52 protein-coding genes (2 of these 52 cut by a window edge) are annotated in these 57671 nt (G+C 39.7%); 29 read left to right on the forward strand and 23 right to left on the reverse strand.

The features are described 5' to 3' along the window. The 6 genes from msbA to DPV81_RS04545 form a co-directional block, all read left to right on the forward strand. Positions 1-1585 carry the 3' portion of a lipid A ABC transporter ATP-binding protein/permease MsbA gene (msbA, locus tag DPV81_RS04520; RefSeq protein ID WP_111386954.1) on the forward strand. 179 nt of this gene lie to the left of the window's left edge, so the window shows 1585 of its 1764 coding nt (coding positions 180-1764); the start codon falls outside the window, past its left edge; the stop codon is at positions 1583-1585. A gap of 53 nt (positions 1586-1638) precedes the next feature. Further along, positions 1639-2619, forward strand: coding sequence for a tetraacyldisaccharide 4'-kinase (lpxK, locus tag DPV81_RS04525; protein WP_111386956.1), 981 nt, complete (start codon positions 1639-1641; stop codon positions 2617-2619). 17 nt (positions 2620-2636) lie between these two features. After that, complete coding sequence (locus DPV81_RS04530; RefSeq protein ID WP_111386958.1) at positions 2637-2816, forward strand: Trm112 family protein; 180 nt, start codon at positions 2637-2639, stop codon at positions 2814-2816. A gap of 9 nt (positions 2817-2825) precedes the next feature. Beyond that, on the forward strand, positions 2826-3584 hold the full coding sequence (gene kdsB / locus DPV81_RS04535; protein ID WP_111386959.1) for a 3-deoxy-manno-octulosonate cytidylyltransferase: 759 nt from the start codon (positions 2826-2828) through the stop codon (positions 3582-3584). A gap of 9 nt (positions 3585-3593) precedes the next feature. Continuing rightward, a complete protein-coding gene (gene uvrC / locus DPV81_RS04540; RefSeq protein WP_070852999.1) occupies positions 3594-5420 on the forward strand; it encodes an excinuclease ABC subunit UvrC in 1827 nt (608 codons plus the stop codon). Positions 5421-5488: 68 nt separating this feature from the next. Beyond that, positions 5489-6208: a TerC family protein gene (locus DPV81_RS04545; RefSeq protein WP_111386961.1), complete on the forward strand. Its 720-nt coding sequence runs from the start codon at positions 5489-5491 to the stop codon at positions 6206-6208. Positions 6209-6245: 37 nt separating this feature from the next. On the opposite strand, the gene DPV81_RS04550 is transcribed toward DPV81_RS04545, so the two are convergent. The 3 genes from DPV81_RS04550 to DPV81_RS04560 form a co-directional block, all read right to left on the reverse strand. Beyond that, positions 6246-7298, reverse strand: a complete 1053-nt coding sequence (locus DPV81_RS04550; RefSeq protein WP_111386963.1) for an ABC transporter ATP-binding protein — start codon at positions 7296-7298, stop codon at positions 6246-6248. Positions 7299-7311: 13 nt separating this feature from the next. Next, positions 7312-8832: an ABC transporter permease gene (locus tag DPV81_RS04555; protein WP_111386965.1), complete on the reverse strand. Its 1521-nt coding sequence runs from the start codon at positions 8830-8832 to the stop codon at positions 7312-7314. Between the two features lie 92 nt (positions 8833-8924). Continuing rightward, positions 8925-9923, reverse strand: coding sequence for an iron ABC transporter substrate-binding protein (locus DPV81_RS04560; RefSeq protein WP_111386967.1), 999 nt, complete (start codon positions 9921-9923; stop codon positions 8925-8927). Positions 9924-10129: 206 nt separating this feature from the next. Here DPV81_RS04560 and gshAB point away from each other — a divergent pair, with 206 nt between their 5' ends. The 4 genes from gshAB to DPV81_RS04580 all read left to right on the forward strand — a co-directional run bounded on the left by gshAB (position 10130) and on the right by DPV81_RS04580 (position 14860). Further along, the gene (gshAB, locus tag DPV81_RS04565; RefSeq protein WP_111386968.1) at positions 10130-12403 is read left to right on the forward strand and encodes a bifunctional glutamate--cysteine ligase GshA/glutathione synthetase GshB; all 2274 of its coding nucleotides are present in this window, start codon (positions 10130-10132) and stop codon (positions 12401-12403) included. A gap of 98 nt (positions 12404-12501) precedes the next feature. Next, positions 12502-13590 (forward strand): PhoH family protein, encoded by a 1089-nt coding sequence (locus DPV81_RS04570; RefSeq protein WP_070583221.1) that lies wholly within the window; start codon positions 12502-12504, stop codon positions 13588-13590. Position 13591: 1 nt separating this feature from the next. Then, the gene (gene ybeY / locus DPV81_RS04575) at positions 13592-14056 is read left to right on the forward strand and encodes an rRNA maturation RNase YbeY (protein WP_049374391.1); all 465 of its coding nucleotides are present in this window, start codon (positions 13592-13594) and stop codon (positions 14054-14056) included. A gap of 18 nt (positions 14057-14074) precedes the next feature. After that, entirely contained in the window at positions 14075-14860 is a 786-nt protein-coding gene (locus DPV81_RS04580; protein WP_070583220.1) for a Cof-type HAD-IIB family hydrolase, read from the forward strand. 40 nt (positions 14861-14900) lie between these two features. Here DPV81_RS04580 and hisC read toward each other — a convergent pair whose 3' ends face one another. Beyond that, positions 14901-16004 (reverse strand): histidinol-phosphate transaminase, encoded by a 1104-nt coding sequence (gene hisC / locus DPV81_RS04585; protein WP_111386970.1) that lies wholly within the window; start codon positions 16002-16004, stop codon positions 14901-14903. 64 nt (positions 16005-16068) lie between these two features. Then, complete coding sequence (gene serC / locus DPV81_RS04590; RefSeq protein WP_111386972.1) at positions 16069-17151, reverse strand: 3-phosphoserine/phosphohydroxythreonine transaminase; 1083 nt, start codon at positions 17149-17151, stop codon at positions 16069-16071. A gap of 178 nt (positions 17152-17329) precedes the next feature. Between serC and DPV81_RS04595 the strand changes: the two genes are divergently transcribed. Then, positions 17330-17680, forward strand: coding sequence for a DUF496 family protein (locus DPV81_RS04595; RefSeq protein ID WP_049362174.1), 351 nt, complete (start codon positions 17330-17332; stop codon positions 17678-17680). Between the two features lie 76 nt (positions 17681-17756). On the opposite strand, the gene DPV81_RS04600 is transcribed toward DPV81_RS04595, so the two are convergent. After that, positions 17757-18254, reverse strand: coding sequence for a YbhB/YbcL family Raf kinase inhibitor-like protein (locus DPV81_RS04600; RefSeq protein ID WP_111386973.1), 498 nt, complete (start codon positions 18252-18254; stop codon positions 17757-17759). 10 nt (positions 18255-18264) lie between these two features. Then, positions 18265-19257, reverse strand: a complete 993-nt coding sequence (gene rsmC, locus DPV81_RS04605) for a 16S rRNA (guanine(1207)-N(2))-methyltransferase RsmC (RefSeq protein WP_111386975.1) — start codon at positions 19255-19257, stop codon at positions 18265-18267. Positions 19258-19344: 87 nt separating this feature from the next. On the opposite strand from rsmC, the gene DPV81_RS04610 reads away from it, so the two are divergent. The 3 genes from DPV81_RS04610 to rimI are packed head-to-tail and all read left to right on the forward strand — an operon-like array spanning position 19345 to position 20789. Continuing rightward, positions 19345-19935, forward strand: a complete 591-nt coding sequence (locus DPV81_RS04610; protein ID WP_111386977.1) for a hypothetical protein — start codon at positions 19345-19347, stop codon at positions 19933-19935. Between the two features lie 3 nt (positions 19936-19938). Beyond that, positions 19939-20343, forward strand: coding sequence for a DNA polymerase III subunit psi (locus DPV81_RS04615; protein WP_111386978.1), 405 nt, complete (start codon positions 19939-19941; stop codon positions 20341-20343). Positions 20344-20348: 5 nt separating this feature from the next. Then, positions 20349-20789, forward strand: coding sequence for a ribosomal protein S18-alanine N-acetyltransferase (gene rimI / locus DPV81_RS04620; RefSeq protein WP_111387039.1), 441 nt, complete (start codon positions 20349-20351; stop codon positions 20787-20789). A gap of 55 nt (positions 20790-20844) precedes the next feature. Here rimI and fdhE read toward each other — a convergent pair whose 3' ends face one another. Genes fdhE through fdnG form a run of 4 tightly spaced genes read right to left on the reverse strand, consistent with a single transcriptional unit; the run spans position 20845 to position 26543 of the window. Further along, a complete protein-coding gene (gene fdhE / locus DPV81_RS04625; RefSeq protein WP_111386980.1) occupies positions 20845-21753 on the reverse strand; it encodes a formate dehydrogenase accessory protein FdhE in 909 nt (302 codons plus the stop codon). Positions 21754-21813: 60 nt separating this feature from the next. Continuing rightward, a complete protein-coding gene (locus DPV81_RS04630) occupies positions 21814-22530 on the reverse strand; it encodes a formate dehydrogenase subunit gamma (protein ID WP_049365400.1) in 717 nt (238 codons plus the stop codon). Beyond that, a complete protein-coding gene (gene fdxH / locus DPV81_RS04635) occupies positions 22523-23458 on the reverse strand; it encodes a formate dehydrogenase subunit beta (protein ID WP_005697790.1) in 936 nt (311 codons plus the stop codon). The genes DPV81_RS04630 and fdxH overlap by 8 nt, the downstream gene beginning before the upstream one ends. 1 nt (position 23459) lies before the next feature. Further along, complete coding sequence (gene fdnG / locus DPV81_RS04640; protein ID WP_143422667.1) at positions 23460-26543, reverse strand: formate dehydrogenase-N subunit alpha; 3084 nt, start codon at positions 26541-26543, stop codon at positions 23460-23462. Positions 26544-26818: 275 nt separating this feature from the next. Between fdnG and fdhD the strand changes: the two genes are divergently transcribed. Then, positions 26819-27628 (forward strand): formate dehydrogenase accessory sulfurtransferase FdhD, encoded by an 810-nt coding sequence (gene fdhD / locus DPV81_RS04650; RefSeq protein ID WP_111386982.1) that lies wholly within the window; start codon positions 26819-26821, stop codon positions 27626-27628. A 68-nt stretch (positions 27629-27696) separates the two neighbouring features. Here fdhD and DPV81_RS04655 read toward each other — a convergent pair whose 3' ends face one another. Then, positions 27697-28743: an ABC transporter substrate-binding protein gene (locus DPV81_RS04655; protein ID WP_111386983.1), complete on the reverse strand. Its 1047-nt coding sequence runs from the start codon at positions 28741-28743 to the stop codon at positions 27697-27699. 148 nt (positions 28744-28891) lie between these two features. Here DPV81_RS04655 and uvrD point away from each other — a divergent pair, with 148 nt between their 5' ends. The 5 genes from uvrD to DPV81_RS04680 all read left to right on the forward strand — a co-directional run bounded on the left by uvrD (position 28892) and on the right by DPV81_RS04680 (position 35060). Further along, entirely contained in the window at positions 28892-31069 is a 2178-nt protein-coding gene (uvrD, locus tag DPV81_RS04660) for a DNA helicase II (RefSeq protein WP_111386985.1), read from the forward strand. Between the two features lie 109 nt (positions 31070-31178). Then, positions 31179-32183: an ABC transporter permease subunit gene (locus DPV81_RS04665; RefSeq protein WP_165818961.1), complete on the forward strand. Its 1005-nt coding sequence runs from the start codon at positions 31179-31181 to the stop codon at positions 32181-32183. Positions 32184-32195: 12 nt separating this feature from the next. Beyond that, positions 32196-33092 (forward strand): ABC transporter permease subunit, encoded by an 897-nt coding sequence (locus tag DPV81_RS04670; RefSeq protein WP_111386987.1) that lies wholly within the window; start codon positions 32196-32198, stop codon positions 33090-33092. 8 nt (positions 33093-33100) lie between these two features. Beyond that, positions 33101-34084 (forward strand): dipeptide ABC transporter ATP-binding protein, encoded by a 984-nt coding sequence (gene dppD, locus DPV81_RS04675; RefSeq protein ID WP_111386988.1) that lies wholly within the window; start codon positions 33101-33103, stop codon positions 34082-34084. Beyond that, positions 34077-35060, forward strand: coding sequence for a peptide ABC transporter ATP-binding protein (locus tag DPV81_RS04680; RefSeq protein ID WP_111386990.1), 984 nt, complete (start codon positions 34077-34079; stop codon positions 35058-35060). The genes dppD and DPV81_RS04680 overlap by 8 nt, the downstream gene beginning before the upstream one ends. Before the next feature lie 50 nt (positions 35061-35110). Here the strand turns inward: DPV81_RS04680 and DPV81_RS04685 are convergent, their stop codons facing one another. The 4 genes from DPV81_RS04685 to udk are packed head-to-tail and all read right to left on the reverse strand — an operon-like array spanning position 35111 to position 38711. Continuing rightward, complete coding sequence (locus DPV81_RS04685) at positions 35111-36289, reverse strand: sugar transporter (RefSeq protein WP_111386991.1); 1179 nt, start codon at positions 36287-36289, stop codon at positions 35111-35113. After that, the gene (locus DPV81_RS04690) at positions 36289-37476 is read right to left on the reverse strand and encodes an AsmA-like C-terminal region-containing protein (protein WP_111386993.1); all 1188 of its coding nucleotides are present in this window, start codon (positions 37474-37476) and stop codon (positions 36289-36291) included. The genes DPV81_RS04685 and DPV81_RS04690 overlap by 1 nt, the downstream gene beginning before the upstream one ends. Positions 37477-37479: 3 nt before the next feature. After that, the gene (gene dcd, locus DPV81_RS04695; protein WP_049370185.1) at positions 37480-38061 is read right to left on the reverse strand and encodes a dCTP deaminase; all 582 of its coding nucleotides are present in this window, start codon (positions 38059-38061) and stop codon (positions 37480-37482) included. Positions 38062-38069: 8 nt separating this feature from the next. Then, positions 38070-38711, reverse strand: a complete 642-nt coding sequence (gene udk, locus DPV81_RS04700; protein ID WP_049372428.1) for a uridine kinase — start codon at positions 38709-38711, stop codon at positions 38070-38072. Positions 38712-38896: 185 nt separating this feature from the next. On the opposite strand from udk, the gene DPV81_RS04705 reads away from it, so the two are divergent. The 9 genes from DPV81_RS04705 to DPV81_RS04745 all read left to right on the forward strand — a co-directional run bounded on the left by DPV81_RS04705 (position 38897) and on the right by DPV81_RS04745 (position 48887). After that, positions 38897-39937, forward strand: a complete 1041-nt coding sequence (locus DPV81_RS04705) for an ABC transporter substrate-binding protein (protein ID WP_005697792.1) — start codon at positions 38897-38899, stop codon at positions 39935-39937. A gap of 137 nt (positions 39938-40074) precedes the next feature. After that, the gene (locus DPV81_RS04710) at positions 40075-41112 is read left to right on the forward strand and encodes an ABC transporter substrate-binding protein (RefSeq protein ID WP_049370187.1); all 1038 of its coding nucleotides are present in this window, start codon (positions 40075-40077) and stop codon (positions 41110-41112) included. A 66-nt stretch (positions 41113-41178) separates the two neighbouring features. Continuing rightward, entirely contained in the window at positions 41179-43236 is a 2058-nt protein-coding gene (locus tag DPV81_RS04715) for an ABC transporter permease (RefSeq protein ID WP_111386994.1), read from the forward strand. 24 nt (positions 43237-43260) lie between these two features. Next, positions 43261-44313: a ferric ABC transporter ATP-binding protein gene (gene fbpC, locus DPV81_RS04720; protein ID WP_049365420.1), complete on the forward strand. Its 1053-nt coding sequence runs from the start codon at positions 43261-43263 to the stop codon at positions 44311-44313. Between the two features lie 146 nt (positions 44314-44459). Next, positions 44460-46415 carry a site-specific recombinase gene (locus tag DPV81_RS04725; protein WP_111386996.1) on the forward strand — a complete coding sequence of 652 codons (1956 nt, stop codon included), beginning with the start codon at positions 44460-44462 and terminating at the stop codon, positions 46413-46415. A gap of 114 nt (positions 46416-46529) precedes the next feature. Beyond that, positions 46530-47459: a LysR family transcriptional regulator gene (locus DPV81_RS04730; protein ID WP_005697769.1), complete on the forward strand. Its 930-nt coding sequence runs from the start codon at positions 46530-46532 to the stop codon at positions 47457-47459. A gap of 9 nt (positions 47460-47468) precedes the next feature. Then, positions 47469-48194, forward strand: coding sequence for an azaleucine resistance protein AzlC (azlC, locus tag DPV81_RS04735; RefSeq protein ID WP_111386998.1), 726 nt, complete (start codon positions 47469-47471; stop codon positions 48192-48194). Beyond that, positions 48191-48520, forward strand: coding sequence for a branched-chain amino acid transport AzlD family protein (locus DPV81_RS04740; protein WP_111386999.1), 330 nt, complete (start codon positions 48191-48193; stop codon positions 48518-48520). The genes azlC and DPV81_RS04740 overlap by 4 nt, the downstream gene beginning before the upstream one ends. A 121-nt stretch (positions 48521-48641) precedes the next feature. Beyond that, a complete protein-coding gene (locus DPV81_RS04745) occupies positions 48642-48887 on the forward strand; it encodes a YgjV family protein (protein ID WP_014065152.1) in 246 nt (81 codons plus the stop codon). A 21-nt stretch (positions 48888-48908) separates the two neighbouring features. Here DPV81_RS04745 and DPV81_RS04750 read toward each other — a convergent pair whose 3' ends face one another. From DPV81_RS04750 to guaA, 7 genes are all read right to left on the reverse strand, one after another. Further along, positions 48909-49841: an AEC family transporter gene (locus DPV81_RS04750; RefSeq protein ID WP_111387001.1), complete on the reverse strand. Its 933-nt coding sequence runs from the start codon at positions 49839-49841 to the stop codon at positions 48909-48911. A gap of 227 nt (positions 49842-50068) precedes the next feature. Further along, positions 50069-51967 carry a TonB-dependent receptor gene (locus tag DPV81_RS04755; protein WP_243583371.1) on the reverse strand — a complete coding sequence of 633 codons (1899 nt, stop codon included), beginning with the start codon at positions 51965-51967 and terminating at the stop codon, positions 50069-50071. Beyond that, positions 51952-52266 (reverse strand): hypothetical protein, encoded by a 315-nt coding sequence (locus tag DPV81_RS09485; RefSeq protein ID WP_243583372.1) that lies wholly within the window; start codon positions 52264-52266, stop codon positions 51952-51954. Before DPV81_RS09485 ends, DPV81_RS04755 begins: the two co-directional genes overlap by 16 nt. An 81-nt stretch (positions 52267-52347) precedes the next feature. After that, a complete protein-coding gene (fhuB, locus tag DPV81_RS04760; protein ID WP_111387002.1) occupies positions 52348-54321 on the reverse strand; it encodes a Fe(3+)-hydroxamate ABC transporter permease FhuB in 1974 nt (657 codons plus the stop codon). Next, entirely contained in the window at positions 54315-55202 is an 888-nt protein-coding gene (locus DPV81_RS04765) for an ABC transporter substrate-binding protein (RefSeq protein WP_111387004.1), read from the reverse strand. Before DPV81_RS04765 ends, fhuB begins: the two co-directional genes overlap by 7 nt. 12 nt (positions 55203-55214) lie before the next feature. Further along, positions 55215-55979 (reverse strand): ATP-binding cassette domain-containing protein, encoded by a 765-nt coding sequence (locus DPV81_RS04770; RefSeq protein ID WP_111387005.1) that lies wholly within the window; start codon positions 55977-55979, stop codon positions 55215-55217. 314 nt (positions 55980-56293) lie between these two features. Then, a protein-coding gene (gene guaA / locus DPV81_RS04775; protein ID WP_111387007.1) for a glutamine-hydrolyzing GMP synthase crosses the window boundary here: on the reverse strand, positions 56294-57671 show its 3' portion. 182 nt of this gene lie beyond the right edge of the window; 1378 of the gene's 1560 nt are visible here — the last part of the coding sequence; its start codon lies beyond the right edge, outside the window; it ends in the stop codon at positions 56294-56296.

Here is a 57671-nt window from a genome sequence, read left to right on the forward strand (position 1 = left end):
CGGAAAAGCTGATCATTCTTTCTTGAAAATGATGGCATTTGTTGTTGTTGGCATGATTATGTTGCGTGGTGTGACCAACTTTATCTCTACTTATTGCCTTGCTTGGGTATCTGGTAAAGTAGTGATGATTATGCGCCGTCGTTTGTTTAAACATTTAATGTTTATGCCGGTAAGTTTCTTTGATCGTAATTCAACGGGGAAATTGCTTTCTCGTATTACCTACGATTCAGAAATGATTGCCAACTCTTCATCTAGTTCATTAGTGACGATTGTTCGTGAAGGTGCCTATTTAATTTCATTGCTCGTGGTGATGTTCTATACCAGTTGGGAATTGACGTTAGTGCTTTTCGTCATTGGACCAATTATTGCGGTGCTTATCCGTGTGGTATCCAAGATTTTCCGTAAGCTTAGTAAAAATATGCAAGATTCCATGGGGGAATTAACTTCTGCGACAGAACAAATGCTAAAAGGGCATAAAGAGGTGCTGTCTTTTGGTGGGCAATTAGTGGAAGAAGAGCGTTTCGATAAAGTCAGTAACGATATGCGTCGTAAAGGCATGAAGATGGTCACTGCAGATGCCATTTCTGATCCTGTTGTACAAGTGATTGCTTCTTTGGCGTTATCCGCGGTGCTTTATTTGGCAACCACACCATTAATCGCGGATGATAATTTAACTGCGGGTTCTTTTACGGTAGTCTTTTCTTCCATGTTAGCGATGATGCGTCCGTTGAAATCTTTGACGAATGTGAACTCACAGTTTCAACGTGGTATGGCGGCTTGTCAGACATTATTTGCCATCTTAGATTTGGAAACAGAGAAAGATAATGGCACCTATAAAGCAGAACCCGCAAAAGGTGATTTAGAATTTAAAAACGTGAGTTTTGCTTATGAGGGAAAAGAAGAGAAAGCCTTAAATAATATCTCTTTTAGTGTGCCTGCAGGAAAAACTGTGGCTTTAGTGGGACGTTCAGGTTCGGGGAAATCAACGATTGCCAATTTGGTAACGCGTTTCTATGATATTGAAGAAGGCGAAATTTTATTAGATGGCGTAAGAATTCAAGATTATCGTTTATCTAATTTACGTGAGAATTGTTCTGTCGTTTCTCAACAAGTACATTTATTTAACGATACGATTGCCAATAATATTGCTTACGCGGCAGAAGATAAATACAGTCGTGAGCAAATTGTCGAAGCGGCAAAAGCAGCTTATGCCCTGGAGTTTATCGAGAAGCTTCCACAAGGTTTTGATACAGTAATCGGCGAAAATGGTGCGAGTCTTTCTGGCGGCCAACGTCAGCGTTTAGCCATTGCTCGTGCGCTATTGCGTAATTCACCTGTCTTAATTTTAGATGAAGCGACGTCTGCACTCGATACCGAATCTGAACGTGCGATTCAGTCTGCGTTAGAAGAACTGAAGAAAGATCGTACGGTATTGGTAATTGCACATCGTTTATCAACCATTGAAAATGCCGATGAAATCTTAGTTATTGAACACGGTGAAATTAAAGAACGCGGTACGCATCAAGATTTATTAGCACTTGATGGTGCGTATAAACAATTATACAGTATGCAGTTTAGCGGATAATATAATAAGGGCGAACCAATGTGTTCGCCCAAAATCAATATAGGATAAATGAAATGCCTTTTTGGTACTCTAATTCAAAGTTTGCTTGGTTGCTCCTGCCTTTTTCACTGCTATTTTGGTTGATTAGCCAAATTCGCCGAGCATTATTTTCCCTAAATATTTTATCCTCTTATAAATCTCCGAAACCGGTCATTATTGTCGGTAATCTTTCTGTTGGCGGAAATGGTAAAACGCCTGTCGTGGTGTGGCTAGTTGAAGAGTTACAAAAACAAGGATTGCGTGTAGGCGTGATTTCTCGTGGTTATGGTAGCCAATCTAAAATCTATCCTTTGCTTGTCACTTCTGAAACAGATCCCGTTCAAGGGGGGGATGAACCTGTTTTAATTGCTAAAAGAACAGGTGTGCCTGTGGTGATTTCACCGAATCGTCAACACGCTATCGAATTACTCTTGAAAACACAGGATTGTGATCTCATTATTTCTGATGATGGATTACAACATTATAAGTTGCAACGCGATATTGAGATTGTTGTGATGGACGCAGAGCGAGCTTTAGGCAATGGCTTTGTATTGCCCGCAGGGCCTTTGCGTGAATTACCAAGTCGTTTAAAAAGTGTGGACTTTGTGATTACTAATGGCGGAAAAAATGCTTATTCAGATGCCATTATGCAATTGGTTCCTCACTATGCGATTAATTTAGTGACGGCAGAAAAACGCTTGCTAAGTGAGTTTACCCAAGGTTCAGCCATTGCGGGAATTGGCAATCCTCAACGTTTTTTCACGATGTTGGAAAATTTAAATATTCGTTTAGCCAATACGAAAGCTTTTCAAGATCATCAACATTTTGAGCCACAATTATTAGAAAAACTCGCTGAAAATCAACCGCTCTTTATGACGGAAAAGGATGCCGTAAAATGCCAAGCGTTTGCCAAAGAGAATTGGTGGTATGTCCCCGTTGATGCGGAGATTGTTGAGGCTGAAAATCAAGGTCAAAAACTCCCACAATTGTGGGAAAAAATTCGTCATTTAGTTTAACTCTATTCGAGTGAAATATGCGTGAGAAACTCAATCCTCGATTATTAGAAGTGCTCGCTTGCCCACGCTGTTTGGCAAGATTGAAATATGATCAAGAAAATCAACGGCTCATTTGCCCTTTTGAGCAAGTGGCTTATCCTATTGAAAACGGCGTGCCGGTATTGTTGGCAGAAAAAGCCGAAACATTGAAAGAATAAGGAATGATTATGTCATTTACAGTTATTATCCCTGCTCGTTTTGCATCGAGCCGCTTACCAGGTAAACCTCTAGCCGATATTGCCGGTAAGCCCATGATTCAGCATGTTTTTGAAAAAGCTCAGCAATCAGGCGCGAGCCGAGTGATTATTGCGACAGATAACGAACAAGTTGAAAAGGCCGCAAAAGCTTTTGGGGCAGAAGTTTGCATGACATCAGAAGCGCATAATTCTGGTACGGAACGTTTAGCAGAAGTAGTGAGTAAACTCGGAATTGCTGATGATGAAATTATTGTAAACATCCAAGGGGATGAACCGTTAATCCCCCCCGTTATTGTGAGTCAAGTGGCAGAGAATTTAGCGAAATTTAACGTGAATATGGCAACGCTTGCAGTAAAAATTCATGAAGCGGAAGAGTTATTTAATCCAAATGCCGTGAAAGTCGTTACGGATAAAGATGGCTACGTTTTATATTTTTCCCGTTCAGTAATCCCTTACGATCGTGATCAATTTATGCAATTAGAGGATATCTCAAAGGCACAACTTGCAGATGTGTATCTTCGCCATATTGGTATTTATGCTTACCGTGCGGGCTTTATTAAACAATATGTGCAATGGGCACCAACGCAGTTAGAAAACTTAGAGAAGTTAGAGCAACTTCGTGTATTGTGGTACGGTGAGCGTATTCATGTGGAATTGGCGAAAGAAGTCCCGGCTGTTGGTGTGGATACGGCTGAAGATTTAGAAAAAGTGCGGTCAATTTTGGCGTAGTTTTTACTGATGTTTGATTCCAAGAAGTTTCTCTCAGACGTTTCTCATGAACCTGGTGTTTATCGTATGTATGACGATAAAGATCAGGTTATTTATGTGGGCAAAGCGAAAGATCTTAAAAAGCGACTTTCCAGCTATTTCCGCAAAAACTTAAGCAGCAAAAAAACAGAAGCGTTGGTGTCGTCAATTCATCATATCGATACAACCATTACTTCTTCTGAAACTGAAGCGTTATTGCTTGAGCATAATTTCATTAAGCTTTATCAGCCTCGTTATAACGTATTATTGCGAGATGATAAATCCTATCCTTTTATTTTACTGACGAAAGAACGTCATCCTCGTATTACTTCTTATCGCGGAACGAAAAAAATTGCAGGCGAATATTTTGGCCCTTATCCTCATGCCGGTGCAGTGCGTGAAACTTTGTCGTTAATGCAAAAATTGTTCCCTGTTCGTCAATGTGAAAATTCGGTTTATAACAATCGTTCCCGCCCTTGTTTGCAATATCAAATCGGGCGTTGCTCAGCACCTTGTGTGCCAGGTTATGTGACCGATGAAGAATATAACCAACAAGTTGAATTAGCACGACTATTTTTACAAGGAAAAGATCAGCAAGTATTAGATTACCTGATAGGCAAAATGGAGCAGGCTAGCCGAGACTTAGATTTTGAAGGGGCAGCACGTTATCGCGATCAAATTCAAGCGGTTCGTGCAGTTATCGAAAAACAATTCGTATCCAATGAGCGTTTGGACGACATGGATATTATGTCTATTGCGTATCAACATGGTTTAGCTTGTGTTCAGGTGATGTTTATTCGTCAAGGTAAAGTATTGGGCAACCGCAGTTATTTTCCTAAAGTGCCGGCTAATACAGATTTATCTGAACTCACAGCCACTTTTGTTGGGCAGTTTTATTTGCAAGGTCATCAGGGCAGAAGTATTCCTAATAGTATTATTGTGGATCATAAATTAGATGAAAAAGCTGAGCTTGAAGCCTTGTTAACTGAACAAGCCGGTCGAAAAGTGGTGATACAAGAATCCGCTAAAGGCGATAAAGGTAAATATCTACAACTAGCGCAAATTAATGCCAAAGCAGCTTTGGCAACGCAGCTCAAACAATCTTCTCGAATGCACGAACGTTATCAAGCGCTTTGCGAATTGCTCGATATGCCTGAAATTAAACGTATGGAATGTTTTGATATTAGCCATACGATGGGGAATCAAACCGTGGCATCTTGCGTGGTATTTAATCAAGAAGGCCCACTGAAATCAGATTATCGCCGTTTTAATATTGAAGGCATTACTGGCGGCGATGATTATGCAGCGATGGAGCAAGCCTTAAAGAAACGTTACGACCGAGATCTTGATGAAGATAAAATCCCCGATATTATTTTTATTGATGGTGGTAAAGGGCAGCTTAATCGTGCCTTAGAGGTTTTTCATCACCTCAACGTAAAATGGGATAAAAATCGACCGCACTTAATTGGTGTGGCAAAAGGTGTGGATCGTCGAGCAGGACAAGAAGTGTTGATTATCAGCAAACAAGATCGTGAGATTCACTTGCCGGATGATAGCCTTGCACTGCATTTAATCCAACATATTCGAGATGAAAGCCATAATCATGCGATTAGTGGTCATCGTCAAAAACGCCAAAAAGCCTTTACCCAAAGTGGTTTAGAAACCATTGAAGGGGTAGGTGCTAAACGACGCCAAGCCTTGTTGAAATATTTAGGTGGATTACAAGGTGTCAAAAATGCCACATTGGATGAAATTGCCTCTGTACCTGGTATTTCTAAAGCCTTAGCAGAAAAGATTTTCGAGACCTTAAAAAGTTAGGAAAAATCTTGATTTTCTACGTGAACTGTCTATGATTCAACCTTTCGGATTTTATATAGGAACATATTATGTTTGAATGGCTTGTTGATCCTGAAGCATGGATTTCATTGCTTACTTTGACCGCACTTGAAATCGTCTTGGGTATCGATAACATTATTTTTATTAGTATTTTAGTGGGACGTTTACCCGCAAATCAACGTCAATCTGGTCGTATTATCGGTCTTGGATTAGCGATGATTACCCGTATTTTACTTCTTGTTTCCCTTTCTTGGATGATGAAATTAACGGAGCCACTATTCACTTTAGTTGGTCAGGAAATTTCGGGTCGTGATTTGATTTTATTCCTTGGAGGTTTATTCCTAATTGTGAAAAGTACAGGCGAAATCAAAGAAGCGATGCATCCTGAAGCACATCATGAAGAAGAAACGAACAAGAAGAAAGTCAGTTACTTGGGCGTGTTAATCCAAATTGCTGTTTTAGATATTGTGTTTTCTTTAGACTCTGTGATTACGGCAGTAGGTATGGCAAATCACCTTCCTGTGATGATTTTGGCGATTATGCTTGCAGTTGGTGTCATGATGTTTGCGGCGAAACCAATTGGTGATTTTGTAGATACTCATCCAACATTGAAGATTTTAGCCTTAGCCTTTTTAATTTTAGTGGGAGTAAGTTTAATTGCGGAAAGTTTGGATATTCATATTCCAAAAGGCTACATTTACTTTGCCATGGGTTTCTCAGCAGTGGTGGAAATGCTCAACATCAAGATGCGAAAATCACTAGGACATTAATTATATAAAAAGGGCGGAACAATGTGTTCCGCCTTTTTTAGTGATGATAGAAAACCCCTTTTCCGTATAAATACAGTGTGACTTGTTCTCCAACTTGGTAATGATTAATGAGATCTTCATTAAGATTAAATTCATAACCGCCTACATCAATACAAAGATTAATGGCGCGTCCTCTCGATTCAATCTGTTTAATCTCACCTTTAAAAGACGCAGTCGGATCTTGGATTTTTTTTGCAAGAGAGAATTGCTCAGGGCGGAATAAAACCTTCCCTTGCGTATGACCATTTCCTTTATTTTCGACAGCAACCTCACCTAATTGACAGGTCGCGATAGCATCATTTTTTAATGTTGCAGGAAAAATAATGCTTTCTCCGATAAATGTTGCGATGGATAAATGCTGTGGTGACCAATACAGTGTTTTAGGTGTCGCAATTTGGAGGATTCTTCCTTCTTGAATCACCGCAATTTTATCTGCATAACAGAGCGCTTCATCACGATCATGGGTCACAAATATAGCGGATGAACTACTTTCTCTTAATACCTGTAACATATCGTAACGAATTTGATTTCTTAGATGCTCATCTAACGCACTGAATGGTTCATCAAATAGGATGAGTTCAGGGCTTGGCGCAAGGGCTCGAGCAAGTGCCACACGCTGTTGTTGCCCGCCGGAAAGTTGATGGGGAAAACGATCGGCTAAGCTGCTAATGCCGGTGAGTTTCATTACTTCCTGTATGCGTTGTTTTTCCGCCTCTATTTTTCCTTTGCCATCGCCTAAGCCATAAGCAATGTTGCGGTAAACATTTAAATGCGGGAATAACACACCTTCTTGTACCACATAACCTAATTTGCGCTGTTGGGTTGGCACATTGATATTGTCGTTAAAAATAGGTTGATTTTTTAACCAAATCTCACCGCTTGTTGGTTGTTCAAAACCAGCAATGCTACGCAATAAGGTGGTTTTCCCACAACCAGATGCACCAAGAAGAAATAGGATTTCACCTTTCTCTAATTGTAGCGAGATATTGTGTAAAACCTGTTGCCCATTAAAGGATTTATTCAAATTTTTAATATCGAGTAATGTTGTCATTTTTATCTTTTCGTTATTTAAAACCGTATCGTTTCAGTAAAAATACAGGAATCCCAGAAAATAGCACTAACATAATGGCATAAGGCGTGGCTGCCGCATATTGCGCATCGGATGTATATTCCCATACTGCGGTTGAAAGCGTTTTAATGTCATTTGGGGTCAATAATAGGGTTGCGGTAAGCTCTTTCATTAAGTTTAAAAAAACTAAAGCAAAGGCGGCAGCAATCCCAGGTAACATAGCGGGGATGACTAAGGTACGGAAAATATAAAAGTTGCTACGCCCTAAGCTTTGCCCCACCTTTTCGATGTTATCAGACATCTGTTCAAGCGATCCTCGTAAGGTCGTTTGTGCCATTGGAAGATAAAGCATAAAGTAGGCAACGATAACCATGGCAAAGGTTTGATAAAGCGAATACGCATAGTTGATGGTAAAGAAAACCAAGGATAATGCGATAACAAGCCCCGGCACTGCGTGAAGTAGATAAGGAATTCGATCAAGCCAAATCGTCAATTTACTGCGATAGCGCACTGCGGCCCATACCAACGGCAAAGCACAAACAACGGTAAGTGCTGCACCTAGAGTTGATATTGTCAGTGAATTTGTGAAGGCAGTAAAAAATTCCCCAAAATCGACCGCACCTTCAATGGAACTTCCCACTGCTAGCCAATAAATCAGCATAGTAATCGGCACACCAATACTGAGCACAAAAATGGTCATGAAAAAGCCAGTCACTAAAATTTGTTTTCCTGCTGAGAGTGTTTTTAATGGATAAGGGCGAATTACCCCTTTACCACTTTGATAGAGTGTTTGTGTGCCTCTAAAACGAATCTCGCCCATCACAACAAGAATACAGATCACCATTAACACGCCAGAGAGTAAGGCGGCGGTGTTGTTATTAAAGGCCATTTCATATTCTTGGAAAATAGCGGTAGTGAAGGTTTGATAATTTAAAATAGATACGGCACCAAACTCTACCAACATATGAAGCGCAATTAATAATACGCTGCTACCAATGGCGGGTTTGAGTTGTGGAAAAATCGCATGCCAAAATGTGTAAGTATGGCTTTTAGCCAATGAAAGGCTTACTTCTTCTAAAGAGCGGTCGAGTCTTTTTAAGGTTGCCGCAACAGGGAGATAAGCAAGCGGGAAAGAACTCAGCGTCATAATACCGATGGTTCCCCAGAAGCCTTCCACTCTGAAGGTGAGACTGATCCACGTAAAACAACTGACAAAAGCCGGAATACAAAGAGGGAGCGTCATGGCGACTTGGAAAAAGCCTTTTCCCCAAAAGCGATAACGTTCTAATAAAAATGCACATAACGTGCCGAGAATAATGGCAAAAAGCGTGACAAATACCATTAAAAGTAGGGTATTACTGAGCAATTCCCACATTCTTGGGCGCCAAAGTAATTCAATGCTGCGAGCTAATCCAACATCTGCAGCACGCTCAATAACATATAAAAAAGGTAATAATAATGGCAAACTAATCAGCACGATTAAGGCTATAAGCCAGCGAGGTGGGCGATTAGACACAAAAAATCCTTTGAAAATATTAGTGTAGAGTAAGTAGAGTAAATAACAGAAGGGCGTGTATGACACGCCCTATATTGCATAGCAAATTAAACTTATTTCAAACCAGCTTCTTCAATAAGTTTATTTGCGTTGTCTTTGTCTTCAGCGGTGGTTGCTGAAACAACTGGCGCTTCTAATTTTGCATAAGGTTCCATGTTAAATGGAGAAACCACATCGGTACGAAGTGGGTATTCTGCACGTACTGAAACAAATGCTTCTTGTCCTTCTTTACTTGCTAAGAAATCAACGAATTTTTTCGCTTCTTCTTTATTTTTAGAGCCTTTTAATACAGCCGCACCAGAATAAGTCACTAATGCACCAGGATCTTGATGACGAATAAAGTAAAGGCGTGTTTTGAGGTTATCAGCACCTTTTTCTTTTGCAAGTGTATACCAGTAATAGTTGTTGATTAAGGCTGCTGGTACTTCACCATTTTCAACCGCTTGAAGAGCAACGCTGTTTTTCGCATAAAGTTTACCGTTTTCTTTTAAGCCTTTTAACCATTTAAGAGCGGCATCTTTACCTTTTAATTTGGTAATCGCAACAACTTGCTCTAAGAATGCGCCTGAAGTTGGAACGTAACCAATTTTATCTTTCCATTTTGGTGTTGCATAATCTAACACGGATTTTTCCATGTCTTTTTCAGATAATTTAGTGTGATCGTAAACCACAACACGAGAACGACCGCTTAATGCGACCCAGTCTTTTTTCGGTGCAAGAGGAACGCCCTTGTGTGCAGTTTGTTTAATAGTATCTGCAGAAAGCGGTTCTAATAAGCCTGCATCAGACAGGGCAGCGAAAGGTGCAGTTTGTTCAGAAAAGAATACGTCAGCAGGGGTTTTATCGCCCTCTTCTTTTAATTGACCTGCAAGTTGATCACTTTTAGCACTGTTTAAGGTCACTTTAATGCCCGTTGCTTTTGTAAATGCATCAGCAACAGCTTGAGAACCTTCTTTGTGCTGTCCATTGTAAACAGTAATATCTGCAGAAGCGAATCCTGCAAACGCCATTAAGCCAGTTAGTGCGGCAATTTGGAAGTGCTTAATTTTCATGAAAACTCCTTTATGTTATCGGGCAAATCGCCCATTTTCTGAAAATAAAATTCGTCCCATTCTAATATATTTAAAAGAGATAATGCAAATAATTCTCAGATGTTTTTCTCTTATATCAAAATTTCATATCCCATTCTATTTTTTTACTTCGTCCTATGTTGATTTTTCTCCATAATGTCTAGTAGAAATTTCTAATAAGGACGGATATGAATATTCAGCAAATCATTAAACAACATCATTTAGAGCTCTTATTCCAGCAAGGGTCGTTTGGGATTGAAAAGGAAAGTCAACGGGTATATGCAGATGGTTCAATTGTGACGTCACCGCATCCTAAAGCTTTTGGTAATCGTCGTTTTCACCCTTATATTCAAACTGATTTTGCAGAAAGTCAGTTGGAATTGGTAACCCCTCCGATGAAAAAATTAGAGGATACATTACGTTGGCTTTCAGCCATTCATGAAGTGACTTTGCGAACTTTACCGGAGGATGAATTTATTTTTCCTTTTAGTATGCCTGCAGGGTTACCACCAGAAGAGCAAATTAAGGTTGCACAATTAGATAATCAGGAAGATGTGGCTTATCGGGAGCATTTAGTCCAGTCTTACGGTAAATATAAGCAAATGGTCAGTGGTATTCATTACAATTTTCAAATTGACCCTAAGTTTATTGATGCCTTATTTCATGCACAAAATGAAACACAAAGTGCGGTTGATTTTCGAAATAATTTTTACCTAAAAATAGCCAAAAACTTCTTACGCTATCAATGGATTCTGCTTTATCTGTTTTCTGCGACACCGACGGTAGAGGAAAAATATTTCAGAGGTCATTCACCACTTAAATCGCATCAATATGTTCGCAGTTTACGTTCAGGGAAATATGGTTATGTGAATGATCCGAAGATCCACGTTTCTTATGACAGTTTGCAAGAGTATGTTGAGACGCTAGAACACTGGGTGAAATCGGGTGATTTGATTGCGGAAAAAGAGTTTTACTCGAGTGTACGTTTGCGAGGTGCTAAAAAAGCGCGAGATTTACTTGAAAAAGGAATTCAATATTTAGAATTTCGTTTGTTTGATCTCAATCCGTTTGCACCTTATGGAATGGAACTCGCTGACGCGAAATTCATTCATTATTTTATTTTGTTAATGGCATGGCTTGACGATACTGCTGATCAAGAGGGCATAAAATTAGGTAAAGCACGTCTTGCTGAAGTGGCATGGGAAGACCCAAGACAGCAAAGTGCTTATGCGGTAGAAGGGGAATTAGTCCTCCTTGAAATGCTCAAAATGCTTGAGCAACTCAATGTGAGTGATGAGATTAAAACGATTGTTAAAGACAAATTAGGACAATTTGCGGATCCAAGCCAAACGCTTTGTGCAAAAGTAGTCGCGGCAATTGAACAGGTCGACAGTTACCAACAATTAGGGGCGGATATCGCGCAATCCAATAAAGCAAAAGCCTTTGAACGTTTTTATGCATTAACTGCGTTTGATAATATGGAACTGTCCACACAAGCGTTATTGTTTGATGCAATCCAAAAAGGGCTAAAGATTGAGATTTTAGATGAACGCGATCAATTTATCAGTCTTCAATTTGGCGACCATTTGGAATATGTGAAAAACGGTAATATGACTTCTCACGATAGCTATATTTCTCCACTCATCATGGAAAATAAAGTAGTGACGAAGAAAGTGTTAGCGAAAGCCGGATTTAATGTACCGCAAAGCCTTGAGTTTACCGATGTGAAAAGTGCGGTCGAAAATTTCCCACTTTTTGAGAATCGAGCTGTCGTGATTAAGCCAAAATCAACGAATTTTGGTTTAGGGATCAGTATTTTCCAACAAGGTGTAACGGATAGAGATGATTTTGCAAAAGCAGTAGAGATTGCTTTCCGCGAAGATAAAGAGATCATGGTTGAAGATTATCTACTTGGCACTGAATATCGTTTCTTTGTGCTGGGGGATCAAACGTTAGCCGTCTTATTACGTGTTCCAGCAAATGTAATTGGAGATGGCGTACATACCGTTGCTGAATTAGTTGCCGCTAAAAATGATCATCCTTTACGGGGCGATGGCAGTCGTACACCATTGAAAAAAATAGCATTGGGGGATATTGAGCAGTTGCAGCTTAAGGAACAAGGATTAACCGTGAATTCTATTCCTGCAAAAGATCAACTTGTTCAATTACGTGCGAATTCTAATATTAGTACCGGCGGCGATTCTATTGACATGACGGATGAAATGCATGCCAGTTACAAAGAGATTGCGGTAGGGATTAGCAAGGCAATGGGGGCGGCAGTTTGTGGTGTAGATTTAATTATTCCTGATTTGAAACAGCCGGCAGAACCGAGTTTACGTTCGTGGGGTGTGATTGAGGCAAACTTTAATCCTATGATGATGATGCATATTTTCCCATTTAGTGGACAATCTCGACGATTGACAATGAATGTGATTAAGATGCTTTTCCCTGAATTGCCTTAATTTAGTTATCGGGCTTCATCAGTTGGTGAAGCCCGTTTTACATTCATCCTAATTAGGCTAAAATGGAGACAGTATTCACAATTCTAAAATGAAATTTAATGACAACTTTTACCTTAGAACCTCAAGAAAATGATCGTCTGCAATCCCTTTGCGGTGCATTCGATGAAAATATCAAACTGATTGAAAAAGAATTTAACCTCAATATTTTCCGCAATAATTTTACTTTCACGGTGAAATCTAACGATGAAAGTCCGAAACCACATCATGAGCAATTAATTGAGCGTGCGGCTAAATTAATCCAGGCATTATATGTAGAGACAGCACCAATTAAGGGGAAAGTGAAAGAACTTGATTTGGAAGATGTGCATATTGCCTTGCAAGAGAGCAGAATGTTATCGCAAGAAGGCAGTGAGTCACACAGTAAAAATCACGTCTATAGCACCACAATTAGAACCAAGCGAGGTTTGATTAAACCGCGTGGTGAAAATCAAATTCAGTATTTACATAATATTCTTACGCACGATATTAGTTTTGGGATTGGACCCGCTGGCACAGGGAAAACCTTTTTAGCCGTAGCAGCGGCTGTTGAGGCATTAGAACGTCAAGAAATTCGTCGCATTTTGCTGACTCGTCCTGCGGTGGAAGCGGGCGAAAAATTAGGTTTCTTGCCGGGTGATTTAGGCCAAAAAATTGAACCTTATTTACGACCACTTTATGATGCGTTATTTGAAATGCTTGGCTTTGAACGTGTACAAAAATTAATGGAGCGTAATGTGATTGAAATCGCACCATTGGCTTATATGCGTGGTCGCACACTCAATGACAGTTTTATCATTCTAGATGAAAGCCAAAATACGACGGTCGAACAAATGAAAATGTTTTTGACTCGTATTGGTTTTAATTCCAAAGCCGTGATTACAGGGGATGTGACTCAAATCGATTTACCACGTAGTACAAAATCAGGTTTACGCCACGCCATGGAAGTGTTAAGCAAAGTGTCGGAATTAAGCTTTAACTACTTTGAAAGTAAAGATATTGTGCGGCATCCTGTGGTAGCAAAAGTGGTGCAAGCTTACGAAGAATGGGAAGCCCAAGATGAAATCCGCCGTCAAGAAATTGCAGCGCAGCGTCGAGCTGAACGTGAGCAAAAAGTGCGGTCAGAAAATGAAACGAATTTAGGAGAATAACATGGGCAATATGATTATCGATTTGCAACTGGCCTGTGAAAATACAGAAGGCTTGCCATCAGAAGCGCAAATTCTGCAATGGGCAACCGCTGCAGTGCAACCAGAAAGTGATAATGTGGAAATGACGGTGCGCATTGTGGATGAAGCGGAAAGCCATGACTTGAATTTGACTTATCGTGGAAAAGATCGTCCAACCAATGTGTTGTCTTTCCCTTTTGAATGCCCTGATGAAGTGGAGTTGCCATTGTTGGGCGATTTGGTGATTTGCCGTCAAGTGGTGGAGCGTGAAGCTATCGAGCAAGAAAAGCCTTTAATGGCACATTGGGCGCATATGATTGTGCATGGCAGCTTACATTTGTTGGGGTACGATCACATTGAAGATGATGAAGCCGAAGAAATGGAAAGTTTAGAAACTGAAATTATGCAGGGTTTGGGCTTTGCCGATCCTTACCTTTCCGAAAAATAATAACTATTTGGAGCAATTATGTATAAAGCCGTATTCAGTGATTTTGATGGTACCTTATTAACGTCGGATCATCGAATTTCGCCTAAAACCTTAGATGCACTTCAACGCATTACAAAACAAGGTATTCCATTTACACCAATCTCTGCTCGTTCGCCGCTTGGTATTTGGCCTTATGCGAAACTTATTGAAAATTACAACATCATTGTGGCATTCAGTGGTGCCTTGATTTTAGATAAAAACGCTACGCCTATTTATTCGGTACAAATTGATTCTGCTGATATCCAAGCCATTAACCAAGTATTAGCAGATCATCCTGCGTTAGGTGTCAATTATTATACCTATGATGATTGCGTCGCTCGCGATTTGGATAATAAATGGGTGATTTATGAACGTAGCGTGACAGGCATTCAGATTGATCCTTATGATGAAAGTGCGGTCTATTCTCCACATAAAATTCAAATCATTGGTGAAACAGATGAAGTGATTGCTATTGAGCAAATCTTGAAAGAGAAATTCCCGCATTTAAGTATTTGCCGTTCTCATGCGAATTTCCTTGAAGTGATGCATAAATCCGCGACAAAAGGTAACGCGGTACGTTTTCTTGAAGATTATTTTCATGTGAAGATGGAAGAATGTGTCGCTTTCGGTGATAACTTTAACGATTTAGATATGTTAGAAAGCGTGGGATTAGGCGTGGCAATGGGCAATGCTCCCGATGAGATTAAAAAAGCCGCCAATCGCGTCACCGCTTCGCATAATGATGATGGGATTGCATTGATATTGAATGAGATTTTCCCTGAATAAATAAAAAGGCGCTTTCTCGTTAAAAGAAAGCGCCTTATTTTTATTTTCCTAAATTCAGCACTTTAACGAGTGCAGTAAAAAATTTGTCATTTTCTTGTGGTAAGCCAATACTGATACGTAAGTGATTTGGCATGCCATAGCCTGCAATTGGGCGAACAATGACGCCTTCACGTAATAATGCATCATAAATTGGTGCGGCTGGTTGTTTAAAATCAATGGTAATAAAGTTACCTTTAGATGGAATAAAGTCTAAACCATATTGTTGGCAGAAGGCCTCATAACGTTTCATTTCTTGGCGATTGTTCTCCGCCACTTTTTCGACAAAGGCATCATCGTTCATCACCGCAATCGCACTGGTTAAAGCAAGGCTATTACAGTTAAACGGTTGACGAACACGGTTTAATAAGTCTGCGATTTCAGGATTAGAGACTGCGTAACCAATGCGTAAACCCGCCAATCCATAAGCTTTTGATAGGGAGCGAGAAACGATAAGGTTTGGGTATTTTTCCAGTAACGCAAAAGAATTAACCCGTTCGCTTGGATGGGTAAATTCAGTATAAGCTTCATCTAATACCACAATCACATTTTCAGGTACTTTTGCCAAGAAAGCATCCAATTCTGCTTCCGTTAAGAAATTCCCCGTTGGATTGTTTGGATTGGCAATAAAAATCAGCTTGGTTTTATCTGAAAGTGCGGTCAAAAATCCGTTTAAATCGTGTCCCCAATCTTTAGCAGGAATTTCTTTTGCAACGGCGTTAATGGCTTTGGTCACTAAAGGGTAAACAATAAAGGCGTATTGTGAATAAATCACTTCATCATGCTCACCAGCAAAGGTATGAGCAAAGAGCTCTAATAAATCGTTAGAACCATTGCCAAGGGTGATTTGGTTTGGTTGCACACCAAATTTCTTCGCAATAGCCGCTTTAAGTTCAAAACCATTCGCATCAGGGTAGCGAGTTAAATAATCAAGTTGGGCTTGAATGGCTTTTTTCGCACTTTCAGGAAAGCCGAAAGGGTTTTCATTTGAGGCCAGTTTAACGATATCAGTAATGCCTAATTCACGTTCAAGTTCTTCGATGGGTTTTCCGGCTTGGTAAGGTGAAAGAGATTTTACGCCTTGATTGGCAACGTTGATGTATTGCATATGCTTTCCTTATAAAGACGAGCGGGCCTTTCAGCCCGCACGTTGAGTTTAATTAACCAGATAATTAGCTGTTTTCAGCTTCAAATTTTCTCATGAATTCAATGAGCGCTTGTACACCTTCTAATGGCATTGCATTGTAGATAGATGCACGCATACCACCTAACACTTTGTGACCTTTTAAGGCTTGAAGGCCAGCAGCTGTCGATTCTGCAACAAATTTAGCATCAAGTTCAGGGTTGCCTGTCACAAATGTGACATTCATGGTTGAGCGGTTTTCTTTAGCTACCACGTTACGATAGAGTTTGCTGCTATCAATGTAGTCATAAAGAGTTTGCGCTTTCACTGCGTTACGTTTGGCAATTTCTTTTAAGCCGCCAATTGCTTGAATGTGTTTGAAGACCAATGAACAGAGATACCAAGCAAATGTTGGCGGGGTATTGATCATAGAATCAGCATCACGTTGTGTGGCGTAATTCCAAATTGATGGTGTTGCTTGGCGAGCATGACCAATTAAATCATCGCGAATAATTACAAGTGTAATCCCTGCTGGACCAAGATTTTTTTGTGCACCAGCGTAAATGACACCAAATTTGCTAATATCAATTTCGCGAGAGAGCACATTAGATGACATATCGGCTACAAGTACCGCATTGCCCACATTCGGTACACCAAAAATTTCAACACCGCTGATGGTTTCATTTGGGCAATAGTGAACGTAATCGTATTGTTCCGCAATGTCGCTGAAATCAAGGTTGGTAATGCGTGTGTGCTCACCATTTTCCACAATGGTAATTTCATCAATTTCAGCAAAGTTACGCGCTTCTTTTGCTGCGGTTGCAGACCAGTGACCGCTATTTAAGTAAAGTGCTTTACCTTTCTCACCAATTAGGTTCATCGGTAATGCTGCAAATTGACCACGTGCACCACCTTGTAGGAATAACACGCGATAATTATCTGGAATGTTATACACTTCACGCAGATCTTTTTCTGCTTGGGTAATCAATTCCATAAAATATTTGCCACGGTGGCTGACTTCCATCACAGACACACCTTGACCAAGCCAGTTAGTTAGCTCAGCTTGTGCTTTGTGTAGTACCTCAGGGAAAATCATGGCTGGACCAGCACTAAAATTAAAGACTTTTGACATTGTGTTTCCTTATTTTATTTTGAATAGATTCTTCATTTTTACCACTACCGAATAGGATAATCAACTAAATCAAACAGTTTTTTGATCTAATCCATCAATTTAAATTTAAGCTTTTGACGGGGACGAAAAAAAAGGCTACATTACCCGAAGTTTATTTTTAACTTTGAGAGAGTCGATCATGGGAAATGTAAATAAATCCTTCCAAGAAGTATTAGAGTATGTGCGTTTATATCGTTTAAAAAATAAACTTAAGCGCGACATTGAAGACAACAACCGCAAAATTCGTGATAACCAAAAACGTGTCTTATTATTAGATAACTTAAATCAATATATTCGTGATGATATGAGCATTGAAGATGTTCGTGCGATTATCGAAAATATGCGTGATGACTATGAAGGTCGTGTAGATGATTACAACATTCGCAATGCTGAACTTTCTACTCAACGCCGTGAAACGAGCAATAAGATGAAAGAACAGAAAAAAGCACATGCGAAATTAGTGCAAGACGCGAATAAAATCACGTTATAAAGTCCTAAAAGAAATGACCGCACTTTGTTGAAGTGCGGTCATTTTTTATGGTGTTTTTAGGATGAACTATAAATGATTAAACATCATAAGTGCCCATCACCACGGCTTGATCCAATATATGCCCTTGCATCGCAAAATGTAGATCATTAAAACGGAATCCCGGTTTCAGGTTAAGTTTGGTATCGAGCGCATATACAATAAGCTCGTAACGATGCAAGCAGTTTGGTGGTGCCATACCACCATAGAATGAGGCTTCTTCAATATCAAATTGACCTAATTTACTCGCCCAAGTATTTGCACCTTGTACATAATCTGTTGCGGTTTGGCTTTCATTTTCTTGGATAACGGTACGTTCAAGATCCACAATAAGCCAATGAATCCACACAAAGCCACTTGCCGTAATTGCATCTTTATCTTCTAAGACAACTGCAAAGGATTTAGTGCCTTGAGGGGCATCGTGAATTTCAAATGGAATAGAGTAGGTCGGCATACCATTTGGGCTAAATTGTGAGCCGCGTTTGCCATATTTGTCTTCAAAAGCACCATTTTGAATGGCTGAACTGGTTACAAACATTGTTTTCTCCTTAATTTCTCACGGAATACACTTTAAATTTGGTGGTTTGAGCAAGGACTTCAAACTTACCGAAATGTTGCGCTAATAAATCGGGATAGGGCAGAAATGCATTAGCAACAATACGAAGTTCGCCACCTGCCGTCAAATGCCATTTTGCTTGTTGAATAAGTTCTTTCGCCGCACGATAAGCGGTATCGATTCCATCGTGGAAAGGCGGGTTTGAAATAATCAGATCAAATTTTCCCTCAATATGGGAAAACACATCACTTGCGATAACCTGACCTTCAAGCTGATTTTCTGCCAGTGTTTGACGAGCAGATTGAATAGCCATCGCATGAATATCAGTCATAGTCACATCTGCTTTAGGGTGATGTTTTTTAATCATTGAACCAATGACACCCGCACCACAACCAACGTCTAATACTTTGCCTTGAACAGGTGAGGTTAAAGTGGAAAGCAGAAGTGACGTTCCACTATCAAGTTCATTGGCACTGAATACACCCGGCAAGCTGTAAATACGGAGATCGCCTAATGCATCATTTTGGTAGCATTTCCAATAAGATTGAAGATCAAAGTGCGGTTGTTTTTGTAAGGAAAAATGATATAAACCGCAACGACGCGCTGAGTCAATTTTGCCAATTTCACCATAAGGTTCAAGCAGCTTTTCAGCTGAACGGACGCCACAACGATTTTCACCGATAATCAATACTTCTTGACCAATTTTACTTTTGGCGAGTAGTTGCATCAGCTGAAAATTCACTTCTTGTTTGTTTTTTGTCCAATAATAAATAATCAACTCGGCTTGCGGTTGAAATTCAACCTCAAAATTGACCGCACTTTGGGTTTTAGCATAATCAAAATACCAGCTCCAAATTTGTACGGATTGACAATGTTTTTGCAATATTTGAGGAAAATCATCATTAATGCCACCGGCAAGAAGAATTGATTTACCGTTAAAAAGGGGAAGATGGCGTTGTAAAACTTCGCTTTCGAGAGAAATCACGCTTTAAATCCTGTAGTTTATTAGTTAAAATTACGTGTTATTCTAACAAAAGATAACGATTTAGACGTATTTATTAAGGAATTATTTATGAAAAAAATCATCACTGCAGTGGCAATGGCAAGTTTATTGTCCGGCTGTCAATTAATCGAACAAATTCAAGGTAGCAAACAACAACCTTCAACCTTACCAACTAGCTCAACAGTTGAATTACCTGCGGCACAAGCACAAAGCTTAGATGCACAGTTTGAGCGTATCAAAAAAGGTAACCAAGAAGTCACTTTCAACGGCGAAAAATTCTATAAACAAACGAAAGCTTTTGATAAATCAGAAGATCCGCGTTTCTTAAGTGGCGCGGCTAATATAGATCGTAGCAATCGTAAATTCATTATGAGTGAAACCTATTATCTAAAAGATGTTTCGCATGTTCCTGCATTAACGACAAAATATCTTGATGCAAACAAAAAAGTATGTGAGTTAAAAACAATTGGTAGCGCTTCAGATGTTTACTATGCTTGTGATGGTAAAGATTTCCAACGTTTTATCGCCGTGGTTTATCAAGCGAAAAATATTCTTTCTTTCCGTAGCTTAAAAGCATATCAAGAAAAACCAACCGAAGCGCAAGAACAAGCAATTGTTAAAGGTTTAAGAGATTATCCGCTAGATACTATCGCTCGTTAATCTATGGATAGACGCAATCTTCTTTTAAATGAAATGGGGATAACCCGTTGGCAGCTCTATCGCCCGGAAGTATTACAAGGGGTGGTCGGTGTGAGTGTTTCTGAACAAGTGAAATTTATTGTGGTGGCAAAAGATAATGTATCGAACTCCCCACTTTTTTCAGATGTTCGACTCGCACTCGAGTTAAATAAAGAAGATTGCCTTTGCCTGAATTTCGATCAAATTCAACATATCACATTACAACATTCTGTGCGGTATTGGTTATTAGCTGAAAATGCAGATGAAATCGACCGCACTTTGCCTTATTGCTTAAATGCAGAGCGTGTTTATCGCTCTGTTGATTGGCAACAATTCCAGCAAGATAGTCAAGCTAAGCGTGAGCTTTGGCAACAAATCCAACAAATTTAATCATTATGCCTTCTCTTTTTCCTATTGAAGAATGCGATATGGATCGCTTATATGAAATTGAACAAGCTGCACACCTTGTGCCTTGGTCATTGGGAACATTGAAAAATAATGTCGGAGAGCGTTATCTCAATTTGAAATTAGTGGAGAAGGAGCGAGTGTTTGGTTTTGCTATTTGCCACACGGTATTAGATGAAGCCACATTATTCAATATTGCGATAGATCCAGCTCAACAAGGAAATGGCTACGGCTCGTTTTTATTGCAAGGTTTAATGGATAAGCTGAAAGAGAAAGGCATTCAAACCCTTTGGCTGGAAGTACGTGAATCGAATCCCGCTCGTTTCCTTTATGAAAAGTTGGGATTTAATGAGGTTGATATTCGTAAGAATTATTATCCGAAACCGGATGGTGGACGAGAAAATGCTGTTGTGATGGCATGTTATCTCTAGAATGCAAAAGTGCGGTCAATTTTGACCGCACTTTGTTTATCTGAAAAGTAAGACATTACACTTCTTCTGCTGGGAAGACAAATGGATTTAATCCACTGCGTGCGAAGCCTTTTTCTTCCATTTCAATATCTAAGAAAATAGATGCCAAATCATCCGCTACCGCTTCAACGTTCGGATCTTTTTCTTGGAACATAATTTTTAAGTAGCTTTGGCAATCACCACAGGTTTCAGCACGAATGAGTGCAAGCTCTTCATTTAATGACCACAATTCAAGATTTTTGTGTTCATTGCAGTTAGTACATTGAGCACGCACTAAATTCCATTCGCTTTCACAAAGGCTACAGTGTAAATAACGTAAACCTTGTGATGTGCCGATATGTACAACACTTGCCACTGGTGCAGAACCACAAACAGGGCAGTAATGTAGATTGTCAGTCCCTTCTTGGCGGCTGTTATGAGGAATTTGTTGAGCCAATTGTAACCAATAAAGAGAAAGTGCTGCCCAGATAAAGACAGCTTTATCAGTGCTCACTAAATTAAATTCTTGGCTTAAAAGATGAGTAGCCATCTCTTCAAGCTCTTTATCAGAGGCTTTTTCAAGATTTTCAATGGTAGCAATAACCTGTTCATTCGCTTTTGGTTTAATGCTATGCAAAATTTCTTTGAGATATTCAATCCAAATACTTGAGCGTTTAAATGTTTTAGCATTTAACGGCTCGATTTCATTTAAGTTATCGAATTGCTGTGTTTCTAATGGATTTTTTTCAAATACGTTTAATTGGCTTTCCACAACATCTGCAGCAAAGAGTAAATAATCAGCCAGTGGATGATCTTTTGCTAATTCTCTTAAACGTTTTGCACGACGTTGATAAAGATTTTTAGGGTTAGCAAACAAAACAGGTGGAATATCGTATGAATTCTTTTTTTGTTTGATTTCGTCTGCAGATAAGATTTTGATACTCATAATAGTCTCTTAAGTATTGATAAGAAAAAGTGCGGTCAATTTTAACCGCACTTTTTGATTTTAGCCATTGATACCTTTGAACAATGCTTTGGTTTTTACTTTTTTACCTTCAGCTTCATTTTCAAGGTCTTCTTCTAGCTTAGGAAGTACTTCATCTCGATACCATTTCGGGTGGTGTTTTTTCGCCCAGCGAACGGTTACCCAACCTTCTACGATACCGCGAATAGATCCTTTAATCCAGAATGCCATGTACATGTGTACCAAAATACCGGTGAACAACATGAATGCACTTAAAGAGTGAAGGAAAATCGCAAAACGCAATACCGGAATAGAGAAGTAGTGCGAGAAATATTGACGCCACATAATGATACCGGTTACAAGTAAAGTGACCATCGCCAAGTTTAATGTCCAGAATAACATTTTTTGACCAAGGTTATACTTGCCGTTATCTGCAACAGCGTGCTCATTCCCTTTTAATACTTCAACGATGCCTTTTAACCAACGAATATCGTTTTTCTCTGGAATGTTGTGATCCCAGTAAAGATAGCCGAGGAAAATAAAGGCAACGAACATAATGATACCGGTGAACGGGTGAATTGCTCGAGCCAGTTGCGGAGTACCTAAAATCTCAGTTAACCACGCAAAATCTGGGAAGAAGAATGCCACACCAGTGAACATTGTCATAAAGAAGCAGATTACGAGTAACCAGTGGCTAAAACGAGCAGGCGTTCTATGACGAATGATTCGAGTATCATTGCTAATCTCAATCTTACTCATCTTTGCCCCCTTTTTTATCTTCTTCTTCAAATTCATGGTGATGATCTTCTACGTCTTCTTCAACGTTTGGACCCACAGCTAAGTAGTGAGCGATTTCAGCAAGTGCTAGACCACCCATTGCTACAGCCGCTACTGGTTTCAAGACATCTTTCCAAAGGGTGACGGTGAGGTCAACTTTTGGATCTTTTGGAAGACCAGAATAAAGCTCAGGTTTATCTGCATGGTGTAATACATACATTACGTGTGTACCACCTACGCCTTCAGGGTCGTAGATACCCGCATTTTCGTAACCACGTGCTTTTAAGTCAGCAACACGTTGTTCTGCGTAGAGTTTCATCTCTTCTTTAGAACCGAAACGAATTGCACCGGTTGGACAGGTTTTCACGCAAGCCGGTTCTTGGCCCACAGATACACGATCCACACAAAGGGTACATTTGTACACACGGTTGTCTTCTGGGTTCATACGTGGAATGTTGAACGGACAACCTGCGATACAGTAACCACAACCGATACATTTATCAGATTGGAAATCCACGATACCGTTCGCATATTGGATAATTGCGCCTGGTGCAGGACAAGCTTTTAAACAGCCAGGTTCTGAACAGTGCATACAACCATCTTTACGGATTAACCATTCTAAACGATCATTTTCTTCAACTTCGTTAAAGCGCATTACCGTCCATGCTTTTGCATTGAGATCTACTGGGTTATCGTAAATTCCCACACACTGAGCATTAACATCAGAACGGATGTCATTCCACTCTGAACAGCCCACCTGACAGGCTTTACAACCGATACAGGTGGATACGTCGATTAATTTTGCAACTTCAACTTTATGATCACGCGCTTGAGGTGCTGGCGTTAAACCAGACGTAGCGGAGACCTTGATAATGTCTTGCGATTGAACGCCTTGACCACTTCCTGCCATATTATGCCTCCGCTTTCTCAATGTTTACCAAGAATGTTTTATATTCTGGTGTTTGAGTGACTGCTTCACCCCAAGATGGTGTTAAGGTGTTGGTGGAGAAACCACGATTACCTTTACCATTTAAGGCTTTCATATTCCAGTGAATTGGAATACCCACGTGATGTACGGTACGTCCGTCGACTTCTAAATCTTTCAAACGTTTTGTTACCACTGCAACGGCTTTAATGTAGCCACGGCGAGAAGTAATTTTCACCATATCACCTTTTTGGATGCCTTTTTCTGCTGCTAATTTCTCACCAATTTCCACGAATTGTTGTGGTTGAGCGATGATATTTAACGCAGATTGAGCTGTCCAACTGTGGAAGTGCTCGGTCAAACGATAAGTCGTTGCCACATAAGGGAAGTCTTTGTTTGAACCGATAAATTCACGGTCTTCTTTATAAATACGAACAGTCGGATCAGAGACGACACTTGGGTGTAGTGGGTTAGTGTCAATCGGACTTTCAATTGGTTCATAGTGCTCAGGCATAGGGCCATTCGCAATTTTATCTACAGCGAATAGACGACCCACACCTTCTGCAGACATAATAAATGGACCTGCATCAGAACCTGGTGGTTGTGTGCCATAGTCAGCGACATCTAACCAGTTCCAGTTTTTACCGTTCCATTTGATTAATTGACGGTGTTTATCCCAAGGATTACCGTTAATATCAAGTGAAGCACGGCTATAAAGAATACGACGGTTTGCTGGCCATGCGAAGCCCCAACCTAATGTACAACCTAAACCTGATGGGTCAGAGTTGTCACGGTTTGCGGTTTGGTTACCTTTTTCAGTCCATTGACCCACATAGATCCAGTTACCTGACGAGGTTGTACCATCATCACGTAAGTGAGCGAATCCGTTAAGTAATTGACCTTTTTTATACATGACGTTGCCATCAGCATCGAGAAGATCAGCAAGCGCGTAGCCGTTTAATTCTTTCGCTAATTCTACAGAACTTGGTGAATGCGGCTGAGCATAGTTCCAAGTCATCGCTTCGAAAGATTCGATACCACGACCACCTTCTTTTTGATAAAGGTGATGCATTTCTTCACGAATCATAGAAAGAATTTCAACATCTGGCAACGCTTCACCTGGTTGGTCACAGCCTTTCCAGTGCCATTGAGCCCAACGACCAGAGTTAGCAATAGAACCATCTTCTTCTGCGAAACAGGTGGTTGGTAAACGGAATACTTCAGTTTGAATATCTGCTGGATTCACATTGTTTGATTCACCAAAGTTTTTCCAGAATTCAGAAGATTCAGTTTGAAGCGGATCCATCACGATTAAGAATTTCAATTTGCTCATACCTGCAACAGTTTTGTTTTTGTTAGGTAATGAGTTTAATACGTTGAAACCTTGTAAAATCCAACCGTTTAATTTGCCATCATTCATTAACTTAACATGAGTGATAGGGTCGTATAAGCGGTCTGCTTTTGGTAAGAAATCGAAACCCCAACCATTTTCTTTGGTTGCTTTATCACCATAGAACGTTTTCATCATACTCACGAAGAATTTCGAGGTATTACGATAGTAGTTCACTTGGTTTGGTACGATATCTTTTGGCGTAATCGCATTAATGTATTGTTCGTAAGACGTATCTTTGTCATTCGGTAAACGCATATAACCAGGTAAAGACATCGGCAATAAGCCCATATCTGTTGTACCTTGTACGTTTGAGTGTCCACGTAATGCATTAATACCGCCTCCTGGCATCCCCATATTACCTAAGAGTAATTGGATCATAGCCATTGAACGAATATTTTGAGTACCGATTGTATGTTCAGTAAAGCCTAACGCATATAAGTGCGTCATGGTTTTATTCGGTGCAGAGGTTTTACCAATTTCTTCACAGATTTGTAAGAAGAGTTTTTGCTTAACACCGGTAATACGTTCAACTATTTCTGGGGTATAGCGAGAAACGTGATCTTTCAAGATATTAATCACACAACGTGGATCTTGTAAGGTCATGTCACGTTTAGCATTACCATTTTCATCAAATTGGTAATTCCATTTAGATTTATCGTAAGTACGTTTTTCTTCATCAAAGCCTACGAATAAACCATCTTCAAATTTGAAACCTTCATCAACTAAGAATGAAGCATTGGTATAGTGTTTAACGTATTCGTGTTGAATTTGGTTAGTTTCCAATAAGTAACGGATCACACCCATTAAGAATGCGATATCAGAACCGGAACGAATTGGTGCATGAAGGTCAGCTACAGAAGCTGTACGGTTAAAGCGAGGGTCAACCACGATGATTTTCGCACCGTTTTTCTTCGCTTCGATCGCCCAACGGAAGCCAACAGGGTGAGCTTCAGCAGGGTTACCACCTTGAACAATAATAAGATTGGCGTTTTTGATGTCAACCCAGTTGTTTGTCATGGCACCGCGACCAAATGATGGAGCAAGACTTGCTACCGTTGGTCCGTGTCAAGTATTCGCTTGGTTACACATCGGCACTATGCCCAACATTCGAACCCATTTATGAGTAAGAAGTGCGGCCTCGTTGCTCATGGCGGAGGCGGTCATAATACCAGTAGAGGTCCAACGGTTAACGGTTTTGCCACTTGCGTCTTTTTCAACGAAGTTCGCATCACGGTCATCTTTTAATAAACGAGAAACGCGTTTGATCGCTTCTTCCCAAGAAAGACGAACCCATTTGTCCGAACCCGGTGCTCGATATTCAGGGTATAATGCACGGCTTTCACTATTAACATAGTCTAACGCGCCCGCACCTTTAGGACATAATGCCCCACGGCTTACCGGATGGTCTGGGTCACCTTCAAGGTGGAATAATTTAGAACGGGTATTGGTGCCTGTATGGCTGCTTAAAGCATCGTAAGGTTTGCCTGTGCTATATAACAACATACCACAGCTCACTGCACAATATGTACAGGTGTTACGGGATTCAAAAGCCCGTAATAATTTGTATTCACGTGGTGCCGCTAAGACAGATGATGGTGCAAAACCCAACATTGCCGCAGACGTCCCCGCCATACCACCTGCACAGATCTTAAAGAACTTACGTCTAGAGACCTGCATAATCACTCCTTCATAACGGCGAACCGTTAAGATATTTCGATAGTATAAATTCGTATAGATAATTTATTTGATTTCGTTAAAATAACGTATCAACCATTAAATTGATTATAACAATGACCAATTTAAACGGAGTCGATTTTAACTATTTTTTAACCGAAAATCTATAATCAAAACTTGTTATAATCGCTTTAAAACTTGAGCTAGATCACAAAACAAACATTTTTTGTTAAAAAAAAGTAACATTTTTACAACAGTCATTTTATTGGGAAAAAATAATGCACTGGATAATCCAAAAAACAATTAATTTTTTTAAAAAAACATCTGAAAATCCGACCTCACTTTTAGTGGAAAAACAAGATAGTTTGGCTGCGGAAGTCCCTGTTTCACTTGTCTATAATGGTATTGCACATACCGTCATGATGTGTTCTCCCCAAGATTTAGAGGATTTTGCTTTAGGCTTTTCATTAGCGGAAGGTATTATTGAGAAAAAAGCGGATATTTATGGCATAGATGTGGTGGAAGTATGCAATGGCATTGAAGTGCAAATTGAATTATCTAGCCGTCAATTTGTAGCATTAAAAGATCATCGCCGTACATTAACAGGTAGAACAGGATGTGGCATTTGCGGCACAGAACAAATCTCACAAGTTTATAAAAAATTGCCGAAATTAGACCGCACTTTCCAATTTAATTTAAATTTATTAGATGGCTGTTTAGAACAATTACAAGCTAATCAAACACTCGGAAAAGAAACAGGGGCGACACATGCCGCCGCCTTTTTTGATTTATCGGGTAATTTACTGGCGATTCGAGAAGATGTTGGGCGACATGTGGCACTAGATAAATTAATCGGCTGGCATGCTAAACAGAATCAACCACAAGGATTTGTGCTGGTTTCAAGCCGAGCCAGTTATGAAATGGTCCAAAAATCGGTAGCTTGTGGCATCGAATTACTTGTTGCAATTTCTGCAGCAACAGATCTTGCCGTCAATATGGCTGAACAACACAATCTTTCCCTTATCGGCTTTGCTCGCCCTGGAAAAGCTAATATCTATGCGGGTAAAGAGCGGTTGGTTTTAGCTTAGTTTATCTATATAAAAACGAGTGCGGTCAAAAACATTCTTATTTTGACCGCACTTTTTGTTTATTCCTTTTATTCTTTTGGCGATTTACTCTCTAAGAGCACTTCAGAAACCCAACGTTGGGTGAGGCGTTTACCTTCTTGATCTGTACCAAATTTCATAAAATCAATATCCACCAGTTTTAATTTACCAGCCGGTAGGAAACCTGGTGCAGGTTCTGCATGGATATTGGTTGGAAGTTGGTAAGAGTCTGATTCTTTCCATGGAATTTCTTGTGCTTCTTTGCTTAGCACGAAATCCATAAATAGCTTGGCATTATCAAGGTTTCTAGCTCCTTTAATAATGCTTGCCCCGCCTAAAGAATAGCCTACGCCTTCGCATGGTAAAATGCCTTCAACTGGCGCACCATTTTTCTTCTCACGCGGATAAACCAACATAAAACCTAAATCAATCGCTACAGTACCGTTAGCCAAATAGTTGCTCGCAAGGCCTGTTTTGGTATGTTGCATGAGATTTGGCTCTAATTTTTTCAAATAATCAAAAGCTTTTTCTTCTCCCCATAATGTGGAAAAAGTACTGATAAGTGAATACCCCGTACCTGAAACGCGTGAATCCGGATATTGAATTTGCCCTTGATATTCGGGTTTTATCAGATCCGCATAACATTTTGGCGCAGGAATATTCAATTCTTTTAATTTTTTAGTATTTACCCCAATGCCAAGTTCCATTAAGTAAATAACAGAGGTGAAATTACCACGTTGATCCATCAGAGATTTAAATTGAGGCATGATATCTTTTTGTAATGGGGAGCGATAGGATTCAAGTAAGCCTAATTCTGCGGCTTGAAGATGTGGTTCAATGGTGCCTCCAAACCAGAAATCAGCTTGTGGGTTTTCTTTTTCAGCTTTAATTTTGCCTAATACAACGCCTGTACTATTACGTACAAATTGCGCATCTACATTGTATTTTTTACTAAAGGCTTGCGTGACTTTTTCGCATACTACGTTTTGTACACTGCAATATACGGTGAGTTTGCCTTCAGCCTGTGCGTGAGAAGTGTACGCGAGGGCGGTTAGGGCTGAAAGTGCGGTTAATTTTAACGTGGTTTTTATTGACATTATGTCTCCTTTTTCTTCGTCAATATTTAGTAATTATTTGATATTGGTAATATAAGCGGGCAGAGGAAATTTGTAAATATTGGGATTGTTTAAACGCATAATTCCCACTATAATCCCCTGTAAATTTAACCAGATTAAAATAAGAGCAATGGATATTTCAGAATTACTTGATGGCTTGAATGATAAACAACGTGAAGCAGTGGCAGCACCGCTTGGCAATTACCTTGTGCTTGCGGGTGCTGGAAGTGGTAAAACTCGCGTACTGACTCACCGTATTGCTTGGTTGATTGCTGTAGAAAATATTTCTGAAGGCAGCATTATGGCAGTAACCTTCACCAATAAAGCCGCCGCTGAAATGCGTCATCGTATTCAAGATACCTTATCCAAACATGCTCAACCAAATTTATTTGGCATGTGGATTGGCACATTCCATAGCATTGCTCATCGATTATTACGCTCTCACCATTTAGATGTGAACTTGCCACAAGATTTCCAAATTTTGGATTCTGAAGACCAACTTCGTTTAGTAAAACGCTTAATGAAATTGCACAATTATGATGATAAAGCGTTTCCACCAAAGCAAGCGTGCTGGTATATCAATAATAAAAAAGATGAAGGTTTAAGACCACAAGATATTGATGATTTTGGTGATCGTCAGGAAAAAGAGTGGATTAAGATTTATCAAATTTATCAAGATACTTGTGATCGTGCGGGCTTGGTGGATTTTGCTGAATTATTAATTCGTGCGTATGAGTTATTTGCTAAAAAGCCGGTGATTTTGCAACGCTATCAGCAACGTTTTCAGCATATTTTAGTGGATGAGTTTCAAGATACCAATAAAATTCAATATGCCTGGATCAAAATTCTTGCCGGCAATACGGGCAAAGTGATGATCGTGGGCGATGATGACCAATCCATTTATGGATGGCGTGGTGCACAAGTCGAAAATATTCAAAAATTCCTAAAAGATTTCAACGCTGAAACTATTCGTTTGGAACAAAATTATCGTTCTACCGGCAATATTCTGAAAAGTGCCAACCAACTTATTTCGAATAATAGTGATCGCCTCGGTAAGAATTTATGGACCGACGGTGAAATGGGGGAGCCAGTAGGTATTTATGCAGCATTTAATGAATTAGATGAGGCAAAATTTGTGGCTTCTCAGATTCAAAACTGGGTAGATGACGGTGGAAAATTAGATGATTGCGCCGTTTTATATCGTAGTAATAGCCAATCTCGTGTTATTGAAGAAGCGTTGATTCGTTGCCAAATTCCTTATCGGATTTATGGCGGGATGCGATTCTTCGAACGCCAAGAAATTAAAGATGCATTGGCGTATTTACGCTTAATTAATAATCGTCAAGATGATGCCGCGTTTGAACGTGTGATTAATACGCCTACGCGTGGTATTGGCGATCGTACTTTAGATGTGTTACGAAATTTAACCCGTGAGCGTCAAATTACCTTATGGCAAGCAGTGCAAGTGGCCACACAAGAAAATATGCTAACAGGACGAGCTTCAACTTCATTACTGCGTTTCCAAGAGTTAATTAATTCTTTACAAGTTGATACAGCCGAAATGCCATTATTTGCACAAACTGATTTTGTGATTAAACATTCCGGCTTATACGATATGTATAAACAGGAAAAAGGCGAGAAAGGTGAAGTACGTATTGAAAACTTAGAAGAATTGGTGACGGCAACCCGAGAATTTATCAAACCTGATGAAGCAGAGGATATGACCGATCTTACCGCCTTTTTAACTCATGCTTCTTTAGAAGCGGGAGAAGAGCAGGCTTCGCCACATCAATCTTGTGTGGAAATGATGACTTTGCATTCTGCAAAAGGCTTGGAATTCCCACGCGTGTTTATGGTTGGGGTAGAAGAGGGCATATTTCCAAGTTTTCGTTCATTTGAAGAGCCTGGTCGTTTGGAGGAAGAACGCCGTCTTGCTTATGTGGGCATTACTCGAGCTAAGCAAAAACTCACCATTTGTTATGCTGAAAGTCGTCGTGTTTACACGAAAGAAGAACGCCATTTACCTTCGCGTTTTATTACAGAATTGCCACCAGAGTGTATTCAAGAAATCCGTTTGCGCGGAACGGTGACTCGAGCATTAAACCAAGCGAAAGTAGGAAGTTTAAGCACGAGTTTGCCAGAAAATGAATGGAAAATGGGGCAAAAAGTGAAACATGAAAAGTTTGGTTTCGGTACAGTTATAAACGTTGAAGGCTCAGATAACAACACCCGTTTACAAATCGCTTTCCAAGCTCAAGGTATTAAGTGGTTGATTGCGCATTTGGCAAAATTAGAAAAAGTGCGGTAGAATCGGGAGGATTTTATTGCAGCGGGCATGAATATTGATGTTTGTGCTCAAAGTGCCAAGTGCGAAAGCGTTCGAAGAAATGACCGCACTTTTATCATGTGGGAAGTAGATGTTTAAATTTATTTTAAAACGTATTTTAATGGTGATTCCTACCTTTATTGCCATTACTTTTGTGACTTTTGCGCTCATTCATTTTATTCCAGGCGATCCTGTGGAGATTATGATGGGAGAGCGAGGTTTAACGCCCGAAGTTCATCAACAAATGATGAAACAACTTGGTCTTGATTTACCATTGTATCAGCAATATTTCAATTATATTGGTAATGTAATACAAGGCGATTTCGGTGAATCATTCCGCACCCAACAACCTGTTCTGAGAGAGTTTTTCACTCTTTTCCCTGCTACCTTTGAATTGGCTTTCTTTGCGCTATTTTGGTCTTTAATTGCCGGCATTACGCTAGGAACGATTGCGGCCGTCAAGAAAGATAGCTGGATTTCCCATAGCGTGACAGCTATGTCATTAACGGGTTATTCCATGCCGATTTTCTGGTGGGGATTAATTTTGATCTTATATGTTTCACCTTGGTTAGATTTACCACAAGGGGGACGTCTAGAAGACAGTTTCTGGATCGATACACCAACGGGTTTTATGTTAATCGATACTTGGCTTTCAGGCGTACCAGGAGCTTTCTGGAATGCCATTAAGTCATTGATTCTACCTGCTATTGTGTTAGGTACCATTCCACTTGCGGTAATTACCCGAATGACACGTTCTTCAATGTTGGAAGTGTTAGGTGAAGATTATATTCGTACCGCAAAAGCGAAAGGCTTAAGTTATACCCGAATTGTGATTGTACATGCCCTACGTAATGCACTCATCCCTGTTGTGACCGTGGTGGGATTGATTGTAGGGCAGCTATTATCCGGTGCAGTTTTAACTGAGACGATTTTCTCATGGCCGGGTATTGGTAAATGGATTATTGATGCGATTTCCAACCGTGATTATCCTGTCTTACAAGGCGCCGTGTTGATTATTGCTACAATTATTATTGTGGTGAATTTGACGATCGATTTACTTTATGGCGTGGTAAACCCACGTATTCGCCATCAATAAGGAGCCTTATTAATGACGGAACAAACTTTATCTATTGAAACCTTTGCTCCTCGAACACCGTTGCAGGAGTTTTGGTTTTATTTCAAACAAAATAAAGGGGCGGTGATTGGGCTCACTTTTATTCTTGTCGTCGCATTAATCAGTGTTTTTGCGCCTTGGATTGCACCTTTTGATCCTATCGAACAAAATCGTTCAGCCTTATTGTTACCACCAGCTTGGTATGAAGGTGGTAATTCAGCTTATTTACTGGGTACAGATGATATTGGGCGAGATATTCTTTCTCGTATTATTTATGGTACGCGCATTTCTGTTTTTGCGGGTTTCATTATTGTGATTTTATCTTGCATTTTAGGAACGAGTCTTGGCTTACTTGCCGGCTATTATGGCGGGGCATTAGATACATTAATTGTTCGTTTTATTGACATTATGTTGGCTATTCCAAACTTGCTTTTAACTATTGTGGTGGTGTCAATTTTAGAGCCTTCTTTAACGAATGCGACGTTGGCGATTGCCGTGGTTTCGATTCCAAGTTATGTACGCTTAACACGTGCAGCAGTATTAAACGAGAAAAACAGAGATTATGTCACCTCTTCACGAGTGGCTGGAGCAAGCGTATTACGTTTAATGTTTATTGTCATTTTACCGAATTGCCTTGCGCCTCTCATTGTGCAAATGACAATGGGGATATCTAATGCCATTTTAGAGTTAGCAACCTTAGGTTTCTTAGGTATTGGGGCAAAACCACCAACACCGGAATTGGGGACTATGTTGTCTGAATCGCGTAGTTTTATGCAGGCGGCCAACTGGTTGGTTACGATTCCAGGTTTAGTGATTTTATCGCTTGTTTTAGCATTTAACTTAATGGGCGACGGGTTGCGTGATGCGCTCGATCCAAAATTAAAACAATAGGGGGCAGAATGGCATTATTAGATGTAAAAGAACTTTCTGTTCACTTTGGTGATGAAAAAGCACCTTTTAAAGCAGTGGATCGCATTAGCTATCAAGTTAATCAAGGTGAAGTACTAGGTATTGTTGGCGAGTCTGGCTCAGGGAAATCAGTGAGTTCCCTTGCCGTGATGGGCTTAATTGATTTTCCTGGTCGTGTTTCAGCGAAAGGCTTATCGTTTGAAGGAAAAGATCTTTTAAGTTTAGCACCAAAAGAAAAACAAGAATTGATTGGCGCAGATATTGCCATGATCTTCCAAGACCCAATGACAAGCTTAAATCCCGCTTATACAGTCGGTTTTCAAATTATGGAAGCCATTAAAGCGCATCAAGGAGGTAGCAAAAAAGAACGCCGTGAGCGCACTTTAGAGCTATTGCGTCTAGTGGGTATTCCTGATCCAGAATCGAGAATTGATGTCTATCCGCATCAGCTTTCTGGCGGGATGAGCCAACGCGTTATGATTGCTATGGCGATAGCTTGTAAACCGAGATTGCTGATTGCAGATGAACCAACCACTGCACTGGATGTAACCATTCAAGCACAAATTGTAGATTTGTTGCTTGAGTTACAGCAAAAAGAATGTATGTCGTTGATTCTGATTACGCACGATCTTGCGTTAGTCGCAGAGGCGGCGCATCGTATTATTGTGATGTATGCGGGACAAGTAGTAGAAGAAGGACGAGCAGAAGATATTTTCCGTGAACCAAAACATCCTTATACTCAAGCATTATTACGTTCTTTACCGGAGTTTGCAGAAGGTAAATCTCGGTTACAATCGTTGCCCGGTGTAGTGCCAGGTAAATACGATCGCCCACAAGGTTGCTTGTTAAATCCACGTTGTCCGTATGCGACCGATCTTTGTCGAACTGTTGAACCTGAATTACGTCACGTAGGAAATCGACAAGTTAAATGTCATACCCCATTAAATGCCCAAGGAGAACCAAGCAATGTCTAATGTCGCGCAAGAAAATGCACCATTGCTCAATGCTATTGGGCTGAAAAAATATTATCCTGTGAAAAAAGGAATGTTTGCGAAAACACAGCAAGTGAAAGCATTAGATGGTGTGTCTTTTTCTCTAGAACGAGGCAAAACGCTTGCCGTGGTGGGGGAGTCAGGTTGTGGGAAATCGACACTTGGTCGTCTTTTGACGATGATAGAAGAGCCGACTGAAGGTGAGTTGTATTACAACGGGCAAAATTTCTTAGAGAATGATCACGAAACGAAAGCATTGCGCCGTCAGAAAATCCAAATCGTGTTTCAAAACCCTTATGCATCACTGAACCCGCGTAAGAAAATTGGCACAATTTTGGAAGAACCTTTAGTCATTAATACCAATTTATCGGCAAAAGAGCGTAAAGAAAAAGTATTGGCCATGATGGCAAAAGTGGGACTGCGTGCAGAGTTTTATAATCGCTATCCACATATGTTTTCGGGAGGACAGCGTCAACGTATCGCGATTGCCCGTGGTTTAATGCTTGAACCTGATGTGGTTGTGGCGGATGAACCCGTTTCTGCATTAGATGTGTCCGTTCGTGCGCAAGTGCTGAATTTGATGATGGATTTGCAAGCTGAGCTTGGTTTATCTTATGTATTTATTTCCCATGATCTTTCGGTGGTTGAGCATATTGCAGATGAGGTGATGGTAATGTATTTAGGTCGCTGTGTTGAAATGGGCACAAAAGAGCAGATCTTTAATAATCCTCAGCATCCTTATACACAAGCGTTACTTTCGGCGACACCGAGATTATCGCCTGAATTACGTCGTCAGCGGATTAAATTAAAGGGCGAATTGCCAAGCCCGATTAATCCACCAAAAGGTTGTGCATTTAATCCGCGTTGTTGGAAAGCGACCGATAAATGTCGAAATGAGCGACCGAAATTGGAAAAATATCCTGATGGTAAGCTAATCGCTTGTTTCCATCTCGATTAGAAAAGAAAAAAGAAAATGACCGCACTTATTGAGTAAGTGCGGTCATTTTTTTAGACGTTTTGAGCTCGATAGCGGAAATTGAAGAAGACAAAGATGCCGAGTGCAATAACCGCTAATGATGCACCGCTAAATCCAATATATTCAAGACCAATATGGCGAGCGATTTGGTTACCAAACAGTGCACCTGCACCAATACCAGCATTGAAAATACCGGAATAAATGGCACTTGCTACGTCCGTTGCATCAGGCGCAAGTTGTAGTACGCGCATTTGTAAGGCGAGCCCGATACAAGAGATGCCAATACCCCAAATAAAAGCAAGGGTAAACATCGTGGCGGTATAACTCGCAGAGGCAAGCATAAATGTTAAAGATATAGCCAGTAAAATTATAGCCCCACTGATAAATTGAGTTGGACCGAAACGGTATAAGCGGTTAAAGATCACACTTGCGGTAATGCCAGACACCCCAAAAACTAACAAAATTATCGTTGCAAGATTTGGATCGAGTTCACCGATTTGAACCATAAAGGGTTCAATGTAGGTATAAGCGGTAAAGTGTGCTGAAACAATGATTACCGTTGTGGCATAAAGTCCAATCAGTAATGGACGTTTTGCTAAAATCGGCAGACTAGATAACGAGCCTGCATTTTTACTTGGTAGATTTGGTAATAAACGCATAATAAATACCATCACAACCAAAGCTAATGCGGCAATGATTGCGAAAGTAATACGCCAACCAACTAATTGACCGACTAAACGGCCTAATGGTAAGCCTAAAATAGTCGCAAGGGATGTACCGATAGCGAGCATACCAATTGCTTGTGTTTTCTTATTCTTCGGTGCTACACGCATCACTAATGATGCGGTAATTGCCCAGAAGAGTGAATGCGCTACCGCAATACACATACGAGCAATGAGAAGAATCCAATAATTCCACGCAATGACAGAGATAATATGGCCGATGATAAAAATGACGAAAAGCTTCAGTAACAAGCCTTTACGTTCCATATCGCCTGTCGCGAGCATGGCAGGTAAAGACATAATCATAACCGTCCAAGCATAAACGGTCATCATTAAACCCACATCGGAGCTTTGCATATCAAAACTTTGTCCGATATCGGTGAGTAACGCAACTGGCACAAATTCCGTGGTATTAAAAATAAAAGCGGCGCAAGCCATGATGACTACGCGCCAATATTGGGTTCTTTCTGCTTTCTGATAAAATGACATTATTTTAATTTCTCTTTAATTAATTCTTTCAATTGATGACGAAAGTTTTGGTCAATATTTACCTTATACTGTGGTGAGTAGCAACTATCGAAAAAGCGAATAGGCAATGCCAGCTTTTTGTATTTTTCGTTAGTGGATCTTAAGGTTAAATTGACGTCGCATTGTACATTATCTAAATCAATGGCTCCAGCACCTTCAGCTAAAAGTGCGGTTGTTTTTAAGTTTATTTTATCGACTTTAAGCAAATGATTTTCGAATGAAAGGCTTGATTCAAAACGCTCATAAGGCGTGTTCATATTTCTACTCGCGGTTAAATCACTGTTGTAATTAATCGGTAAATACTGTGCTGCCATATCCAATAAGTTCAATCCTAAAATTTCACCATTTTGAGCATCGAAATAGAATTCCCCTTTGGTGAGTTCTGAATTAGTTAGGGCGAGCTGGATATTAAAATCAGCATTACCTGTTAATGTATTAGGGAAGTTTAGCAAGGCGATAAGTTGCGCCATTGGGAAATTTTTACCAGAAAAATTGACCGCACTTTGTTGCTCTTTATGACTAAATTTAAAGGTGGCTAAACAATTCTGGCAATCAGGTTGCAAATAGGCATTGACGGTTTTAACTGGTTTTGAAAAATCAACGTAAGTTTCAATGTAACCCAGTGGTTGTTGATTTAAACGGGCATTGACAAATTGAATCAGATTTTTGTCTTGGTGGTTTAGGTTAATATTTCCCTTGCTGAACGCAAATTGATATTTTGTGTTTGTACCATAAATCGGTTTATCAAGAGAAAGCGTTATGGCACTTTCACCTTTAAACGCAATGTTTTGGTTAAAAATATTTTTAAGTGAAAAATCAGTAAAGCGACCATGAATATTGGTATGGTTTAAGGCTTGTTCACTGAGTTTAAAATGCGTGATTTGAAATTCTTCTAAAATCGGATTACCTGAAAAAAGCGGGAAGAGCGCAAATTTAGCTTCAATGTTTTCAGCTGAAAGTTGATGATATTTCAAACCCGATAAATTTACCGTTGGTTGAGGTAGAAGGCTTAGTGAAAAATCATTTACTTGAATATCATATTGCGCTAAATGATCGGCTATGCTGTTTTTCAGCTGATTGAGTTGGATATAGAAAAAAGCAAAGATCGCAAACAGCACGATCAACAGGCTAATTGCGATCTTTTTCATGGATTAATCCTCATTAATTCGGCTCGCTACCGCATTTTGCTGATGTTTATATTTCGCATCTTTACGGCTGATGTAAGGACGAGCAGCTGGACCACTTAAAACTTCAAAACTTAAAGCACCAATTACCATATTAGGACGTAATGCTAAAGGTAATTTGCCAGAGTTGTAGAATTCCAACACAATTTTGCCTTCCCAACCTGGATCGATACGATGTGCGGTTACATGTACCATTAAACCTAAACGAGCAAGTGAAGAACGACCATCTAACCAACCGATAATATTGGCAGGGAGTTTCACAGATTCTAATGTGGTTGCTAACGCCAACATACCAGGATGTAAGAAGAAGGCTTCATCATCACCGATAATAATTTCGTCACTCATCACTGATTCAAGTTGAGCTGAGACTTCTTCTTTCGGGCCACTTAAATCAATATAAGGTGCGGAATGTTCACGAAATACGCGAAATGAATTGCCTAAACGCACATCAATGGTTGCTCCATTTATTTTGTCATTTTCAGGACGAGGCGTTAAAGAAATAATGCCATCATCTAGATAGCGTTCGATATCGGTATCGCAAAGACGCATGATTTTTCCTATTTTTGGTTTAATAAATGAAGAATTTGAGCTTTTAACATATTAATCGCAATACGGTTTTTACCACCGCGCGGAATCACGATATCCGCATATTGTTTTGATGGCTCAATAAATTGCAAGAACATTGGACGAACAGTCGCACGATATTGGTCAATGACAGATTGTAATGAACGACCACGTTCTTCCATATCACGTTGTAAACGGCGGATAAAACAAATATCTAATGGCGTATCCACGAACACAGAAATATCGGCTAATTGGCGAACTCGCTCATCAGTAAGCAATAAGATCCCTTCTAAAATTACAATTTTTTTCGGTGTGAAGTGCTTGGTTTCGCCTGTTCGGGTGTGATCAACATAACTGTAGACAGGAATATCAACGGCAGTTCCGTTTTTTAAGTCTTTTAAGTGTTGTATGAGTAAATCTCTGTCCATTGAACTTGGATGGTCATAGTTGGTTTTTACTCGCTCACTCATCTCTAAATGGCTTTGATCTTTATAGTAGCTATCTTCAGCAATAATCCCAATTTCTTCACAACCTAAGTCGTTGCAAAGTTCTTTATGAACGGTGGAAGCAATGGAGCTTTTGCCTGAAGCGGATGCCCCCGTGATAGCGATGATAATACAAGATGAGTCTGACATAGAACGTCCTCAAAAACGGAAGGTAAAAATTACAAAGATTATAAAGAAAAATCAGTTTAAATTCATCTTTCTTTTTTATTTAAATTTTTTAAATTTGTGAAGTAGTTCACGGAATTTTTTTTCGTTTTCGCTTACGATGTGCTCGTTTTTATTATTTCATCAGTGTTATTTATGAGGAGTGTACGATGAAAATGAATAAAATTTCTCTCTCCATTTCAACCGCACTTTTAGCTGCAGGCTTCATGACATCATCAGCTGTTAATGCTCAAGGGCGTTTAGTGGTGTATTGTAGTGCGACCAATATTCTTTGTGAAACGACAACAAAAGCCTTTGGCGAAAAATATGATGTGAAAACCTCATTTATTCGCAACGGTTCAGGCAGTACGTTTGCAAAAGTTGAAGCGGAAAAAAATAACCCACAAGCAGACGTTTGGTTTGGTGGTACATTCGACCCTCAAGCACAAGCAGCAGAGTTGGGTTTAATCGAACCTTATAAATCTAAACACATTGATGAAATTGTTGAACGTTTCCGTGATCCAGCGAAAACCAAAGGACATTATGTATCCGCTATTTACATGGGTATCTTAGGTTTTGGTGTGAATACCGAGCGTTTAGCAAAATTAGGTATTAAAGAAGTACCAAAATGCTGGAAAGATTTAACCGATCCTCGCTTAAAAGGCGAAGTGCAAATTGCTGACCCACAAAGTGCTGGTACAGCATACACTGCATTGGCTACTTTCGTTCAACTTTGGGGCGAAGAAAAAGCCTTTGATTTCTTAAAAGCGTTACATCCAAACGTATCTCAATATACTAAATCAGGTGTCACTCCGTCTCGTAATGCAGCACGTGGTGAAACTGCGGTAGGTATCGGCTTCTTACACGATTACGCACTTGAAAAACGTCAAGGTGCGCCGTTGGAATTAGTGGTGCCTTGTGAAGGTACTGGTTACGAGTTAGGTGGCGTAAGTATCTTAAAAGGTGCGCGTAACATTGATAACGCAAAATTATTCGTGGATTGGGCATTATCTAAAGAAGGTCAAGAGTTAGCGTGGAAACAAGGTGATTCTTTACAAATCTTAACCAACACCACAGCGGAACAATCGCCAACTGCGTTTGATCCAAATAAACTTAACCTGATCAATTATGACTTTGAAAAATACGGTGCAACTGAACAACGCAAAGCCTTAATTGAAAAATGGGTTCAAGACGTTAAATTAGCGAAATAATGTTTAAAGTGCGGTTGAAAAACATGAGATTTTTTGACCGCACTTTTACCATTTTAGCCCCACTAGATAGATTTTTACGTGGGTTTCTACGATGAGCGTATTAGCTCATCTTATTTTATAAACACAGGAGTGGACCAATGAAAATGTCTAACGTTGCTTTAGCACTTTCTGGTGTTGTATTTGGTGGCGTGTTGCTAAGCTCTCACGCATCTGCTGCAGAAGGTCGTTTAGTGGTTTATTGTAGTGCACAAAATACGATGTGCGAGCAAGAAACCATGGCTTTTGAGAAAAAATACGGAATCAAAACTAGTTTTATCCGTGGTGGTACAGGCACAATTTTAGCCAAAATTGATGCTGAGAAAGACAACCCTCAAGGGGATGTGTGGTATGGCGGTACGCTTGATCCGCATTCTCAAGCGGGTGAAATGGGCTTACTTGAAGCGTATAAGTCACCAAATCTTGCACAAATTCCTGAACAGTTTAGAGACCCAGCTAAAATTAAAGGCAACTATTCCTCCGCGATTTATCTCGGTGTATTAGGCTTCGGTATTAACCCAGAACGTTTGAAAAAACTCAATTTGCCGACACCAAAATGTTGGAAAGATCTAACCGATCCTGCGTACCGTAATGAGATCCAAGCAGCTGATCCACAAAGTTCTGGAACAGGTTATACACAATTAGCCACCTATATCCAACTTTGGGGCGAGGATGAAGCATTCAAATATCTCAAAGAACTCAATAAAAACGTTTCCCAATATACCAAATCCGGTAACACCGCAACCCGTAATACAGCGCGTGGTGAAACCGCAATCGGAATTGGTTTTTTACATGAATATTCTTTAGAGAAAGCAAAAGGCGCACCAGTTGAATTAGTTGTTCCTTGCGAAGGTACAGGCTATGAAATTGGTGGCGTGAGCATTATTAAAGGTGCAAGAAACCTTGAAAATGCGAAATTATTTGTGGATTGGGCGTTATCAAAAGAAGCGCAAGAGTTAACCTGGAAAAAAGGGGAAGCGTATTCTATTTTAACCAATAGCACCGCTGAGCAATCGCCTTATGCGCTCGATTTTAAATCCATCAATTTAATTAATTATGATTTTGACAAATACGGCTCAAGTGATTTACGTAAACGTTTGATCACAAAATGGGTTGATGATGTTAAATTAGCAAAATAATGATGTATACATAGCGAAATAATAGCTATTATATTATTTCGCTTTTTTTCTTTTATGCGAGGTTGTATGAACGCAAATAAACTTCCTATTATCCAATCCGCTAACTTTTGGATAATTCTTGCAGTGATTGCATTTCTTCTTCTGCCTTCCCACGCTTTAGATTATGGCTTGTTTGAAAGCACAAGCGATGAATACCTAGGTGCAATGGGGTGGTCTTCATTAAATATTACGGCATTATGGTTTTTACCGGTTCTTTTATACGGTTTGATGCCGCTTCTTAAATTACCGAAGGATACACAAGCGAAAGCAGAGCTGTATCTTATTGCAGCAGCGACATTATTTATCTTTGTCAGTGCAACAATTTGTAAAGTCAGCATGGGTTATTCAGTGATTGTATTAATCGCGAGTTTAACCGCATTGGCGACGTTTTCTTTCGCTAAATTGAAAGTGATGCAAGGGGATAAATTTATTATCGCCTCTTTACTTTGCATTATCTTATTAATTTTCTTCTTCATCGTTTACCCGACATTGGCGATCTTTGTCTCCATGTTCTATGACGGTGATACTTTTGCACCACAACAAGTAATGCGAATCCTAACTCAAAGCTATATTGTACGTGTTATTAGTAACTCGCTATTCTTATCAGGCTTTGTAGGCATTGTATCAACGATTTTCGGTTTGGCATTTGCGCTTTATACCACCCGTATTGCACGTAGAACGGCATTCATTGGTAAGATTTTCTCTATTTTGCCAATTGTTACACCACCGTTTGTTGTGGGTTTAGGGGTAACATTGATGCTTGGTCGTTCTGGTTATGTGACTGAGTTCTTAGCTTCAACATTTGGATTTGAGAACCACAACTGGTTATACGGTTTTAACGGGATTGCCATTGCGCAGATTCTTGCATTTGCACCGATTTCATTCATGATTTTAGATGGGGCATTAAAATCGGTTCACCCATCAATTGAAGAAGCGTCTTACACCTTACGTGCAAATCGTTACCAAACTTTCTTCAATATCATCTTCCCATTACTACGTCCGGCATTGGCAAACTCATTCTTAATCGTGTTTATCCAATCCTTAGCGGACTTTAGTAACCCGTTAGTATTGGGCGGTAGCTTTGACGTCATCGCGACACAAATCTACTTCTATATTGCTGGCTCACAATTAGATTATGCTTCAGCAAGTACCTTAGGTTCGATGCTTTTAATCTTCTCATTGGCCGTATTTATCATCCAATATATTTGGATTGGTAACCGTTCTTATGTAACCGTTTCAGGTAAATCCTATCGCGGTGACGTGCAAGATTTACCAACCGGCTTGAAATATACCATCATCGGTATGCTTGGTTTCTGGGTGCTCTTTAACTTAGCGTTATACGGCAGTATTTTCTATGGTAGTTTCACCGTAAACTGGGGTGTGGATTACACCTTAACCTTGAAAAACTATGCGATGTTATTCGGACAAGGCTTAAGCGATGGGGCATGGCCATCATTGATTAATACCTTAATTTACGCAGGAATTGCCGCACCATTGACCGCACTTTTCGGTTTATTAATTGCGTATATCGTAGTGCGTAAAGATTTCCAAGGTAAAAAATCCCTTGAGTTCTTAACTATGCTTTGCTTCGCCGTACCAGGAACCGTTGCAGGGGTATCTTATATTTTAGCCTTTAACAATGCGCCACTTTACATTACAGGTACCAGCATTATCGTGATCATTTCAATGGTGATGCGTGATTTACCAATCGGTATGCGTGCAGCCATTGCTGGTCTTGGTCAATTAGATAAATCACTTGATGAAGCGTCTCTTTCTTTAAAAGGTAGCTCATGGAAAACCTTGTGGTTTATTGTTTTACCATTGTTAAAACCAGCGTTACTTTCTGCATTGGTCACCAGCTTCGTTCGTGCGATGACTACCGTGAGTGCGATTATCTTCTTAGTCACCGCTGATACACGTGTGGCAACAGCCTATATTTTAAACCGTGTAGAAGATGGTGAATATGGTGTTGCTATCGCATACGGTTCGATTTTAATCATCGTGATGATGGCCATTATTTTATTCTTTGACTGGATTGTGGGTGATACCCGAATTTCCCGTTCTAAAGCGAAAAAAATGAATTAACTCGTTAAGTTGTAGGTAAATATTATGAGTAATAATGATTTCTTAGTATTAAAAAATATCACTAAATCTTTTGGTAAATCCACAGTCATTGATAATTTAGATTTAACCATTAAACGTGGCACTATGGTGACCTTATTAGGGCCATCTGGTTGTGGTAAAACCACTGTGTTACGTTTGGTGGCAGGCTTAGAAAATCCAACTTCAGGTCAAATTTTTATCGATGGTGAAGATGTAACCAAATCGTCTATTCAAAATCGTGATATTTGTATCGTATTCCAATCTTACGCATTGTTCCCGCATATGAGTATCGGTGATAACGTAGGCTATGGTTTGCGTATGCAAGGCGTGGGTAAAGAAGAACGCGCTAAACGTGTAAAGGAAGCGTTAGAGTTGGTTGACTTAGCGGGTTTCGAAGATCGTTTCGTGGATCAAATTTCAGGTGGTCAACAACAACGTGTGGCATTAGCACGTGCGTTAGTATTAAAACCAAAAGTATTACTTTTTGATGAACCATTAAGTAACTTGGATGCAAACTTACGTCGTTCTATGCGTGAAAAAATCCGTGAATTACAACAAAGTTTAGGTATTACCTCACTTTATGTGACTCATGACCAAACTGAAGCATTTGCGGTATCCGATGAAGTTATCGTCATGAATAAAGGTAAAATCATGCAAAAAGCACCTGCAAAAGAGCTTTATTTGCGTCCAAACTCTTTATTCCTAGCAAACTTCATGGGCGAATCGAGTATCTTTGAAGCTAAATTGGAAAATAACACTATTGATGTTAATGGTTACAAATTACCATTAAGTAATGCCGCGCAATTTAATTTACCAGATGGCGAATGCTTAGTGGGCGTGCGTCCTGAAGCGATTTATTTAAAAGCCGAAGGTGAAGCTGCACAACACTGTGAAATCAAGAGTGCAGTCTATATGGGTAACCACTGGGAAGTGGTGGCAATTTGGGCAGGCAAAGAATTGCTCATTAACACCAAACCAGAAGACTTCAATGCTGATCTCAAACAAGCTTATGTGAACTTCTCTGAACAAGGTATTTTCTTGTTGAAGAAAGAGAAATAATATCAATTTAAGGGCGTATGGAAGCATACGCCTTTTCTTTTAAAATCCTTTCAAAATTGACCGCACTTTTCCGCTCATTTTACTTTATCTAACAGAGCTGTATAATGTCTCGCTTTTGAATATAAACGATAGAAGGGGGAAAGCTCATGATTAAAACCGATACCTTACCGCAATTTTTGCGTAATAAAGTCGAGGAAAACGATGCCTTTGGTCTTGTGGAAGGGCTGTGTCAATTATTACGTAGTAGCCCTACAGAAAAAATTTCTCCAACCTTGCATTTGTTTAAGTTTATCTTAAAGAACGATAAAGAATTAGGCTGTTCTGTTTCGAAATTATTATGTGATTGGTTATGTGGTTTACGTCTTTACCCATTGTTTATTAGTAGTGGTATTCTTACGCGTGGTGGTTTTGGGCAAGAAATGAAAACGCGTATTTATGAGCGTTTTAACCCGTCTTTTAAAGATATTAATGATTTACGTGATATTTTTTATTTATTGTTCAGTGATAAAAATGATGCACGTTGGATTGATGCCGTTCCCTTAAAAACGTGGCGAGGCGTATTTGGTGTTTTAACCCGTTATACAGAACAAAAAGATCGCGAACGGTTAAAAAATCATATTGAAAGTGAAGGGCTATTTGCCATTGAAATGCTTTCAATTTGGATTGCAGCTGAAGATATGGATCCTGAGCTGATGCGAATGGAGCCCTCTCTGTTGAATGCGGATTCACCTTTTGTGGCATTGCATCATGAAGTGGTTGATTGGGTAGAGGCGCGTCGCCAATCAAAGGTTTTTGATGATAGCCATTTACAGGTAATGTTTGATCAATGTAAGGCATTGATTATTGGCTTACAGAAACGTGGGGCGGTAGTGGGATCATCCTTAAATACGGCATATTTATTGGAACGTCTTTCCCAGACTTTAGAACGATTAGAAACCTTGATGGCGATTTTTGTTTCAAATCGCTATTTACCGCGTCGAATCTTATTATTAACCGGTTGTTTTGCTCGTGCAGCAGCAGAACGACATAGTATTTCGCGTCTATGGAAACAAAGCTCAGGATTGATGGCTCGTAGTGTTACGCAGAATGCCGGCGATCATGGTGAGCATTACATTACTCGAGATAAAAAAGAGTATTGGGCAATGTTTTATTCTGCAGCTGGTGGTGGTGTATTAATTGCACTGATGGCGTTATTTAAAACCTATCTAGGTAGCATCATTGATGACAAAGTCTGGAAAGGGATTGCCGAAGGCTTAAATTACGGCTTAGGTTTCATGGTGATCTTTATGTTGCATTTCACAGTTGCAACTAAACAGCCAGCCATGACAGCCGCTCGCTTTGCTGAGGCTGTTGAGAAAACGCCTCAAGGTAAAACCGTCAATGTGAAATTAGCCCAATTATTAGTGGATGTATTTCGTTCTCAAAGTATTGCTGTGCTAGGTAATGTGCTCATTGCGATGGGCTTAGCCGCATTGATTGCGTTTGGTTACCAATATAAAACGGGTGAGCCATTGATGAATGCCGATCAAATCGCGTATCAGTTGCATAGCATTGATCCTTTCGCAGGAACCTTATGGTTTGCAGCCATTGCAGGTGTATGGTTATTTTGCTCAGGGATTATTTCGGGCTATTTTGATAACCGCAGCAATTATTTGAATATGCGCATGCGTTTAGCCCAACATCCGTTATTGAAAAAATTAATGTCTGAGAAGACTCGCGTGAAATTTGCTAATTATATGCATGAGAATTATGGTTCGCTTATCGGTAACCTTTGCTTTGGTATGTTGCTTGGGATTACCGGTGTGGTGGGGTACTTAACGCATCTTCCGTTAGATATTCGTCATGTGGCATTTTCATCTGCAAATGTGGGTTATATTGCAGTGAGCGGACAATTCACCTATTCATTACTTTTACAATGTATTGGTTTTGTATTGTTGATTGGTTTAGTGAATTTAATTGTCAGTTTTTCATTAACGCTTTGGGTTGCATTGCGTTCTTTGAATGCGGAAATTGATAGCTGGTGGCCAATTTGGCATGAAGTTTGTCAAATTGTGAAAAAACGTCCATTAAGTTTATTTCTTCCCGTTCAATTAGATAAATAATCATTCTAAGTGCGGTCAAAAATATCAACGTTTTTGACCGCACTTTCTTTTCGACAAATTTAATTTGCGTTATCATGTTGCTCATCTAATGCGATAACTTTATGAATTATTCTAATGAAACCCACATTTCTTGAACTTCGTCACCTAAGAACCTTGCTTGCGTTAAAGGAAACGGGCAGCGTTTCAATGGCGGCAAAACGTGTTTATTTAACACAATCGGCACTTTCTCACCAAATTAAGTTAATGGAAGAACAATTCGGTTTACCTCTTTTTGAGCGTAAAAGTAATCCGTTGCGTTTTACCGCAGCTGGAGATCGTTTGATTCGTCTTGCCAATGAAATTCTTCCGAAAGTGGTAGATGCAGAACGTGAGCTCGCACGCGTAAAACACGGTGATGCAGGACAGTTAAGAATTGCAGTAGAGTGTCATACCTGCTTCGACTGGTTAATGCCGGCAATGGATGAATTTCGTCAACATTGGAGTTTGGTAGAATTGGATATTGTGTCTGGTTTCCACACGGATCCGGTTGGATTGTTATTATCTCATCGTGCAGATTGGGCGATTGTGTCTGAGGTTGAACAAAATGATGATGTTTTGTTTAAGCCGTTATTTTCTTATGAAATGGTGGGAATCTGTTCTAAAGATCATCCATTAGCCAATAAAGAGGTTTGGCAGGCGGAAGATTTTGCAGAGGAAACTTGGGTAACCTATCCCGTGCCTGATGATATGTTAGACTTATATCGTCAAGTGTTGAAACCGAAGGGCATTAATCCGCCACGTCGTACAACAGAGCTAACGATCGCCTTGATCCAGTTAGTGGCGAGTCGTCGTGGCATTGCTACCGTACCTTATTGGGCGGCATTACCTTATTTAGAAAAAGGGTATGTGGTGGCGCGTAAAATTACAGAAGAAGGGTTGTACAGTAACCTCTATGCCGCGATTCGTAAAGAAGATGCTAATTTAGCTTATATCGAAGATTTCCATCAAACAGTAAAAGCACAAAGTTTTTCGACCTTACCTGGTTTGTCTGTTTTAGAGTTGTAGTAGGTCAATATGTCAGAAGTCGTGACAGAAAATCCCATCAAAGCCGCGGCAAAAGCGGCATTTCCTTACAGTATGCCAATGCTTGCCGGCTTTTTATTTTTAGGCATTGCATACGGCATTTACATGAAAGCACTTGGATTCGGTGTTTGGTTCCCCGTTGCAATGGCTGCACTCATTTATGCGGGCTCAGTGGAATTTATTGCCGCTGCCGCCTTAGTTATGCCTTTTTCGCCTTTAAGTGTTGCGTTGGTTACGCTGATGGTAAGTGGTCGTCAGATTTTTTATGCCATTTCCATGCTAGAAAAATATGGTGCTCAAATTGGGAAAAAACGTTGGTATTTAATTAGTACTCTAGTAGATGAAAGTTTTTCCCTGAACTATATGGCGAAAATCCCCGATCATTTAGATAAAGGCTGGTACATGTTCTTTGTTAGTCTTTATCTGCACGTTTATTGGGTCGTCGGTGCGGGATTAGGTAATCTATTTGGTTCAATCATTCCTTTTGATTTAAAAGGGGTAGAGTTTGGTATGACAGCGCTTTTCCTGGTGATTTTTGCTGAAAACTGGCTCAAAGAGAAGTCTCATGAAAGCTCATTATTAGGTTTAGGTGTGGCTTTTGCATCGCTGTTAATTGTTGGGAAAGAGCATTTTTTAGTGCCAACACTCATTAGTATTTGGATTCTGTTAACCGTAAGACGACCTAAACTTTCATCTAAATTGGAGGCACTAAAATGACATTGATGGAACAAATTATCACCATTGCGATTTGTATTCTGTGCGTGCAATTTACTCGATTATTGCCATTCTGGATTTTTCCCGCCAATCGCCCGATTCCAGACTATATTCGTTATCTTGGCAAAGTATTGCCTGCGGCGATGTTTGGGATGTTAGTGGTGTATTGCTATAAAAATGTGGATGTATTGAGTGGTTATCACGGCTTACCCGATTTCATTGCGGGTGCGTTGGTATTGGGGTTACATTTCTGGAAAAAGAATATGTTTCTTTCTATCTCGGCAGGCACAATTTTTTATATGTTTTTAGTGCAAAAAGTCTTTATCTAAACGAATGTTGAGCGAAATAAAAATTTCTTGATATTGCAATCGGTTGCCTTTATTTCGCCTCTTTTCCTCAATTCCAAAATCTTTTATGATGCCGCCTCAATCATTGTTGACGGAGAGATTTATGGAATTTAATTTCATCGAATTATTAGGTTATTTGGCAACATTCTTTGTGGCTGCGTCTTTTTTATTTAAATCGATTGTTCACTTGAGAGTTGTTAATGCAATTGGAGCGGTACTTTTTGTCGTTTACAGTTTGATCATCAAATCTTACCCAGTTGCGCTTCTAAACGCATTCTTAGTTTTCGTTAACTTATATCAACTTTATCGTTTGAAAAAAGAGCAGCCGGCATCAAAAGTACTAAAATAATTGACCGCATTTTTCCACGATTTACCCCCACATTTGATATAACGCAATCACCAGTGGCATAGTAAACATACAAAGCAGCGTCGTTACACCATAAATGGCGCTGGCTTTCTGTGGATTGTTGTTATAAATCACCGCCATTTGTGTCACAGTTGAAGCAGATGGGCTCGTGGTTGCTAAAAAGCTAATCAACACAATAATTTCCCCTTTTTCAGCCCAATGTACAAAACCAATCAACTTTATTAATACCAATAATGCAATCGGAATAAGTAACAAGCGCAAAAGTGTGACTAAATAAATGCGTTTGGATGATACGATGCTCCGTAAAGGAATTGCCGCAATCAGCATACCCGCAACAAGCATGGCATTCGGACCAATAAACAAGCCAATCGAAGAGAGTGTACCATTGATAATACTTGGTAATTTTATTTGAAAAGCAAATAAAAATGCTCCGACGAGAATTGACCAAATATTGATGTTTTTGGCAATCATCTTCAAGGATAAATTTCCTTTTCCTACAATAATCAAACGGCAATGCGTCCAAAATAGAAAGGTTTGCACCACAATAAAACAGCTGGCGTAAATGACCCATTCTTTGCCAAATAACGACATCACAATCGGAATAATTAAGTTACCAGAATTGGAATAAATGGAAGTGGCATGTTCAATAGGATCAAGGTTTAATAGGCGCTTTAACAGACCGCCAATAATAATCAGAATAACCTGAAGAAACACCGCCATAAGCAGTGAAAGTTGTAAACCTTGCAAGATTTCAGGCGTGTAATCAATTTGAAAGGCTTCAATCATCACTGCAGGACTGATGACATAAAGCCCAATAACGGAAAGCGTCTTGCTATCTTCTGATTTTAATAATTTTGATTTAACCAACCCATAGCCAATAAGTACAATGAGTGTAAGTTCAATAATTTTAGTGCCGAGTAAAAAAGTGATATCCATAGTGAATCTTGATGAGAAAAGTTTTGTTTATTAAACGATAGATAAAAGAAAAAACAAAATAACTTTTGTAATTATTCGTCACATAGCATTGTGTTTTAGATGTAAGTATTTAGTCGTTTTAAATCCAATAGAGAATATTGAAAATGTTTGATGAAAGCAATAAAAGGAAAAAATAAAAAAGTGCGGTTAAATGGAACCGCACTTTGAACTATTACTAATACATCAATTTAGAAGTCAATGCTTGCGTTTAAGCTAAATGTGCGAGGTGCTCCAGAAACTAAATATCCATAATTAGGATAGCCGCCAACAGATTCCCAATATTTTTTGTTGGTGAGATTATCAATTCGCGCTCTTAGTGTGATAGGAGTGTTACCAATCATTGCGATATAACGAGCTCCCACATCTACTTTCGTCCAGCCTTTAACTTTCAGTGTATTTTGTGAATCTGCATAGCTTGAACCTGTGTAGGTAATACGAGATTCTAAGGTAAGTCCTTCTAATGCTCTCACATCATATTCTAGCCCTAGATTGCCTTGAAATTTTGGTACACCAATCGTGTATTTGCCTTCTGTTGTGTTAGAACCTGTTTTACGTTGTTTGGCTTGTAAGAATGTTACACCGCCTAATAAACGAATATTCGATGTGATTTGCCCGTAAACATTTATTTCTGCCCCATTATGGCGATCTTTGCCTTTTGTTGTGTAGTAATTATTGCTATCTAAATAACCACGCGGTTTCTCAGTGCTAAAGAGTGCGATGCTTGTGCCAAATCCACTTTGTGACTCATATTTAATGCCAATTTCTTTTTGTTTAGAAATATAAGGTTTTTGTGTTTCACCTTGATTCACTGCAGTGCTTGGAGCGGTATCTCCTTGAGCAAGGCTTTCGATATAGTTTCCATAAATGGATAGTTCGGGTAGGATTCGGTAAACAACTCCAACACTTGGACTAATTCGTGAATCGTTATAGTAACCGCCTTCAACTCCTGTATTGTATGCGAAATCTCTTGAAACAATTTGTTGCCAACGAGCACCTAAGGTCACTTGAAGTTTTTTATCTAATACCGACAACGTATCGCCAATAGCAACGCTATTTAAGGTTGCTCGATGTTGTAGTGCAGGTGATGAAAGATCATTGCCTTTTAGTGCATTCGCAGAATAAGCAATACTAGAAATGAATGTTGGGTGATAAAGATTGGTTGCAAACGTATTTTGCCAGTCCATGACATAGGCATTTTTACGTTTTTCTTGATAACGATTGGCGGATAAGACCACGTCATGTTCCACTTCATTTGTTGTAAAATGACCTTTTAATCCTATTTCGCTCGTGTGAATAATGTTGCGTCGAGTATTATCAAAACGGTATTCAGTGCCATTACCATTAATATTGCTCACGCGTAAATTAGCCAATACATTCGCTTCTTTGCCATATCGATAGCCATAAGCGGCATAAGCCGTTAAGTTTGGATGAAAATCATATTCTGCACGAAATGTGCCGAAAATATCTCTTTCTTCAGAATAAGTCCATCCTTGTCCCCAATTGCTACGAGGGTTAGGAGTCGAAGGAACTATGGTTACATCAGATAGTGTAACACTTGGACGTGGGCTGCCTAAGTAGTTTTTCTGATAGCCTAAATCTGCAGATAAACGTACTTTTTCAACTTCCCAGTCTAGTCCTAAATGGAAGACTGTATTGCGAGCATTGTCATTATCAATGGCACTTTCTCCTTCCGTATGAGCGGCATTTAAACGCACACCGAATTCTCTATTTTCACCCAGACGGCGAGAAATATCTGTAGAGAAATTTGCTCTTTCATTGCTGGAGTAGCCTAAATTTAAGCGGTTAAGGTCTTCAGCTTGTGCACGTTTTGGCATTAATGCAATGGTTCCGCCAATTGAACCACCTCCTGGTGCCATACCGTTTAAGAAGGCCGAAGAACCACGTTGAACTTCTACACGTTCAAACATTTCAGAGGCGATATATTGACGTGGCAATAAACCATATAAACCGTTATATAGAATATCGTCGGAATTGGTAATGAAACCTCGCATAAAATAGGACTCTTGGAAATTACCAAAACCACGAGCAACACGGACATTTGGATCGTTTTTTAGTACATCTGCCACACTACGAGCTTGTTTATCTTGAATGAACTTGTTAGTGTAGCTTGTTTATCTTGAATGAACTTGTTAGTGTAGCTTGTTGTCGCAAATGAACTTTCTAAGTTCGATTTATTTCCTAGAATACCAATACGGCTACCACTTGCAACTTGGCCACCTGCGAATTCTTTGCTTAATCCAGTTTGCGAGGCATCAGCACTCACTTCAATGGTATCCAGTTGCTCAACATTTTCTTCCGCATAAGCGGTGTTCATTGCAAGTAAAATGCTACTTGCGACAGTAGTTAAAAGAAAGGATTTTTTCATTGTAAAGTTCCTTTTGTGTTGATAAAAATGATATTTTCTCGGTTATTATGTGCGAATGTCGCACAAATCCAGTTTGGATAATTAAATTTTTCGCATCATCACTAAAAAATAGCTTCCTCCTAACAAAGTGGCGATAAGGCCAGCAGGAATTTCATAAGGGAATAAAACTTGTCGTCCAACCCAATCCGCTAAAACCATAATAGTTGTCCCGAGAAGTGCAGAAATAAGTAACTGATTTCTAGCTTTGTGAACGCCTAAAAAATTCGTTAAATGTGGTACTAAAAGACCGATAAAGCTCAACGGTCCGATCATTAATGTGGCGATGGCTGTTAGTGCTGCACTGAATAAAATCAGTATCCAGCGGGTGAGTTTTAAATTTAGCCCTAAAGCTTTTGCTATGGGGGCTTGTAGGCTTAAGAGTTCTAGCCAACGACTAAAAATTAAACTGATAAGTAAAAGTCCAAGGCTTAGTATGAAAAATGGCACAGCAAGCTTTGGATCGGTATTTTGTGTAGAGCCTGATGTCCATGAAATTAATTGATTTGCACGCGGGTCACCACTTGCAATAGCAAGGCGTTGCGCCGTATCAAATAAGGCAGAAAGACTAATTCCTGTAAGAAGAATTTTCTCGGGGAGCATTCCGTTACGTTGATTGATCGCTGCCAAAATGGCTAGTGCGATAAATGCTCCGACAATACCAGAGATCCAAAATAGTATCGTTTGTTGTGTGGGAAAAACAAAGAGCAACACTAAAATACCCATGCCAGCTCCAGATGAGACTCCTAATAATTCGGGACTTGCCATTGGGTTTAAGGTTAAGCGTTGCAACAGCACCCCTGCAACTGAAAGTAAAATGCCTGCGCAAATTGCAATAAATATACGTGGATAACGCAATTCAAGTAATTCTAGATTAAAAGAATTATCGAAGGTGGTAATTTTAATGTAAGGATAAAACTGCATTTTCCCCACAAATAAGGCTAGCATCACACTTATCACTAATAAAACGATAATAAAGATTGTAAAGAGCGGTCGATATTGGCGAGATTTTTGCAGTGAATTTTCGGTTAATCGTCCTGTGTTTGGCAAGGCTTTAAACATTAACCACAGTAGCAACGGTGTGCCGAGTAGGGCCGTCACCGCACCTGTTGGCAGACTGATTTGATAGTAAAGATTGATAAATTGTAAAATCAAATCCGTGATAGCAAGTAATAATGCTCCCATTGCAAAAGAGCCGATAAGTTGCCATTTTAATGTGCGAATCCCCATTTGTCGGATAATCGTTGCTGCCGCTAATCCCACAAATCCCAACATTCCTACTTTGCTGACTACGGATGAAATTAAATAAGCACTAGTTACCACGCCAATAAAGCGAAGTTTGCCTACAGGCACACCGAGACTTTTGGCGTTATTGTCATTTAACGTCAAAATACTAAATGGGCGAATAAGGGCAAAAACAATGGCAAAACAGACCGCACTTTGTAGACTTAATAGTTGGCTATCTCGCCAGCTTTCTTGTACCAGTGAGCCAGCTCCCCACAAGGCTAAACCACGAGATTCTTCAGGATAGAACAACATCATCATACCCGTAAATGAACCAAAATACAGATTGACAACAAGGCCTGCTAAAATCAATAAAAGTGGTGACATGGTTTTTCGTATGGCAAGGGTCATTACTAATAGCAAACTCAATCCTGCCCCCAATAAGGCAATAAAACTTGCACCCATTTCGAGCAATTTGGGAGCAAAAATTGTCGCTAAGAATAATGTCATTTGCGAGCCACTGCTGATACCAAGCGTATTGTCAGAGGCTAGTGGATTGCTCATTACTTGTTGTAATAATAAACTGGCAAAGGCTAAGGCTCCACCTGCTAGTAACGCCATTGCAATGCGTGGCAGACTGTAAGATTGCACAAGTAATAGATCCAAGTTATCAGTATGTTGAAATACTAACCAGATTGATGTATTTTCAGGTACTTGAGCATGGAGCAAGGAAAAGGTCAATCCAACAAAAAGTGTGACCAATAATGCAAAGAAAATTCTAGTGCGATTTACCATGCCTCACCTCCATGAATTAAGCTTTCTGTTAGAATCTGTGCGAAACGTTCGGCAGAAGGAATACCACCAAAAGACCAAACAGCAGGTAATACAAGAGCATCCTTGGCTAAGGGTAAATGTTGCCATAAGGTGTTATGTGTTAGGGCTTGGGCGATATTATTCGGATAAGGTTTTACGACAATAAATCGCGTATTTTGTGGCAGGTGAGCAAGCTCGGTAATCTCAATATTTTGAAAGCCCCAAATATTAACCTCAGGCAAATACGCATTCTGAAAACCGAGTTGTTTGGCGACTGCGCCGAAAAGGCTATTTTCACCATAAATCCGTAAATGACGCGTATCAATAAATTGCACGATAGCAAGTGGACGTTCCGCGAACTGCGATTGATGTTGGAGAAGTCTTTCTCTTAATTTTTCAATGTTAGAGGTGTAACGAGTAATTAATTTTTTAGCAGCTTGTGGTCTATTGATAATTTGGGCAATTTCTTGTGTGGCGGCTAAGATGTTTTGCCAAAGATCACCTGCTTGATAAAAATTCACGTTATATACTCTTCCATAAGGCGACAGTTTTTCATTTAATCCTGCATAGAATTGGCTATGAATAAAACGTAATGGCTGGGATTTTACGTCATGGGATAACATTGAAATGACTTCAAAATTCGGTTGTAATCGAATGCCTAAATCAATGGTATCTTCGGGAAGTTTCGGTTCCATTACCCAAGTTCGATAACTGTGTATATCACCGACAGCGATTGGATTTTCACCGAGTGCCAATAAGGTCTCAGTAACTGTCCAATCCACAGTGGCTATATTTTGTTGTCCTTCATCAGCTTGGACATAAATGCTAAAAAGTGCGGTCAATATGAATAAGATTTTTTTCATATTATGTTCCAATTAATAAAAGCTTACAGGACGATGAGCTTCAGGATGGTCGAGCACATTTAATTCAATGCCGTAAATAGCTTGAAGTGATGACGTATTGACAATTTCATGGGCATTGCCTTGGACCAGCAGTTTCCCACTATGTAGAGCAACTAAATGATCGCAAAAACGAGATGCTAAGTTAATATCGTGAATAACGATAATCACGCCTAAATTTAACTCGCGACTTAATTGGTAGACAAGCTGCATTACTTCTACTTGGTGGGCTATATCTAATGCCGCAAGAGGCTCGTCTAGTAATAAGTATTGGCTTTGTTGTGCTAAAAGCATCGCCAACCAAATACGTGAACGTTCGCCACCTGAAAGTGTATCCACAATCTGATTGGCAAATTTTTCTGTATGGGTGAGTTCAAGAGCACGCTGAATGGCTTGTTTATCAACACTTGTTTGCCGCCCGAATAAACCATTCCACGCATAACGCCCCATTGCAATAAGTTCTTTTGCTGTCATATTGGTGGTTTGTGGTAAATGTTGCGGCAAATAAGCCACACGTTTGGCAAATTCACGGCTGTTCCAGTGATTAAGTTTTTTTCCATCCAACAAAATTTCACCACTTGAAATAGGGTGCTGGCGAGCCATTAATTTAATTAATGTGGATTTGCCTGAGCCATTATGCCCAATTAAGCCATAGACATAGCCCGCTTCAAAATTAAGTGAAGTTGGTTGGAGCAAAGTGCGTTGGAGAATAGAAAAAGAAACTTGATTAAGCTGAAACACAAACTTTCCATATAAAAAATCTAAAAGTATTGCATATTGTATGTGATAATCATTTTCGTTTCATTTTTTTTGGAGTGCTTTAAAAGTTAATTACTCCATTTCTAAAAACAAATCTTGAGGTAACGCTAAATAATTTTGAGTTATGAAAATAAATTAAAAATCTTGAATTTTTTTCAATTGTTTGTCAAAAATACCGTCATAATTAAGAAATGGATAGAGAAGACTAGAAATGAGATGAAATAAATAAAGCCTTGATATACAAGGCTTTATTTGAGTTATTGAAATAATTAGAAAGTATTTGAAAAAGTGATTTTTTATTCCCATTCGATAGTTGCTGGGGGTTTTCCGCTAATGTCATATACGACGCGGGAAATACCATTCACTTCGTTGATGATGCGGTTAGACACTTTGCCTAATAAATCATAAGGTAAATGAGCCCAATGTGCGGTCATAAAATCGATGGTTTCTACTGCACGTAGCGAGATCACCCAATCGTATTTACGGCCATCTCCCATCACACCTACAGATTTTACTGGTAAGAATACACTGAAGGCTTGGCTAGTTTTTTTATACCAACCACTATTACGTAATTCTTCGATAAAGATTGCATCCGCACGGCGCAATAAATCGCAGTATTCTTTTTTCACTTCGCCTAATACACGCACACCTAAGCCTGGACCAGGGAATGGGTGGCGGTTGATCATTTCAGCCGGTAAGCCTAATGCTAAACCGATTTTACGTACTTCGTCTTTAAACAATTCACGTAACGGTTCAACTAAGCCGAGTTTCATATAATCCGGTAAGCCACCTACGTTGTGGTGTGATTTAATCACATGCGCTTTACCGGTTTTGCTTGCTGCCGATTCAATCACATCAGGGTAGATCGTACCTTGTGCCAACCATTTCACGTTGGTGAGTTTTTTCGATTCATCATCGAATACATCCACGAACACTTTACCGATAATTTTACGTTTTGCTTCAGGATCTGATACGCCTGCAAGTTCACCTAAGAAACGGCTTTCAGCATCAACACGGGTAATATTTAAACCGAATTTATCACCGAACATCTCCATGACTTGATCGCCTTCGTGTAAGCGGAGTAAGCCGTTATCCACGAATACGCAGTGTAAGTTTTTACCGATAGCACGGTGTAAAAGTAATGCAACCACAGAAGAGTCAACACCACCAGATAAACCTAAAATCACTTCATCATCGCCCACTTGTGCTTTAATGCGAGCAACGGCATCTTCGATAATGTTTTCGGCAGTCCATTTGGTTTCACAGCCACAAATGTTCACCACGAAATTCATTAATAATTCCAAACCTTTTTTAGTATGGGTTACTTCAGGGTGGAATTGTACGCCGTAGAAACGACGGCTTTCATCAGACATCGCGGCAATTGGGCAGGTTGGAGTCGTACCAGTAACTTGGAAGTTTTCAGGTAAGCGAGTTACTTTGTCACCATGGCTCATCCATACATCTAATTTGCTGTCACCATCATTTAAATGAGCGAAAAGTGCGGTTGGATTATCCATTAAAACAGAGGCATAGCCGAATTCACGATGATCAGAGGTTTCAGTTAAACCGCCAAGTTGCATCGCCATGGTTTGCATACCGTAACAAATACCCAATACAGGCACGCCGGCATTAAATACATATTCAGGTGCACGTGGGCTGTTTTCTTCAGTGGTA

It is taken from the genome of Haemophilus parainfluenzae (assembly GCF_003252795.1).
In the GTDB taxonomy this organism is placed as follows: Bacteria; Pseudomonadota; Gammaproteobacteria; order Enterobacterales; family Pasteurellaceae; genus Haemophilus_D; species Haemophilus_D parainfluenzae_K.

What these genes read in the sequence shown, in the direction of transcription:
- DPV81_RS04740 (WP_111386999.1), top strand. Translation starts at nt 48,191, where the DNA reads ATGACATTGATGGAACAAATTATCACCATTGCGATTTGTATTCTGTGC.
- rimI (WP_111387039.1), top strand. Translation starts at nt 20,349, where the DNA reads ATGCCTTCTCTTTTTCCTATTGAAGAATGCGATATGGATCGCTTATAT.
- DPV81_RS04690 (WP_111386993.1), bottom strand. Translation starts at nt 37,476, where the DNA reads ATGAAAAAGATCGCAATTAGCCTGTTGATCGTGCTGTTTGCGATCTTT.
- DPV81_RS04685 (WP_111386991.1), bottom strand. Translation starts at nt 36,289, where the DNA reads ATGTCATTTTATCAGAAAGCAGAAAGAACCCAATATTGGCGCGTAGTC.
- gshAB (WP_111386968.1), top strand. Translation starts at nt 10,130, where the DNA reads ATGAATATTCAGCAAATCATTAAACAACATCATTTAGAGCTCTTATTC.
- DPV81_RS04600 (WP_111386973.1), bottom strand. Translation starts at nt 18,254, where the DNA reads ATGTTTGTAACCAGTTCAGCCATTCAAAATGGTGCTTTTGAAGACAAA.
- uvrC (WP_070852999.1), top strand. Translation starts at nt 3,594, where the DNA reads ATGTTTGATTCCAAGAAGTTTCTCTCAGACGTTTCTCATGAACCTGGT.
- DPV81_RS04655 (WP_111386983.1), bottom strand. Translation starts at nt 28,743, where the DNA reads ATGTCAATAAAAACCACGTTAAAATTAACCGCACTTTCAGCCCTAACC.
- dcd (WP_049370185.1), bottom strand. Translation starts at nt 38,061, where the DNA reads ATGCGTCTTTGCGATACCGATATCGAACGCTATCTAGATGATGGCATT.
- DPV81_RS04715 (WP_111386994.1), top strand. Translation starts at nt 41,179, where the DNA reads ATGAACGCAAATAAACTTCCTATTATCCAATCCGCTAACTTTTGGATA.
- DPV81_RS04580 (WP_070583220.1), top strand. Translation starts at nt 14,075, where the DNA reads ATGTATAAAGCCGTATTCAGTGATTTTGATGGTACCTTATTAACGTCG.
- lpxK (WP_111386956.1), top strand. Translation starts at nt 1,639, where the DNA reads ATGCCTTTTTGGTACTCTAATTCAAAGTTTGCTTGGTTGCTCCTGCCT.
- fdxH (WP_005697790.1), bottom strand. Translation starts at nt 23,458, where the DNA reads ATGGCAGGAAGTGGTCAAGGCGTTCAATCGCAAGACATTATCAAGGTC.
- DPV81_RS04710 (WP_049370187.1), top strand. Translation starts at nt 40,075, where the DNA reads ATGAAAATGTCTAACGTTGCTTTAGCACTTTCTGGTGTTGTATTTGGT.
- DPV81_RS04765 (WP_111387004.1), bottom strand. Translation starts at nt 55,202, where the DNA reads ATGAAAAAAATCTTATTCATATTGACCGCACTTTTTAGCATTTATGTC.
- DPV81_RS04730 (WP_005697769.1), top strand. Translation starts at nt 46,530, where the DNA reads ATGAAACCCACATTTCTTGAACTTCGTCACCTAAGAACCTTGCTTGCG.
- DPV81_RS04750 (WP_111387001.1), bottom strand. Translation starts at nt 49,841, where the DNA reads ATGGATATCACTTTTTTACTCGGCACTAAAATTATTGAACTTACACTC.
- DPV81_RS04615 (WP_111386978.1), top strand. Translation starts at nt 19,939, where the DNA reads ATGGATAGACGCAATCTTCTTTTAAATGAAATGGGGATAACCCGTTGG.
- fdhD (WP_111386982.1), top strand. Translation starts at nt 26,819, where the DNA reads ATGCACTGGATAATCCAAAAAACAATTAATTTTTTTAAAAAAACATCT.
- DPV81_RS04705 (WP_005697792.1), top strand. Translation starts at nt 38,897, where the DNA reads ATGAAAATGAATAAAATTTCTCTCTCCATTTCAACCGCACTTTTAGCT.
- fdhE (WP_111386980.1), bottom strand. Translation starts at nt 21,753, where the DNA reads ATGAGTATCAAAATCTTATCTGCAGACGAAATCAAACAAAAAAAGAAT.
- DPV81_RS04560 (WP_111386967.1), bottom strand. Translation starts at nt 9,923, where the DNA reads ATGAAAATTAAGCACTTCCAAATTGCCGCACTAACTGGCTTAATGGCG.
- ybeY (WP_049374391.1), top strand. Translation starts at nt 13,592, where the DNA reads ATGGGCAATATGATTATCGATTTGCAACTGGCCTGTGAAAATACAGAA.
- udk (WP_049372428.1), bottom strand. Translation starts at nt 38,711, where the DNA reads ATGTCAGACTCATCTTGTATTATCATCGCTATCACGGGGGCATCCGCT.
- serC (WP_111386972.1), bottom strand. Translation starts at nt 17,151, where the DNA reads ATGTCAAAAGTCTTTAATTTTAGTGCTGGTCCAGCCATGATTTTCCCT.
- DPV81_RS04610 (WP_111386977.1), top strand. Translation starts at nt 19,345, where the DNA reads ATGAAAAAAATCATCACTGCAGTGGCAATGGCAAGTTTATTGTCCGGC.
- DPV81_RS04725 (WP_111386996.1), top strand. Translation starts at nt 44,460, where the DNA reads ATGATTAAAACCGATACCTTACCGCAATTTTTGCGTAATAAAGTCGAG.
- DPV81_RS04630 (WP_049365400.1), bottom strand. Translation starts at nt 22,530, where the DNA reads ATGAGTAAGATTGAGATTAGCAATGATACTCGAATCATTCGTCATAGA.
- DPV81_RS04745 (WP_014065152.1), top strand. Translation starts at nt 48,642, where the DNA reads ATGGAATTTAATTTCATCGAATTATTAGGTTATTTGGCAACATTCTTT.
- DPV81_RS04530 (WP_111386958.1), top strand. Translation starts at nt 2,637, where the DNA reads ATGCGTGAGAAACTCAATCCTCGATTATTAGAAGTGCTCGCTTGCCCA.
- DPV81_RS09485 (WP_243583372.1), bottom strand. Translation starts at nt 52,266, where the DNA reads ATGAAAAAATCCTTTCTTTTAACTACTGTCGCAAGTAGCATTTTACTT.
- azlC (WP_111386998.1), top strand. Translation starts at nt 47,469, where the DNA reads ATGTCAGAAGTCGTGACAGAAAATCCCATCAAAGCCGCGGCAAAAGCG.
- DPV81_RS04570 (WP_070583221.1), top strand. Translation starts at nt 12,502, where the DNA reads ATGACAACTTTTACCTTAGAACCTCAAGAAAATGATCGTCTGCAATCC.
- kdsB (WP_111386959.1), top strand. Translation starts at nt 2,826, where the DNA reads ATGTCATTTACAGTTATTATCCCTGCTCGTTTTGCATCGAGCCGCTTA.
- DPV81_RS04680 (WP_111386990.1), top strand. Translation starts at nt 34,077, where the DNA reads ATGTCTAATGTCGCGCAAGAAAATGCACCATTGCTCAATGCTATTGGG.
- dppD (WP_111386988.1), top strand. Translation starts at nt 33,101, where the DNA reads ATGGCATTATTAGATGTAAAAGAACTTTCTGTTCACTTTGGTGATGAA.
- DPV81_RS04545 (WP_111386961.1), top strand. Translation starts at nt 5,489, where the DNA reads ATGTTTGAATGGCTTGTTGATCCTGAAGCATGGATTTCATTGCTTACT.
- fbpC (WP_049365420.1), top strand. Translation starts at nt 43,261, where the DNA reads ATGAGTAATAATGATTTCTTAGTATTAAAAAATATCACTAAATCTTTT.
- DPV81_RS04670 (WP_111386987.1), top strand. Translation starts at nt 32,196, where the DNA reads ATGACGGAACAAACTTTATCTATTGAAACCTTTGCTCCTCGAACACCG.
- hisC (WP_111386970.1), bottom strand. Translation starts at nt 16,004, where the DNA reads ATGCAATACATCAACGTTGCCAATCAAGGCGTAAAATCTCTTTCACCT.
- uvrD (WP_111386985.1), top strand. Translation starts at nt 28,892, where the DNA reads ATGGATATTTCAGAATTACTTGATGGCTTGAATGATAAACAACGTGAA.
- DPV81_RS04665 (WP_165818961.1), top strand. Translation starts at nt 31,179, where the DNA reads ATGTTTAAATTTATTTTAAAACGTATTTTAATGGTGATTCCTACCTTT.
- DPV81_RS04550 (WP_111386963.1), bottom strand. Translation starts at nt 7,298, where the DNA reads ATGACAACATTACTCGATATTAAAAATTTGAATAAATCCTTTAATGGG.
- DPV81_RS04595 (WP_049362174.1), top strand. Translation starts at nt 17,330, where the DNA reads ATGGGAAATGTAAATAAATCCTTCCAAGAAGTATTAGAGTATGTGCGT.
- fhuB (WP_111387002.1), bottom strand. Translation starts at nt 54,321, where the DNA reads ATGGTAAATCGCACTAGAATTTTCTTTGCATTATTGGTCACACTTTTT.